This window comes from Amycolatopsis sp. NPDC049159 (assembly GCF_040648295.1).
Classification (GTDB): domain Bacteria; phylum Actinomycetota; class Actinomycetes; order Mycobacteriales; family Pseudonocardiaceae; genus Amycolatopsis; species Amycolatopsis pretoriensis_A.
In genome coordinates this window covers 224825-280837 of record NZ_JBEZDL010000002.1, presented here as the reverse complement: position 1 = coordinate 280837, position 56013 = coordinate 224825, and the positions used below count along the sequence as shown (strand labels likewise).

Genomic DNA, 56013 nt, shown 5'->3' with positions numbered 1-56013 from the left:
TCGAGTGGGGCAGCAGGCTGGCCGTCGTCTTCTCCGCCCCCGGCGCCCGGCCGGACCCGCACGAACCGGTCCCGCGCTGGGACTGGCCGAGGCCACCCTGGCCGACGGGCGGGGCCTAGCCGCATAGTGAGGGCAGTCGGAAGGAGGCTGCCGTTGATCCGGGTGGACGGCCGGACCCTCCGGTGCGCGGACGTCGTCACGGCGGCGCGCACCGAGGGCCCGCTGGGCATCGACGTCTCGATCGCCGCACAGCGCGCGGCCGAACACGCGTGGAAGCTCGCAGAAGACCTCAGCACGCGCCGCGTGGTCTACGGCCGGACCACCGGTGTCGGGGCCAACAAGGACGACGCCGTCGAGAGCTCGACGGAGCACGGCCTTCGCCTGCTGCGCAGCCACGCGGGCGGCAGCGGCGACGTACTGCCGCCCGGGCACGTCCGCGGGATGATGCTGATCCGGCTGAACCAGCTGCTCTCCGGGCGGTCCGGGATCAGCCCCGAACTGATCGGCGCGCTCGCCGAAGCCGTCCGCACCGGCGCGCTGCCGCTGGTGCACCGGCTCGGCGCGATCGGCACCGGCGACCTCGCACCCCTGGCGGAGACGGCGCTGGCACTCACCGGCCAACGGCCCTGGGTCACCGGGCACGTGCCGCCGGTCCCGGTGCACGCCGGCGACGCATTGGCGTTCATGAGCAGCAACGCCGCGACGCTCGCCGAAGCGACCCTCGCCGCGATGCGGCTGGACACGCTGACCCGGGCGAGCCACGCGGTGGCGGCGCTGACGTACGTCGCGCTCGACGGCAACCCCGAGGCGTACGCCACCCCGGTGCACGAAGCGCGGCCGCACGCGGGGCAGGTCGCCTGCGCCGCGGAGATGCGGCGGCTGCTCGGCATGCACCAGACGCCGAAGCCGGGACGCCGCATCCAGGACCCCTTCGGGCTGCGGGCGTTCCCGCAGGTGCAGGGCCCGGCGCTGGACGCGATCCACTACCTGCGGGACGTCCTCGCCGTCGAGATCAACGCGAGCACCGAGAACCCGATGATCTCGACGGTGCACGGCGACGCCTACCACCACGCGCACTTCCACACCGCGTACGTGTCGACGGCACTGGACCAGGCCCGCGCGACCGTGCACCAGGTGGCGGAGCTGTCGGTGGCGCGGCTGGGCGACCTGGTCGAGCCGGAGTTCACCGGCCTGCGGCCGTTCCTCGCGGCGGGCCCGGCGGCCAGCTCGGGCGTGATGATCCTCGAGTACGTGGCCCACGACGCGCTGACCGAGCTGCGGCAGGCGGCGCTCCCGGCGACGCTCGGCACGGCCGTGGTGTCCCGCGGCATCGAGGACCACGCGAGCTTCTCGACGCAGGCGGCCCGCGCGGCGACGGCGGCGTGCGCGGCCTACCAGCAGGTGCTCGGCTGCGAGCTGGTGGCGGCGGTCCGCGCCCTGCGGATGCGCGACGCGGACCTGGTCGACCTGCCGGTGCGCGACGCGTTCGAGCTGGCGTCGGAGGTCCTGGACCCCAGCACCGACGACCGCCCCCTCACCGACGACATCGCCGCCGCGGTGGGCGTGCTGGACCGGCTGGCCCGGATCTAGCGTGAACCCGAGCCGACGCCGTGCGGCAGCGCCCCTGAACGCGCGGAGGGCCGCCCCGGACTCTCGGAGCGGCCCTTCGCGGGGAACTCAGCCGAAGAAGACTTCGGCTTCCTGGTAGCGCTCGGCCGGGACGGTCTTCAGCTCGGCCGTCGCCTCGGACAGCTTCACGCGGACGATGTCGGTGCCCTTCAGCGCCACCATCACGCCGAAGTCGCCGTCGGCCACCGCGTCCACCGCGTGGAGGCCGAAGCGGGTCGCGAGGACGCGGTCGTACGCCGTCGGGGTGCCGCCGCGCTGGACGTGGCCTAGGACCACCGCGCGGGACTCCTTGCCGGTGCGGTGGGCGATCTCGTCGGCCAGCCAGGTGCCGATGCCGCCGAGGCGGACGTGCCCGAAGGCGTCCTTCTCGCCGGTCAGCAGCCGCTCCTCGCCGCCCTCGGGCAGCGCGCCCTCGGCGACGACGATGATCGGCGCGTACTCCTTCTCGAAGCGGCTCTCGACGTAGGAGACGACCTGGTCGACGTTGAAGTGCCGCTCCGGCACCAGGATGACGCTCGCGCCGCCGGCGAGGCCGGAGTGCAGCGCGATCCAGCCGGCGTGGCGGCCCATGACCTCGACGACGAGGGCGCGGTGGTGCGACTCGGCGGTGGTGTGCAGCCGGTCGATCGCTTCGGTCGCGATGGAGACCGCGGTGTCGAAGCCGAAGGTGTAGTCGGTGGCGCCCAGGTCGTTGTCGATGGTCTTGGGCACGCCCACGACGCCGACGCCGTCGTCGGTCAGCCGCTTCGCGACGCCGAGGGTGTCCTCGCCGCCGATCGCGATCAGCGCGTCGACGCCCTGGTCGGCCAGGACCTTCTTGATCTTGTCGACACCGCCCTCGACCTTGTACGGGTTGGTGCGCGAGGACCGCAGGATGGTGCCGCCGCGGGTCAGGATGTCCTCGACGTCGTTGAGGCCGAGCGGACGGCTGTCCCCGGTGAGCGGGCCGTTCCAGCCGTTGCGGAAGCCCACGAAGTCCCAGCCGTGCACCTCGATGCCCTTACGCACCACACCGCGGATGACCGCGTTGAGCCCCGGGCAGTCGCCGCCGCCGGTCAGCACACCGACACGCATGAGAAGCCTCCGTCTGTTCTCTGGAGATGACAGTCACAGTTCGTCGTCCGCCAGCGTAGCGGCTCGCGTCTTGATCGGTGCAGGCCGTACCACCTGCCGAATCGGTCCGACTCGCGCCTGTGCTACCTTGGCGCCGTGCAGCGCTATTTCTGGTTTACGAAGCCGGCCCCGGGTGGGCACGGCGGCGTGAACCTGCGCTGACCACCACCCCGAGCCGGATCTCCAACCGGCTCGGCGAGTCCCCCGCGGGTCGGTGTCCACCAGGAAGGAACACCCCCGCCATGACGCTCTCGGCCGGCCCCGCCACCATCGGTGACCTCGACGCCGCGCGCACCACGTCGATCAGTCCGCTCATTTCGCCCGCCTTGCTGCGCGAAGACCATCCGGTCGACGCCGCCGTGGCCAAGGTCGTGCGCCAAGGGCGCGCCGAGACGGTCGACATCCTCGAAGGCCGCGACGACCGGCTGCTCGTCGTCGTCGGGCCGTGCTCGGTCCACGACCCCGCGGCGGCCCTCGACTACGCCCGCCGGCTGGCCGCGAAGGCCGAGGAACTGCGCGGCGAGCTGCACATCGTGATGCGCGTGTACTTCGAGAAGCCGCGCACGACGCTGGGCTGGAAGGGCCTGATCAACGACCCGGACCTGGACGGCACGTTCGCCGTCAACAAGGGCCTGCGGCTGGCGCGGAAGCTGCTGCTCGACGTGTCCGCGCTCGGCCTGCCGGTCGGCTGCGAGTTCCTCGACCCGATCACGCCGCAGTTCATCGCCGACATCGTGACGTGGGGTTCGATCGGCGCGCGCACGGCGGCCAGCCAGGTGCACCGCCAGCTGTGCAGCGCCCTGTCGATGCCGGTGGGCATCAAGAACTCGACCGAGGGCGACGTCCAGGTGGCGATCGACGCGACCCGCGCGGCGGCGGCGAGCCACGTGTTCCCGGGCATCAACACCGACGGCCTCGCGGCCCTGCTGACGACGTCGGGCAACCCGGACTGCCACGTGATCCTCCGCGGCCACAACACAGGCCCGAACTACGACGCGGCGACGGTGTCGGAGACGCTGGCCCGGCTGGCGAAGTCGGGCCTGCCGGAGCGCGTGATCATCGACGCTTCGCACGGCAACAGCGGCAAGGACCACGTCCGCCAGGGCGCGGTGGTGAGCGAGCTGGCGGCGCGGATTTCGTCCGGCGAGCGCGGGATCTCGGGGCTGATGATGGAGAGCTTCCTGGCGGGCGGCCGGCAGGACCTTTCGCTGGGGCACGCGGAGCAGCTGACTTACGGCCAGTCGATCACGGACGCGTGCCTGGCGTGGGACGACACGGCCCCGCTGCTGGACGAGCTGGCCGAGGCCGTGCGGGCGCGCCGCTGAGAGGTCCCCGGCCTGGGGGTCCCCCGGTTTTGACGTTACCGGGGAGCACCGACAATTCCGGGCCCCGTGGAGGCCGGTGGCGCGAACGGTCCGTTCGCGCCACTCGGGGATGTCCGGGAGTGCCGGTGGGGTCGCGAATGACTCATTGGGGACGTGTGAGGTCTCCTATGAGTCATTCGCGGCGTTCGTGAGGCGACCGCGCGGCCGAGGTGAGCGGGCCGGATCGAGCGAGTTGAGCCGGACCAGGCGAGCCTGGGGCGGACCGGGCGGGCTGAGCCGGAGCGGGATCCGACCGAGCGCGGCCGAAAGCGAGCGCGGTCACAGCAGCCGGGACCCGAGCGGGCCGGCGGGCGGCCGGCCGACCGGGCGGGCCAGGCTGGCGGACCGGGCGGGCGGGTCAGGTCGACCGGGCGGGCTGGGCGGGCGTGCCGACCGGCGGGCGGCCGAACGGGCCGGACCGACCGACCGGGCGGGCTGGGCGGGCGTGCCGACCGGCGGGCGGCCGAACGGGCCGGACCAACCGGGCGGGCTGGTCGGGCTGGTCGGGCTGGTCGGGCTGGTCGGGCTGGTCGGGCTGGTCGGACCAGCGAGCCGAACCGAAGCAGGGCGAGCGAGCCGTAACGGACCGGCCGAGCAGAGCGAAGGCGGGGCCAAAGCAAAGCGAGCCCGTGCCCCTGCCAGGCGGTAAGGGACCAGACCCGGCTCGGCTGGGCCGGACCAGGCGGGCCAATCCGAAACCCGAGGCGGGCGCAGCCCCGGGTGAGCCGGACCGGGCAGGGCGAGCCGAAGCCAGGCGGGGGCGGCCAGGGCGAGCCGAAGCCGGGCTGGGGCGGCCAGGGCGAGCCGAAGCCGGGCTGGGGCGGGCCGAGCCGAGGCGAGGGACCCAGACCGGGACCGGGGCAGGCCAAGGCGAGCAGGGGCGGATCAGGCAGGCCGGACCGGGGTCAGCGGCGCGGGAAGTACTCCTCGATGATCTCCCACCGGGCCAGGTTGTGCTTCGCGTCCGCCAACGCGTCGTGCTGGTCCGTCGGCGCCGCCGGGAGCTTGGGCTTTCCCGCGTCCTCCCAGCGCTGGCGCAGGTCCCTCGTGAACCTCGGCAGCTGGCGGGGCAACGCCGGCATCGGGCCCCACAGCTGGGCCAGCGCCACGTGGTCGTACGCCGCGAACCAGGCCCACAGCTCGATGCCGCCCGGGGGTTTGCCGAAGAACTCCAGCAGGTCGGTGCGGATCTTCTCGCGGCTTCGCCACGCGCGGTCGGCCGGGGACGGGAGCTTGTCCAGGACGTTGTCCCGGACCCACGGGCCCGCCTTCGCCGGGTCGAACTCCGTCGAGACCGCGTAGAACTCGCGGCCCCGCTCGTCGACGACACCGATGGAGACCAGGTCGATCGTCACGCCGTCTTCGATGAACTCGGTGTCGTAGAAAAAACGCACTGGTGAACAGTAGTGGGTCAGCCGACCTTGGAGTCCGGCACCCGGGCCGCGTCGCGGGGAGCGGGCTGCGCCGGCACCTTCGGCTTGACCCCGGCGGCCTCGGCGGCCAGCAGTTCCTTGGCCTTCGCCGCGTAGATGTCGACGTACTCCTGGCCGGACAGCTCCATCAGCGCGTACATGATCTCGTCGGTGATCGACCGCTCGATGAAGCGGTCGCCCGCGAGGCCCTCGTAGCGCGAAAAGTCCAGGGGCTTGCCGAAGCGGACCTCGAGGCGGCGGGGCCACCACATCTTGGAGCCGATGGGGTTGACCTTGTCGGTGCCGATCATCGCCACCGGGACGACCACGCCGCCGGACTCCAGCGCGATGCGGGCGACGCCGGTCTTGCCCTTGTAGAGGCGGCCGTCCGGGGAGCGGGTGCCCTCCGGGTAGATGCCGAGCAGGTGGCCGGCCTTGACCAGGCGGGTCGCCGTGTCGAGCGCGGCCTGGGCGGCGTTGCCGCCGGAGCGGTCGATCGGGAACTGGCCGACGCCGGTGAAGAACCACTTCTTGAGCAGGCCCTTGAAGCCGGGCTCGGTGAAGTACTCGGACTTGGCCGGGAAGGTCACCTTGCGCTTGACCCGCAGCGGCATGAAGAACGAGTCCGCGACCGCCAGGTGGTTGCCGGCGAGGATCGCGCCGCCGGTCTCGGGGATGTTCTCCGCGCCGACGACCTTGGTCGGCCACAGCGTCTTGAGCAGCGGTCCGATGAATACCCACTTCATGAGCCAGTACAGCACCGGTGCCTCAGTCCTCCATCGCAGCTCAGCCCCATTCACCCGCGCGGGACAGCCTACGAACCCGGGTGGCCGCCGCACAACGGAGACCACCCGGTTACCGGCGGGCAGCGATCGATCTCACAGCGAATTCCGGGCCCGGGCGGAGCCCCACAACGCCCGCGACCCGTGAGAGCATGGACGGATCCACCGCTCACACGGAAGGCGATCGCATGGGCGTGCTCGCCGGCGCGGAACCGTTCGGCCACACCGGTTCGGCCGACACCGGGTTCCTGCTCTGCCACGGGTTCACCGGTACCCCGGCGAGCATGCGGGCCTGGGGTGATCACCTGGCCGGCGCCGGGTTCACCGTGCGCTGCCCGCTCCTGCCCGGCCACGGCACCCGCTGGCCGGACCTCAACCGCACGACGTGGGAAGACTGGTACGGCACGGTCCGCGAAGCGCTCCTCGAGCTGCTCTCGACGTGCAAGACGGTCTTCGTCGGCGGTCTTTCGATGGGCGGCACGCTCACCCTGCGCCTCGCCGAGGAGTTCGGTGACCGGATCGCCGGGATCGTCCTGGTCAACCCGTCGGTGACGCGGCTGAAGTGGGACACGAAGCTGCTGCCGGTGCTGGGGAAGATCGTGCCGTCGGTGCCGGCGATCGCGAACGACATCAAGAAGCCGGGCGAGACGGAGCTGGCCTACCCGCGCACCCCGGTGCGCGCCGCCGCGAGCCTGGCGAAGCTGTGGGCCGTCGTGCGCGCGGACCTGGGCAAGGTCACGCAGCCGGTGCTGCTGCTGCACTCGTCGGTCGACCACGTCGTCGAGCCGGTGAACTCGCAGCTGGTGCTCGACGGCGTCTCGAGCACCGACGTCACCGAGGTCGTGCTGGAGAACAGCTACCACGTGGCGACGCAGGACAACGACGCCGAGGTGATCTTCACGCGTAGCGTCGAGTTCGCGAAGGCGCACGCCGCACAGCCTGAGGAGACCGCATGAGCCGGGGGAAGGACGGGCCGGAGGACGTCGACGCGACGTTCGCCGAAATCGTCGCCGACCTGCGTGCCGACGGGTTCGGGCTCCCCGAAAACGACACTGCCGACACGGCAGGCGCCGCGGAGACCCCGCAGACCGGCACGGCGACCGAGCAGCGGAAGGCGCCGGAGCGGCCCGCCGAGCCGCCGGCCGCGGACCCGGCGCCGCCCGAGGCGGGCTGGCGGTCCGGGGGCACGACGTGGGACACCACGATGTTCTCCGACGACCCCGCGGGCGACGACGAGCACTACGTCCCGCCGGAGCCGCCGCCGCTGCCGCGGCCGAAGATGGGCGCGTTCCTCATCCTGCTGCTGTTCCTGGCCGGGCTGTTCCTGCTGATCCTGCCCGGTGCGATCGGTGTCGGCCCGACGGTGGCGACCCCGCTCGGCATCCTCGCGCTCGCGACGGCGCTCGCGCTCCTGCTGCTCCGCGTCCGGCAGGGACCGCCGCCCGGCGCCGATCCCAGCAACGGCGCCCAGGTCTGACGCGGACGGCGATGCGCATCGATTTCACCCCTTCGCGGCGATCGACCGTCGGCGCGGAATGGGAGCTCGGCCTGGTCGACCGCCGCAGCGGCGAGCTGTCCTCGGTGGCGGAGCGGATCCTCGACGCCGTCCGCCCGGACGGCGCCGCCGAGCACCCGAAGATCAAGCAGGAGCTGCTGCTCAACACCATCGAGATCATCACCGGCGTCTGCGAGACGATCGCCGAGGTGAAGGCCGACCTCAGCGAGTCGCTCGACGTCGTGCACGGCGTCGCCGACCCGCTCGGCGTCGAGATGTTCTCGGCCGGGACGCACCCGTTTTCGAACTGGTACCAGCAGAAGGTCACCGACAAGGAGCGCTACGCCAAGCTGATCGACCGGACCCAGTGGTGGGGCCGCCAGATGCTGATCTACGGCGTCCACGTGCACGTCGGGGTCGACCACCGCGAGAAGGTCCTGCCGATCCTGGACGGGCTGCTCAACTACGCGCCGCACCTGCAAGCGCTGTCGGCGTCCTCGCCGTACTGGGGCGCCGAGGACACCGGGTACGCGTCGAACCGCGCGCTGATGTTCCAGCAGCTGCCGACGGCCGGGCTGCCGTTCCAGTTCCGGAAGTGGGCGGAGCTGGAGAACTACGTCGAAGACATGTTCACGACCGGCGTGATCGACCACTTTTCGGAGATCCGCTGGGACATCCGGCCCGCCCCGCACCTGGGCACGATCGAGATGCGCGTCTGCGACGGGCTGCCGACGCTGGAGGAGGTCGGCGCGATCGCGGCACTGACCCAATGCCTGGTCGACGACTTCAGCGAGCGCCTCGACGACGGCGAGATCCTGCCGTCGCTGCCGCCGTGGCACGTCCAGGAGAACAAGTGGCGCGCGGCCCGCTACGGCACCGATGCGATCGTCATCCTCGACGCGGCCGGGCGCGAACGGCTCGTGACCGACGACATCGCCGACCTGCTGGACCGGCTGGAGCCGGTGGCCCGGCGCCTCGGCTGCGTCGCCGAGCTGCGCGACGTCGAGACGATCCTGCAGTACGGGCCGAGCTACCGGCGGCAGCGGGCGGTCGCCCAGGCGCACAAGGGCAGTCTCAAGGCCGTCATGGCGTCGCTGGTCGCCGAGATGCGTGACGGCATCTCTAAGGGTCAGAGCCCGTCGAGCTGACCGCGCAGCGTGCCGGGCCCGAGGGTCGACGCGCCGAGGGCTTCGACCCGGCCGCGCAGCTCGCGGTCCGCCGTCGCGACCAGGATCCGGGCGCCGGGCTGCTTCGCGACGACCTCGACGATCTTCGAGTCGCCGTCGGTGTCCGCGGCGACGACCTCCACGCCGGGCACGCCCGTGACGTGCTTGGCCTTGCCTTCGACGACCAGGACGATCCGCGGCCACCACGTCAGGGTGGCGTCGTCCGGGTCCGGGACGCCGGCCTCGGCCAGCTTCGCGAGCTGGTCGCGCAGGCGCTCGGCGGCGCCGTGCCGGTCGCGCCACCAGCCGTCCGGGCGCGAGCCGACGACGTTGGCGCCGTCGACGACGAGGACGAGTTCGCGCCCGACGCGGGCGGCCAGGTCCGGCCAGGCGGCCGCGAAGTCGCGGTGCAGGGGGTAACCGGGGACGTCTTCGGGGTCCACCCAGCGCACCTCCGCGCTCTCGGTGTTGGCGACCCGCGCCTCGGCGCCTTCGGCGAGGGCGAGCACGGTGGTGTAGCTCCAGTCCCCGTGGTCGACCACGGAGGCGGAGACGGTCCGGAAGGCTTCGGCGGGCACGGAGGCCTCTTCGAAAGCTTCGCGGGCGGCCGCGGTGAGCGCGGTTTCGCCCGCCTCGATCGCCCCGCCGGGTAGCGCCCAGGTGCGGCCGTGGTGCACCCACCAGGCCCGCCGCTGCAGCAGGACGCCGCGGGCGGGATCGACGAGCAGGAGCCCGGCGGCGCCGTAGCGGCCCCAGTGCAGGTGCCCGCAGGAACACTTGACGAAGACGCTCGCGGACTGGTGACTCACTCGTCCAGCCTGTCACAATTCGCGGCGTGACCCGGTTCGACCAGCTCAAGCCCACCTTCTGGGACCGCGGTCCCGGCGAGCCGCTAAGCGCCCGCACCTTCGCCCACGCCGGCCGCGAGCTGGGCGTCCGCCTGCCGATCGAACTGGGCGAACTGCTGGGCCTGCGCAACGGCGGCACGGTGGCCGGTGCGTTCGACGCGTTCCCGACGAGCGAGCCGACGTCGTACAGCGGGACGCACGTGCCGTTCGACCGGCTCCTCGGCGTGGGCGGGCGGCTGTCCATCCTGGACTCGCCGTACCTGTGCGCGGAGTGGGGCCTGCCTCGCCGGCTCGTGGTGCTGTCCGGCGACGGCCACACGTGGGTCGCGCTGGACTACCGCCGGTCTTCGGAGCCATCGGTCGGGTGGTTCGACGTGGAGCTGGAGTCCGAGCTGGCGTTGGCGCCGACGTTCCGGGCGTTCGTGGAGGGGCTGGTGCCGTCGGGGAGCTTCCCGGAGGAGTGACGGCGGCCGCCGACGACCGCCCAGTGTTGTGCCGGCGAGCAGCACGACCGCCAGTACGGGCCCGGGACCAGGGGCTTGAGCAGGACCTGGGCCACCGGCAGCAAGCCGCCGAGCCGATCACGATCCTCACGGCCGAGAGGTGCCCCGGCATCCCGGCGGGCGGGTGACCACGCTCGTGGGCCCACCCCCGACCACCACGCTATCGGGAGCCACCGACGATTCCGGAGTGCTGAGTCAGACCGGGGTCTTGGCCGCTTCCAGGGCCAGCGCCGCCGCGCCGACGATCGCCGTGTCGTCGCCCAGGTGGGCCGTGCGGATCCGGGCCAACGGCCGGTGGCGGGCGCCCGTGATCGCGCCCGCGTAGTGCTCGCGGGCCTCGTCCAGGAACAGGGGCGCCGACTCCGACACTCCCCCGCCGATCACGATGATCTCCGGGTCGAACACGTCCGCCACCAGGGCCAGGCCCTCGCCGAGCCACTTGGCCAGCTCGGCCATCGCCAGCTGGGCGATCGGGTCGCCGTCGCGGGCCGCGCCCGCCACCCGGCGGCCGGTCACCGAGCCCGGGTCGCCCGCGACCTGCTGGGCCAGCACCGTCGAGCGGCCCGGGTGGCGGGCCAGCAGCTCCACCGCCGTCGCCGCCAGTGCCGTTCCGCTGCAGTAGCGCTCCCAGCAGCCGTACTTGCCGCACGGGCACGGCCGCCCGCCGCGGACCACCGTCAGGTGACCCAGTTCGGGCGCGACGCCGTACGCGCCGCGGAACAGCTTGCCGTCCAGCAGCAGGCCCGCGCCGATGCCGGTGCCGAGCGCCACCAGCGCCGCCACGTGGGCGCCGCGGGCCGCGCCGAAGCGGTGCTCGCCCACCATCGCCGCGTTGACGTCGTGCTCCAGCAGCACCGGCAGGCCGACGCGCTTTTCGATCCGGTCAGCGACCGGCGCGCCGCGCCACGCCAGGTGCGGCGCGAACATCACCGAACGGCGGTCACGGGCCACGAACCCGGCCACGGCGAGGCCGACACCGGCCACCTCGTGGCGGTTGCGCAGGTCTTCGACCACGCCGGCGATGGCGTCCTCGAGGGCGCCTTCCTCGCTCGGCGTCCCGACGCGGGCCGTGTCGAGCAAGGAGCCGCGCTCGTCCACCACGCCGGCCCGGACGCTCGTCCCGCCGACGTCCACCCCTATCGTCCGCACTCAGTTCTCCCACTCGTCGCGCCTGCGGACGGCGATGTGCTGCACCCGCACCGACACCGTGGCGTCCGCCGGTGGCCGCGGCGCGGGCCGGAACCCGGGCATGTGCACGCCCTCGTCCGGCTCCCACCGGTCCGCCAGCACCGCGCGCAGCAGGGCGACCAGCTGCGCGAGCTGCTCGGCCACCTTCGCCACCAGCTCGGGGCGCTCACCTCGCACCACGGCGACGATCGCACACAGCGGGCACCAGCCGCACGCCGAGCCGTCCGGTTCTCCCTCGTCAGGGGTGCCGTGGCCGGCCGCGACCACGTCCTGGAGCCAGGGCGCGGCCTTCTCGACGACCATCTCGACGAGCAGGCGGAGCTCCTCCACGAGGCGCGGCCCGTCCGTGGGTTCCTCTTCGCTCACCCGCGTCCCCGGTTCCCGGCCAGGCTCACGACCAGGCCGTCGGCGTCGGATTCCGCACCGGTGATCCGGCACGGCCGCAGCGACTCCGGCAGGGCGATGAGCCTGCGGAAGCCGTCCACGGTGATCGCCAGGTCGTCGTCGACGCGGGCGAGGTCGACCTCGGTGTCCCGCGTGAGCGGGATCGCGACGCGCAGCGTGTACCCGTCCGGCGTCCGGCGGATCCGCAGCAGCGGGGTGACCGGGGTGCCGTCGCCCGCCAAGGGGTCGCCGTCGCGGTACAGCTCCGCGGCGATCTCCAGCAGGGCGGGCAGCCCGACCGGTTCGACGGCGCGGTGCTCGACGCGGGACACCCGCGCGAACCCGGCGCCGGCGAGTTCGGCGAGGACGGTGTCCTGCTGGGCGCGGCGGGTGCGCAGCCAGGAAGCGGCGCCCCCGCGCCAGAACCCGGGCGCCGGCATCAGCCGGTTGGCGATCAGGCCGTCGACGGCGATGCCGCGCAGGGCCAGCGAGCTGAGCGTGCGCCGCGCTTCGGCGACGACCACCCGCTCGGGGGTCAGGACCAGCCGGACCGTGGTCACCGACGGCTCGGTGAGCAGCGCGCGCAGGCCGTCGAGGTGGACGCCGAGCCGGCGCACGGAGTCGGTGACGCGCCGGCCGAACACGCGCGTCAGGTAGCCGGAGACGGCTTCGGGCAGGGCGAGCAGCCGCAGCGTCTCGGCCGTCGGCCCGCAGTCGACGACGATGGTCTCCCACGGCCCGTCTTCGGCCAGCCGGCGGACTTCGGTGAGGGCGAGCAGCTCGTCGACACCGGGCAGCACGGTGAGTTCTTCGGCGTCCAGGGTGTCGAGGCCCGCGCCGGAGAGCGCCGTCCGCAGCTCGGCCCGCAGCCGGTGCCAGGTGGTGTCCACCAGGGTCCGCGAGTCGATCTGGACGGCCGAGAGCAGAGCGTCCACTTCGGACGGCTCCGCGCCCAGGGTGTGGCCGAAGGCGTCGCCGAGCGAGTGCGCCGGGTCGGTCGACACGACCAGCGTCTTCCTGCCGCGAGCGGCCAGGGCGGCGCCGGTGGCGGCGGCCAGCGTCGTCTTCCCGACACCCCCCTTGCCGGTGAACAGCAGGATCCGCACGCGGCTACCCCTCGGCCCGCTTCTTGAGCTCCTTCAACGCGGTGTCCATGACCATCTTCTCGGCCTTGCGGCGCAGCAGCCCGATCATCGGCAGCGCCAGCTCGACCGACAGCGTGTAGGTGACCCGCGTCCGGCCGCCCAGGTCCTCGAGCGCGTAGCGGCCGTTCTGCGCCTTCTGCATCTGGCCCTTGACCAGGTGCCAGCTGACGCCGAGGCCGTCACCGTCCCAGTCGTACTCGAGGGTGTAGACGTCCTTGATCGGGCCCGCGTCCAGGGTCAGCTTGACCTGCTTGGCCCGGCCACCGGCGTCGGTGCCGAGGACCTCGGTCTGCCGGACGGCCTTGGCCCATTCCGGGTAGGCGGGGAAGTCGGCGATCACGGCCATCACCCGGCTGGGCTCGGCGTCGACCTCGATGGACTGTGTGGACTGCTCGGCCATGGGTCGAAGCGTAGCCGCCGCGGTCGGTCACCAGCGCAGCACGTACGGCTGCCCGGTCTCCTTGAAGTGACCCACGTTGCGGCACTCGGTCAGGCCGACCCGGACGCGCGAGGACAGCGGCTGGTGCACGTGGCCGAACACCGACCAGCGCGGCCGCTGTTCCCGGATCAGCTCCAGCAGCGCCGTGGAGCCGATCTCGTTGCGGCGCGCGACGACGTCGTAGGTCAGCTCCGGCAGGGCCGGCGGGCCGTGCGTGCAGAGGACGTCGACGTCGGTGAGCGCGGCGACGCTCTTGTCGTAGTCCTCGCGATCCCGCAGGTAGGGACGCCAGGCGGCGCCCTTGCGGCGGCGCGGGACGACGCCGTCGGGCAGCAGCGCGCCGCCGACGAACCCGAACCGCAGGCCGCCGATCTCGGTGACCTCGCCGTCGAGGACCTGGATGCCCTCGCCGGTGAACTCGGGCCACAGCGACGGCGTGTCGACGTTGCCGGGGGTGGCGTAGGTGGGCGAGGTCATCGCCGCGAACAGCGTCGCGTACTGCTCGCGGATGGCCTCGTCGACCGCGCCGGCCGGATCGTCGAGGCTCGCCCAGAGCGTCCGGGAGAAGGCAACGGTTTCGTCACGGGTGCCTTCGCGGCGCAGGCGCGCGAACTCCCCGACCTTCTCGGCGCCGAACAGCGCGCCCATGATGCCCTTGTCGTGGTCGCGGTAGTCGACGAAGTCCAGCAGGTCGCCGAGCACGACCAGCGCGTCGGCCCCGTCCCCCGCCCGCTTCAGCGCGTCCGCGTTGCCGTGCACGTCCGAGACGACGTGTACCCGCACCCCTGGTCCCTTCAGTCTTCGCCGCGCGGAGGCACTCCGGGCTCGCGCCCGTCCTCCAGGATCTCCTTGAGCCCGAGCGCGATCGCCTTGGCCGCGCGGGCCCGCCGGTCGAACTCCCGGCGCAGGTCGCGCGGCGCCAGCGCAGCGGGCGCGCCCGCCGCGTCGGCGGGGGTCGCCCGCAGGAAGTAGTGCAGCAGGGTGCCGTCGAGCACCGGCTCGAGCCAGACCTCCATCGTACCGACGAGGGCGCCCCGCACGGTCCAGCGCAGGCCCTTGTCCCCCCGGTCGGTGTAGACCTCGAGGACCAGGTCGGGCCAGTAGCGCGGCCAGGAGCGGGGATCGGCGAAGACGGCGGCCACGGTGGACGGCGGGACCGCGAGGAACGTCTCGTCGACGACGTCGATGGCGGGCGGTGCGTTCACGTGCGAAGAATGTCACGCCCTCGCCGTGCGACGCCGATCAGCATGGTCTTAAGGTGCTCACCACGCTAAGTTGACTGGCGGGTAACAGCGGTGTCGCCTGCCGCACGCGTTGAACACGGAGGTCCACGTGCGCGAATACAGCGCTCCCGCCGGCAAGCCGGTGGCCGACGACGAGAACATGTCCGATGTCGTCTGGGCGAACGCCGAGCGGTTCTCCGACGTGGTGAGCTTCCGCCGCCAGGTCGAGGGCAGCTGGCTGGACGTGACCGCCAAGGAGTTCGCGGCCGAGGTGCTGGCCGTCGCCAAGGGCATGGCCCAGGCCGGGATCGGGCGCGGCGACCGCGTCGCGATCATGTCGAAGACCCGCTACGAGTGGACGCTGATCGACTTCGCGATCTGGGCCGCGGGCGCGGTCACGGTGCCGATCTACGACACGTCGTCGCCCGAACAGGTGTACTGGATCCTCTCCGACTCGGCCGCCAAGGGCGTGTTCGTCGAGACGAACGGCCACCGCGGGGCGGTCGAGGAGATCCGCGACCGGCTCACCGAGCTGGACCACACGTGGCAGATCGAGGGCGACTCCCCCGCCGTCGAAGAGCTGGCCGCGCTGGGCGCGTCGCTGTCCGACGACGAGCTGCACGAGCGCCGCCGCGAGGTCGGCGCCGACGAGCTCGCCACGATCGTCTACACCTCGGGCACCACCGGCCGCCCCAAGGGCGTCGAGCTGACCCACCGCAACCTGCTGGCCGAGATCCGGGCCGACATCGAGGCGTTCCCGCAGCTGATGGAGCAGGGCAACTCGCTGCTGGTGTTCCTGCCGCTGGCGCACGTGCTGGCCCGCGCGATCGCCGTGACCGCGCTCACCGCGCGCGTCACCCTCGGGCACACCCCGGACGTCAAGAACCTGGTCGCCGACCTGGGCACCTTCCGGCCGACGTTCGTCGTCGCGGTGCCGCGGGTGTTCGAGAAGGTCTACAACTCGGCGAAGCAGAAGGCCCACGGCGACGGCAAGGGCAAGATCTTCGACGCCGCCGAGGCGGTCGCGGTCGAGTACAGCCAGGCGCAGGACAGCGGCGGCGCCGGGCTCGGCCTCAAGCTCAAGCACCTGGCGTTCGACAAGCTGGTCTACGGCAAGCTGCGCGCGGCCCTCGGCGGCCGGTGCGTGGCGGCGGTGTCCGGCGGCGCTCCCCTGGGCGCGCGCCTGGCCCACTTCTTCCGCGGCATCGGCGTCCCGGTGTTCGAGGGCTACGGCCTGACGGAGACGTCCGCGGCGGCGAACGTCAACACGCAGTCGGCGTTCCGCGTCGGCACGGTCGGCAAGCCGGTCAACGGCACGTCGGTCCGCATCGCCGACGACGGCGAGGTCATGCTCAAGGGCGACGTCGTGTTCCGGGCGTACTACAACAACCCGCAGGCGACCGAGGAGTCGCTCACGGACGGCTGGTTCCACACCGGCGACCTGGGCGAGCTGGACTCCGACGGGTTCTTGAAGATCACCGGCCGCAAGAAGGAGATCATCGTCACGGCGGGCGGCAAGAACGTCGCCCCGTCCGGCCTCGAGGACACGATCAAGGCCGCCCCGCTGGTCAGCCAGGCGATGGTGGTCGGCGACCAGCGCCCGTTCATCGCGGCGCTGGTGACGGTGGACGAGGAGTACTTCCCGGCGTGGAAGTCCCAGCACGGCAAGCCTTCGTCGGCCACGGTCGCGGACCTGGCTTCGGACCCGGACCTGCTCGCCGAGATCCAGGCGGCGGTGGACGAGGCGAACAAGCAGGTCTCGAAGGCCGAGGCGATCAAGAAGTTCACGGTGCTGTCGAACGACTTCACCGAGGCCGGCGGCGAGATCACGCCGAGCTTGAAGCTGAAGCGGAACGTGGTGTCGAAGAACTACGCCAACGACATCGAAGGCCTGTACAAGAAGTAGCCCGACGTTCGTGAAGGCCACCTCGAGCTCCTCAAGGTGGCCTTCACGGCTTTCAGGGGCGCTGGGCGGCCAGGAAGTCGCGGTACCAGCGGTAACTCGCCCGGGGAGTGCGCTGCTGGGTCGCGTAGTCCACGTGGACCAGGCCGAACCGGTGCTTGTACCCGTGGGCCCACTCGAAGTTGTCCAGCAGGGACCAGCAGAAGTACCCCCGCAGGTCCACCCCCGCCGCCGCGGCCGTGCGCGCCGCCTCGATGTGCTCGCTCAGGTACGTGATGCGCTCGTAGTCCGCGAAGTCGCTGCGGTCCGGGTACACGCACCCGTTCTCCGTGACGTACACCGGGGGCAGGTCCGGGTAGCGGTTGTGCAGGCCCACCAGCGCTTCCGTCAGGCCCTCCGGCTCCACCGGCCAGCCCATGCCCGTGCGGGGGACGTCCGGCAACCCCGTGGTGTCCACGCCGATGTCGGCCGCCGTCCGGAGGGACGGGTCCGGCTCGCGGTGGGGAGCGTCCGCCACGTGCAGGCGGTAGTAGTAGTTGACGCCCAGGTAGTCCAGGGGCTGGCCGATCGTGCCCAGGTCGCCGTCGAGGCGGAAGGCGAAGTCCGACGCGCCGCTGAACATCGCCGCCAGGCCCGGGGCGTAGCGGCCGCCGAAGAGCGGGTCGGTGAACTGGCGGCGCAGCAGGGTGTCCTGGCGGGCGGCCGCCGCCGCGTCCGCCGCCGACGCGGTCACCGGGACCACCGGGGACTGGTTGAGGACGATGCCGAACTGGTGGTGCGGGGGTGCCTGCGCCCGCATCGCCCGCACCGCCAGGCCGTGGCCGAGCAGCAGGTGGTGGGCCGCGGCGAGGGCGCCGTCACCCTCCTTCGCGCCCGGGGCGTGGCGGCCCTCGCCGTAGCCCGCGACCGCGCACGGGTACGGCTCGTTCACCGTCGTCCAGTGCTCGACCAGGTCGCCGAGCTCCGCGTGGACCAGCGCCGCGTAGTCGGCGAAGCGGAACGCCGTGTCGCGCGAGCGCCAGCCGCCTTCGTCCTCCAGCGCCTGCGGCAGGTCCCAGTGGTAGAGCGTCAGGAACGGCTCGATCCCCTTCTCCCGCAGCCCTTCCGCGAGCCGGCGGTAGAAGTCGAGGCCCCGGCGTTCGACCCGGCCGCGGCCGGACGGCTGCACGCGCGGCCACGACACCGAGAACCGGTAGGCGTCCACGCCCAGGCCGGCGAGCAGGGCGAGGTCCTGCGGCCAGCGGTGGTAGTGGTCCGCCGCCGGTTCCCCGGTGTCGCCGCCGGCCACCGCGCCGGGGACCGCGGCGAAGGTGTCCCAAATGGACGGTCCGCGGCCGTCCGCGGTGGTGGCGCCCTCGATCTGGAACGCCGAAGTGGCGATGCCCCAGCGGAAGCCGGGCGGGAAACTGGTGGTCACGATGGTCTCCGTGGGGTCAGCCCTTGAGCGCGCCCTGCATGATGCCGCCGACGATCTGGCGGCCGAACAGCAGGAACACGAGGAGGACGGGGACGGTGCCGATGGTCGCGGCGGTGAGCACGAGCGTGTAGTCGGTGGTGTAGCCACTGGCCAAACTGGACAGCGCGGTCTGGACGGTCGGGTTCTCCGGCACCAGCACCACCAGCGGCCAGAAGAAGTCGTTCCACGCCTGCATGAACGTGAACAGGCCGAGCACCGCCGCGGCCGGGCGGGCGGCGGGCAGCGCCACGTGCCAGAACAGCCGCAGCGAGCCGCAGCCGTCCATCCGCCCGGCCTCCAGCAGTTCCAGCGGCAGCGCGCGTTCGAAGTACTGGCGCATGAAGAACACGCCGAACGCGGTGACCAGGCCGGGCACGATCACCGCCTGCAGCTCCCCGGCCCAGCCGAAGTCGGCCATCATCATGTACAGCGGGACGACGCCGAGCTCCGTCGGGATCGCCTGGGTGGCGACCACGAGCAGCAGCAGGAACGTCCGCCCGCGGAAGCGCAGCTTGGCGAAGGCGAACCCGGCCAGCGTCGAGAACAGCACCACCGACACGGTGATCGTGCCCGCGACGATCAGCGAGTTCCCGAGCGCCAGCGCGAAGTTCGTCTCGTCGAAGACGCGGGCGATGTTCTCGAACAGGTGCCCGCCCGGCACGAGCACCGGCGGCACGCTCCCGACCGCCTCCGTCGTCTGCGAGGAGACGACGAACGACCAGTACACGGGGAACGCCGAACCGGCCAGGATCGCGATCAGCGCGGCGTAGGTCCACGGGCTCGCGATCCGCCGGACCAGCCGCCGGGTCCGCCCGGGCGTGACCGGCGGCGCGGGCGCGGCCGGGGTCAGCACGGTAGTCATGTCCGCTCCTCAGTCCGTTTGGATGCGCCGGGTGACCAGGTACGACACGCCCGCGACGAGCATCGTGGCGACCGCCAGGATCAGCGCGATCGCCGAGCTGTAGCCGAAGTCGTACTTGGTGAAGCCCTGCTCGTAGAGGTAGAGCGCGGCGGTCTGGAACTGCCGGTCCGAGCCGCCGGTGGCCGCGGCCGTGCCGGGGTTGAACAGCAGCGGCTCGGCCAGCAGCCGCATGTTCCCGGTCGTCGCAATCACCGTGGAGAAGATGATCTGCGGCCGCAGCAGCGGCACGGTGATCCGCCAGAACTGCTGCCACCCGCGGGCGCCGTCGAGCGTTGCGGCCTCATACATGGTCGACGGGATCGCCTGCATCGACGCCAGGAAGATCAGCGCGTGGTAGCCGGTCCAGCGCCACACCACCATCGCCGCGATGGCGGTGTGGGAGCTGGCCGTGCCCGCCTGCCAGTCGACGTGCCCGCCGCCGAACCAGCTCAGCGCCCAGTTGACCAGGCCGAAGTCCCGGCCGAACAGCTGCGCGAAGATGATCGTCACCGCCGCCACCGAGGTGATGTTCGGCAGGATCATCCCCATCCGGAACATCGTGCGCCCGCGCAGCCGGCGGTTGAGCAGGTGCGCGATGCCGAGCGCGAACAGGATCTGCGGGATCGTGGTCAGCAGCCACAGGCTGACCGTGTTCCCCATCGCGTTCCAGAAGTACGGGTCGTGGAACAGCAGCTGCTCGTAGTTGCCGAACCCGATGAACGTCGCGCCCTCGGCGTCGAGCAGGTTCCGCTGCTGCAACGACACGAAAGCCGTGTACAGCAGCGGGAACAGCCCGAAGACGCCGAAGATCAGGAAGTACGGGCTGACGAAGCCGAACGGCGACAGCTTGACGTCCCACTTGTGCCGCCGGTCGGCCCAGGTCAGCGCCATTACTTGATCTTCTTCACGTCACCGACCAGCTGCTGCCACGCCGCCGCGCCGTCCTGCTTGCCCTGCTCGACGCGCTGCATCGCGTTGCCGAACTCCGTCTGCACGTCGCCGGCCTTCGGGCCCTGGTACTGCGGGTTCAGCTTCTTCGCCGCGTCGGTGAACAGCTTGCCCACAGGCGCGTTGGTGAAGAACGGGTTGGTGTAGCCGGTGATCTTCGGGTCGTCGTAGAGCGACGGCGTCGAGGGCAGCAGGCCCTGGCTGGTGAAGACCTTCGCCTGCTGCTCGGGCGCGGTCAGCCAGGCGGCGAGCTCGGCGGCTTCCTTGGTGTGCTTGCCCTGCTTGGGCACGGTCAGGTACGAGCCGCCCCAGTTGCCGCCCCCGCCGGGCACGGTCGCGACGTCCCACTTGCCCGCGGTGTCCGGGGCCTGGTCCTTGATCTTGGTCATCATCCAGGCCGGGCAGGTCACCGTGGCGAACTGGCCCTGGGTGAAGCCGGTGTTCCAGGTCGGCGTGCTGTAGAGCAGGCCGGCGCTCAGGTTGGCCTTGACGGCGTCGACGACCTGGTCCCAGCCGGTCCGCAGCGCCGGGTTGCTGTCGACGACGATCTGGTCGTTCCGGTCGTAGTAGCCCACGGGCGCCTGGCCGAAGATCGCGTTGAGCACGGTCGGGCCGCCGTCCATGAACTTGACGCCGTTCGGCGCCTTGGCCTGGAAGCGCTTGCCGGTCTCGAAGAACGCCTGCCAGGTCGGCCAGAGCGCGGAGACGGCGTCGCGGTCGGCGGGCAGCTGGGCCTTCTCGAACAGGTCACGCCGGTAGCAGATGGCCAGGCCGCCGACGTCGGTGCCGTAGCCGATCTGCTGGCCGCCCTTGCCCAGCGACGCCGACCACTTCCAGCCCAGCCAGCGGTCCTTGAGCTTGTCCCCGCCGACGGTGTTGAGGTCGAGGAACTTGTCCGGGTTCGCCTTGAACTGGGCGACGTAGCCGGTGTCGATCGCTTCGATGTCCGCGGCGCCGCCCCCGGTGGCCAGGTGCGCGGCGAGGTTCTTGTGGTGGTCGGAGTAGGCCGCGGTCCGCTCGGTGATCTCGATGTCCGGGTGGGCCGCCTGGTACTCCTTGATCAGGTCGGTGTAGCCGAAGTTGCCGAACAGGCCGAGGCTCAGCTTGACCTTCCCGCCACCGCCGGCGTCGCTGCTCCCGCAGGCGCTCACGGCGGTGACCGCGGCCAGCGCGGCGCACGCCACCGCGATCAGGCGGATCCGGCGGTTTCTCGTTTTCGGGCGCATGAGATCTCCGTTGTTCTGCGGGCCGGTCGGAAAACGCGGGACCCATGAGAGCGCTCCCAGGCACCATTCGTCAAGTAACGAAAAGATAACACGCCTCGGCGTTTACCCAGCCTGAGATCATGTGCTACAGATGTAACCGGTTACAGCCGTGACATCCGCGGCTTCGCCTCGGGCCGGGGGCTCCGCCACCCGGACCCCCGGAAAGCAGCACAGGAGGTCGCCATGGTCACCGCTCGCGAGATCGCGAAGCTCTGCGGGGTTTCCGTCGCGACCGTGTCGCGGGTGTTCAACCGCCCCGCGACGGTCAGCGAGGCGACCCGCAGCCACGTCGAGCGCGTCGCCCGGGAGCTCGACTTCTCGCCGAACGAGTCGGCGCGGGCGCTGTCGCGGCAGCGCTCGGCGATGGTCGGGCTGGTCTGGGACACCGACCACCGGCGGCCCGGCTGGCGGCACCCGTTCCTGCAGGACCTGTTGCTGGGCCTCAAATCCGCGCTCAGCTCGCACGGCTACCACCTGCTGCTGCTCGCCACCAGCGACGACGCCCGCAACCGCCACCCCGGGGTGTCGCTGGCCGACCCGATCGCGTACGTCGGCATGACCCGGCGGCACCACCTGGCCGGGCTGGTGCTCATCGACAGCGGGACCGACGCCGAGGCGTTCGGCACGTTCGCCCAGTCCGGGCTGCCGTGCGTGGCGCTGGACGTCGCCCTCGCCGGCCCGCGCGCGACCTACGTGACCTCGGACAACGCCGCCGGCGCGGCCGAAGCCGTCCGGCACCTGGCCGCGCTCGGGCACCGCCGGATCGCCACGATCACCGGCCCGCGCGGCAACGCGCCCGCCGCCGCCCGCACCGAGGGCTACCGCCGCGGGCTGGCCGAAGCGGGGCTGCCGGTGCGCGAGGACTACGTGGTGACCGGGGACTTCTACCGCGAGAGCGGCTTCGTCGGCATGCGGCGGCTGCTCGCCCGCAAGGACCCGCCGACGGCGGTCTTCGCGGCCAGCGACGAGATGGCGGTCGGCGCTCTGCTGGCAGCCCGCACGGCCGGGCTGCGGGTGCCGGCCGACCTGGCGGTGGTCGGGTTCGACGACATCGAGGTGGCGTCGCTGGTGGACCCGGCCCTCACGACGGTGGCCCAGGACAAGCCGGGCTTCGGCACGGCGGCGGCCGGCGCGCTGCTCGCGATGATCGAGACCGCGGCGGCCCCCGAACCGGTCCGGCTGCCGACGAAGCTGGTCATCCGCGATTCGTGCGGCGGCTGACCTGGTACTCGATGCGGATTTCGTCGAGGACGCGCTGGGCCTCGGTAGCTTCAGGGCCGCCTCGAGCGAGGGTGCCGAGGGTCTTCCACAGCGCCCAGCCGCGGCCGCGGGCCCACGTCGCGTCGTCGATCGCCAGCCGCTCGCGGAACACCCGGCGGCCCTCGGCGGTCAGCAGCGTCCACCCGATGGCGACGTCGCACGCCGGATCGCCGGCGCCGCACGTGCCGAAGTCGATGACCGCGGCCAGCTTCCCCTTGTCCAGCAGGAGGTTCCCCGCGGCGACGTCGCCGTGGAACCAGCGCACCACCCCGTCCCACGGCGCGTCGAGGGCGGCCTGCCAGATCTCGCCGGTCCGGTCGTCGAGCAGGTGCCGGACCAGCTCGTCGTAGGTGCGGAGGGTGCCGCCCCGGAACCAGTTGTGCTTCCCCGGCCCGGGCGCGCCCGCCGGGTCGACGTCCTGCAGCGCCGCCAGGAACCCGGCCAGGCCGGCCGCGAACGCGACGGGATCGTCGATGCGCTCCGCGGTCGCCGGTTCGCCGTCGAGCCAGGGGTACACCGACCACGGGAACGGGAAGTCCGCGCCCGGTCGGCCTTCCGCCAGCGGGACCGGGACGGGCAGCGGCAACCGGGGTGCGAGCACCGGGAGCCAGCGCTGTTCCTTCCCGACCGCCAGCGCGTACTCGGCCGCGGTCGGCAGCCGCACCGACATCGCGTCGCCGAGGTGGAAGGTCCGGTTGTCCCAGCCGCCGTTCGCCACGGGCCGCACCGCGAGCCCGGCCCAGTGCGGGAACTGCTCGGCGACGAGCCGCCGCACCTGGTCCTCGGTGACGTCGATGCGCCGGGGCGGCGGGCCGAGGCTCATCGGGCGCCGGCCTTCGCGTCCCAGTCGATGTGGTGCGCGTAGACCCAGCCCGGCTTTTCCCCGACGTCCTCGCCCGCGCTCGACGCGACCAGCTTCTCGACCCGCTCACGGCGGAGTCCTTCGTACGCCGCGAACGCCGACTCCGGATCCGGCAGATCACGGAGGCACTGCGCGAGCACGACGCTGTCTTCGATCGCCATCGACGCCCCCTGGGCGTCCGCCGGGGCCGCGGCGTGGGCGGCGTCGCCGACGAGCACCATTTCCGGCGTCCACCAGATCCGCGTCCGCGGGACGTCGTAGGAGTGGCCGCCGAACACCTCGTCGCCCGTCGCGGCGATGATGTCCGCGCAGGGCAACGGTTCCCCGGCGAACGCCGCGTGCGCGAACTCCCGCCACCCCGCCGGGGTGACCGCCGCGATCTCCTCGCGGGAGCGCTCGGCGTCGGGGATGCGGGCGAACCAGAACGTGGCGCCGTCCGGGTCGGTGGTGAAGCCGAAGGCCGCCTTGCGGCCGCGGACCATCCGGTAGATCCCGGCCGCCGATGGCAGCCCGGGCGCCCGCGTGTAGCCGTAGACGATGGTCTGGCCGGTGTAGCGCGGCGCGTCGGCGTCCGGGTCGATCAGCTTCCGGACCACCGAGTGCAACCCGTCCGCGCCGACCAGCACGTCACCCGTTTCGGTGGTGCCATCGGCGAATTCGGCCGCGACACCGCCCCCGTCCGGCTTCGCGCCGACCAGGCGTTTGCCCCGTTCGAGCGGGACGGCGCGGCGCGCGGCTTCGTCCTGCAAGACGCGGTAGAGCGTCGCGCGGGTCAGGGTGCGTGGCCCGTCGGGGCCTTCGGTGCCGAACTCGCGGCGCCCGGCGGTCTCGCCGGTCGGGAGGACCAGCTCGACGCCCTGAGCGGCGAACGAGCTGTCGATCACCGGCCCGTCGGCGCCGATCGCGCGCAGGGCGTCCATGCCGTTGTGCATGATCGTGAGGAACGCGCCGATGTCGTCCCCGCCTGCCGGGTAGGCCTCGAACACGACCGGCTCGTGCCCGGCGAGCTTGAGCGCCATCGCCGTGACCGTGCCGGAAATCCCGCCACCCGCAACCAGTACCCGCACCCTGCTCCCCCTCGTGGACTCCGCGTGCCGCCGGCCACGACGTTACCGTGGCGGCGGCACGCGGGGTTCACTCCTTCGCGCCACTGGTGGCGATGTCGCCGTTGAGGCCGCGCGGGAAGAAGCCGCCCGAGGACACCTTGTCCGGGTTGAGGTAGGCGATGTTGAGCACGCGGTCGGCCGAGCGCCCGAACGCGATGCCGTTGGCGTCCGCCGGGACGAGGTTCGCCTTGCCGTCCTTGAGCACGCCTTCGTCGTCGTCGGCCTTGCCGTCGAGGCTGTCGCGGGCGTCGGAGATCTTGTTCGTGACGTCGCCGAGGCCGCGTTCGAACAGCTGGCCGCGCACGATGCCCGCGTGGTAGGCCTCGACCGCGAGGATGCCCGCCGCGGCGTCGAGGAACGTCTTGTTGTTGACCAGCGGCGCCGCGCCCTTGTAGGCGGACACGCCGACGTCTTCGAACAGGTAGGCGGCGAGCAGGAAGTTGTTCTCGCTCGCGAACGGGTCGAAGGTCTGGCCTTCCTTGATCAGCCCCGCGGCCTGCATGGCGGCGGTGAAGCTGTTCTGGAAGTCGATCTCCGGCTGCGCGACGGCGGCCTTGTCGAGCGCCTTGCGCAGGAAGGTCACGTGCGCGACCTCGTCGCCGGCGATCTCCTGCACGATCTGCTTGGTGTGCTCGCTCTTGAACTTGACCGCGTGCCCGCCGGAGACCTTGCCGAGGTTGCCGATGCCGTTGACGTACTTCTCGTTCAGCCCGTAGCCGTAGACGGCGAACGAGTAGAGGTTCGCCTCCAGGTACTCCAGGTTGAGCGCGAAGTTCAGCACGGCGGCGTCGCTCGCCGCCTCCTTGGCGGCGTCGCCGCCCTGCGCGCCGTACTGCTGCGTGGCACCGGCCGAGCCGAGGCCCAGCGACAGCGCTGTGCCGAGCGCACCGGCGCCCGCGACGCCGAGTCCCGCCGCTCCCGCAGCCTTGAGGAAGCGGCGGCGGTCGGTCGCGTTCTCCGCGCTGCGCTCGATCAGCTGCCGTGTGTAGCGTTTTCCGAACACCGGGGGACGTCCTCTCGTGACGAGTTCGTCCACCTCACCCACCGGTCATACGTACGAGGACGGCCCCCGGCTCGGTCAAATCGGGAAAAAGTTCTTGCCGATTCTGTTCTTGCAGGTCACAGCCCCAGGTCAGGCGCGCTCGGCGACGGCGAGCCGGACGCAGACGGCCAGCGCGCGGACGGCCTCTTCGACCTCGGCGAGCTTCGGGAAGGTCGGCGCGATCCGGATGACGGCGTCGGCCGGGTCGTTGCCGTGCGGGTGCGTCGCGCCGGCGGGGGTCAGGGCGACCCCGGCCTCCTTGGCCAGCCGCACGACCTCCTTCGCGGTGCCCGCGGGAACGGTCAGCGTGATGAAGTACCCGCCGGTCGGCTTGGTCCAGGACGCCAGGTCCGCGAGCTCCTCGGTGAGGATGCGGTCGACGGCCGCGAACTTCGGCCCGATGATCTCGGCGTGCTTGCGCATGTGCGCGCGGACGCCGGCCTCGTCCTTGAGGAAGTGGGCGTGGCGCAGCTGGTTGACCTTGTCCGGGCCGATGGTGCGCTTGCCGACGTTGCCCGTCCACCAGGCGAGGTTGGCCTCGGAGGCGCCGAAGAAGCCGACGCCGGCCCCGGCGAGGGTGATCTTGGAGGTCGAGCCGAAGACGAACACGCGGTCGGCGTTGCCGGCCTCGGTGGCCAGCGCCAGCAGGTCGGCCAGCTCCGGCTCGTCGTCGGTGAGGTGGTGCACGGCGTAGGCGTTGTCCCAGAAGATCCGGAAGTCCGGCGCCGCGGTGCGCATGGTGGCGAGCCGCTTGACGACGTCGTCACTGAACGTGACCCCGGTGGGGTTGCTGTACTTCGGCACGCACCAGATGCCCTTGACGGTGGGGTCCTCGGCGACCAGCGTCTCGACGGCGTCCATGTCCGGGCCTTCGTCGGTCATCGCGACCGGCACGAGCTCGATGCCGAACCGCTCGGTGAGCGCGAAGTGCCGGTCGTACCCCGGAACGGGCGCGAGGAACTTGACCTGCGGCTCGTCGGCCCACCGGCGCTCGGCCCCGGGCAGCTTGCTCAGCAGCGCCTGGACGACGGCGTCGTGCATGAGCTCGAGGCTCGAGTTCCCGGCGGCGAGCAGCTGCTCGGCGGGAACCTGCAGCGCACCGGCGAAGACGCGGCGCAGCTCGGCCAGGCCCTTCAGGCCGCCGTAGTTGCGGACGTCGGTGCCGTCCTCGGCCTTGAAGGAGCTGTCGCCGGGAAGGCTCAGCAGCGCGTTCGAAAGGTCGAGCTGCTCGGGCGACGGCTTGCCACGGGTGATGTCCAGGGAGAGGCCTCGGCCGACCAGGGCCGCGTAGTCGCTGCGGGCCGTGTCGACGTCGACGGAAGCAGTGGTCATGGCGTCAACGCTAAACCCGGCGTCGATACCATTTCGGGGCGGGTCCTGGCTAGGGTGGATCGTGTGCACCTAGTAGTCCACGCCGACCAGCGCCAGTTCTCGTTGCGCGACTCCGGTTCCACCCTGACGGGCAGCGGCTGGACCCCCGAGGCCCTCGACCACCGGATCGCGGCGGAGCCCGGCGGAATCGCGATCGTGACGGCCCGCTCGGACGTGGTGGAGTCTTCGGTGACGCTGTGCCCTTCGGCGCCTTCGGTGGGTGCGGAGGCGGAGCACGTGGTGGAAGCGGATCTTCCGGTTGCGAGCGGGAAACTCGTGATTTCCGGGCCCGCGGACTATCCGTGGCAGGAAAAGTTCTTTTCTGTGTTGCCGGGGTTGTACCGGGTGCGGGTTTCGTTCGTGCCGGCTGGGCCGCCGTCGGTTACTTGGAACGAGCATGAGTTCGGGGAGCATTACCGGTACGTGGTGGAGTTGTGGCCGGTGTCGTCGGCGTCCGGGGTCGAGGTGCTGCGGCAGGGGGATTCGGTTTGGGACGGGTAGGGGTGCCGGCCGGGGTTGGGGTGGGGCGGGCGGGAGTTCGCGGGTAGGTACCGGGGGCGGTCGGTGGTCGGTCGGGTGGGGCGGCGCTGCTGGGCCGGGCAGCGCTCAGGCGGGCGATGCTCGGACGGCAGCGCTGAGACGGGCAATGCTCGGGCGGAAGGCGGGCAGGCAGCACTGAGGCAGCACCGGCTTGGGCAGGCACCGCGGTCGGGTGAGCGGCGCTGGGGCGAGGAACGCTGGGGCGGAAGCACCGCGGGAGGACCAGCGCTCGGGTGGACACCGCCGGAGAGGCCAGCGCTCGCGCGGAAAGCGCAGGGGCGGGCAGTGCTCCGGGGGTGCAGTGCTCGGGTAGCAACGTTGCGCGGACACCGCGGGGTACGGCCGAGGTAGACAGCGTTCGGGCGGAAGCACTGGGGACCGCGCTCGGACGGACGGGCAGTGCTCACGCGGAAAGCATTGGGCGGCCATGCTTTCGCGGAAAGCGCTCGGGTGCGCAGTACGGGCAGACACCACTGAGGTGGGCAGAACGGGGGCGGAAACCACTCAGGCGAGCAGCACAGGCAGAGACCACTGAGGTGGGCCAGCACTGGAACGGAAAGCACGCGGGCGGGCAAGTCTGAGTAGACACCGCTGAAGTCGGCAGCGCTCGGAGACAGTGCTGGGGCGGGCTGCGCTCGGGGACAGTGCCCGGACGGGCAACGCTCGGGCGAGCTGCGCTCGGAGACTGCGCTCGAGCGGGCAGTACTGGGGCGAGCTGCACTGGGAGACAGCACTCGGGCGGCCAATGCTCGGGCGAGCTGCGCTCGGGGACAGTGCTCGGACGGGCAAAACTAGGACCAGATGCGCTCCGGGACCGTGCCCGGGCAGGCAATGCTGGGGCCAGCTGCGCTCGGAGACCCTGCTCGGACGGGCGGGCTGCGGGCGAGCTGCGCTCGGAGACTGTGCTCGATCCGGCAATGCTGTAGCGAGCTGCGCTCGGAGACCGTGCTCGGACGGGCAGTGCTGGGGCCAGCTGCGCTCGGTAACCGTGCCCGGACAGGCAAGAGCTGTGGCGAGCTGCTCGAAGACTCTCCTTGAGCAGCAGTGCTGGAGCCAACTGCGCTCGGAGAGCGTGCCCGGGCAGGCAAGTGCTGGAGCGAGCTGCGAGGGGGACGGTGCTCGGGCGGGCAAATGCGGGGGTGGGACGTGCCGGGGCGGCGATAGTCCTCGGATATCCAGCGGGGTGCGGTGTGGGGTCGGGGGTGGAGGGCGATTGGTGGTCGCTGGGGAGTGTTGGGGTGGCGGGAGACCGTTGTGGGGGCGTGGGTGTAGGCCCGTAGCCGGTGGCTGCGGGCCTTTCCCGTGTTCGGTTGTGTCAGGCTGCGAATGGGAGTGGCTGGTGGATGTTGTTGCGCCTGGGTTTTCGGTGCTTGTCCAGGAACACCGGGGGTAGGAATTCGGGGTGGCCGTCGGTCGCGAGGCGGACCTGCCAACCCGAGCGGTGCATCAAGCGGTGATGGTGCGCGCAGAGCAGCACCAGGTTCGCGAGAACAGTGGGGCCGCCGTCGGCCCAGTGGCGGATGTGGTGGCCTTGACAGTGCCGCGGTGGGCGATGACAGCCGGGGAAGGCGCAGCCTCGGTCACGGAGGAACAGGGCTCGGCGGAGGCCGGGTGAGATCAAGCGACGGGCTCTCCCCAAGTCCAGAGGTTCACAGGCGGCGCCCAAAACGGACGGGATCAGCTTGCAGTCGCAGGCGTGGATGCGGGCCTCGACCGCGGAGATCAGGCCGGTGTCGCCCAGGGTCGCGTGACCGAGGCCGGATTGCAGGTCCGACAGGGAGACGGCGACCAGGACGTGGGCGCGTTCACCGGCCTGAGCCGGCAGCTCTGGGGAGTTCAGCGCCAGGTCGATCGCGTCGGAGAAGGCGTCGCCGTAGCGTTCCTGTGGGGAACGGAAGTCTCCGCCGTCGTCGGCAGTACGGCGTTCCGCGAGGGCGTCGAGTAGGGCGCTGGCTCGGGTGCCGGTTTCGTCGTCGAACCGGCCCGAGAGTTCCCAGGTTCCGGTGCGCCTGCGGCGTAACGAGAGTTCGCGGGTCGGGGTGGCGGGCTCGACATCGACCGGCTCGGCGCCGTCGGGGTCGAGGTGGGCCAGGATCCGGGTGCCCAGGGCGGCGACTTGTTTGTGGCCTGCGTCGGCGGCGAAGGCCAGCAGGTCCTGTTCGGCAGAGTCGCGGTGTTCGAGGGGGATGGGGGTGAGAGCGGTGATGATGGTGTCGATCATCGGGGTGCTCAGGGAGCCCGTCAGAGCGGCGACGCCGGTGGCGGGGGCGACAGCGGGCGGCGAGTCGAGGGTGTGCGCAGAGGTGAGAGCCTGGGCTCGGGCGACCGTGCGCTGGGCGGCTGCGTGGGGAATGTCGGCGAGGTGTTCGAGTAAGCGGGCAACCGAGCGGTAGCCGAAAAGTTCCATCACACCGCGCGACTCGATCTCCACCAGCAGAGTCCCGATTTCCGCCTCGGCAGACCGCACCACGGTGAGCAGCCCACGGAGACGGTCGGCCAAAGCCTCCGCATCCGTCTGCCACACCGCTTCTCTGTCCACACAACAAGATTACCCGACCATCGACCACATGTTCATCACTCGATCAGGTGGCGATGATCGTTGCGTGGGGAATCGGCGCTGCCGACCACCACAGAAAGGCAACCACCACGAGCGCCGATTTCCCACGCCCCGGCGAAGCCGCATCAGTAAAGCCTAGAGAGCAGTAAGAGAAGAAATCTTCCAGCGACCATCAACCCGACGAGCCGTAACCGCCAGCTGAGCGACAGAAGACGAAAGCACCCCACCCGAACCCACCGTCTGCTGGTCCAGGAACAACAACAACGACGCGTCATCGCCAACCAGAGACCGAACCCCGACAGCCCGAACAGTAGTGGTCCGGACGAGCTTCTCGGCCGCCGCCCGGGTCCGTGCCGAAGTGAACTGCGCCTGGTACTGACCCACCGCGTCGCCGGTCAGGACCTCGGCGGCCGCCCGCTCGGTTCGGGCCAGATTCGCGTAGTCGTAGGAAAAAACCGACTTCACCGCATCACTCACCTCGGCCGAAACCGAAGCCGTCGCAGCCGAATCCACCAGGGCCTGGTTCGAGCCGGGAGAAAGAGAAGCCGCCTCCACGCCGAACCACACCGCACAGCCCAAAGCGACCACGACGATCGCCGTCAGCACCCGGATCACGAGCCCGCCGCCTGAACACCGGCGATCTTCCAGCCGGACGCTGACCGCGAGACGTCCACCGTGAGCCGGTTCAGACGTGGGGTCACCGCGGCGCCCGCGGTCGACACCCGGACGTCCAGCACCGCCAAGAGCCGGGCCGAACCCGCGGCGACGTCGATCTCCGTCACCGCTGCCTGGACCAGAGAAGCCGTCGAAACCGTACGCGCAGAGGTAGCCCGGTCGATTTGCAGCTGCCGATCCCCGGAGAGGTCCTTCCCGTACTGGCCCGTCGCCGACGAAATCCAGCGGTCGACGTCCGCCGCCGCCGAGTGGTAGTCGATCGTGTTCAGGGTGACCAGCTGGGGGCCGGCCGCGGCCAGTACCGCGTCGCGCTCGCGGCCGCGGGCCGATGCGTCGTCGGACGCCGCTCGCCACCACGACCAGCCCGTAAAACCCGCCGCCAATAACGAAAAGACCGCGAGGACGATCAGGAGACGGAGTTTCACGGCGCGCCCAGTAAGCGGCCAAGGCCGCCTGAAGACGGGCCCGTCAGCAGGCTCAGCATGCCCGGCAGCGGCTGCGGAGCCGAAGCGGCGGTCTGCGAAGGCGCCGCGGGAATCGCGGGTGGTTTGCCGGCGTAGGGGGCGTTTTGGGAGCCGCGGACCCCGGTCGGGCTCCCGGGTGGCTCCGCGCAGTAGGCGTTCATGTTCACGGGGGCTTCGGACTCATCGTTCGCCGGACGCTGTTTCGTTCCCTCGTACCCCTTCGTGCACGAAGCCGGATCGAAGAAGTTGAACACCACGCCCAGGTGACCGGTGCCGTCGGGGGACGTCGACGGCGAGAACGCCCCGATGATCGGGTACGCCACCAGCAGTTCCTCGATCGAGTCCTTGCGGGACGTCGTGATCTGCGCGGTCGTCAGCAGGTTCGCGAACAGCACGCCCAGATCGGTGCCGGACGCCGCGAGCACGTCGCTGATCTGCCGGCTCAGCCTCGGTGCCTCCGCGATCACCCGCCGCAGGTCCGGGTCGGACTTCTTGAGCTGACCGGAAATCGTGCGCAGCCCCGAAGCGAAGTCGGTGATGTTCGCCGCCTGCCGCTCCTGCGTGTCCAGCACGACCCGCGAGTTCGCGAACAGCCCCTGCGTCTGCGGGACGTACTGGGTGGCGACGGCGGTCAGCGAACCCGTGCTGTCCAGCAGCTGCTGCAGTTCCGGCCCGGCGCCGGCGAACGCGTTGTACGTCTCGTCGACGACCGTGCGCAGCGAGTCCGGGTGCACGCTCGCCACGAGGTCGTCCAGGTGCGAGAGCACGGTGTCCGGCGACGGCGGCAGCGACGTCTTGTCCGGCGTGATCACCGAACCGTCCTTCAGGAACGGGCCGCCGTCGTGCTGCGGGAGGAGGTCCACGAACTGCTCCCCCACCGCCGAGCGGTTCGCCACCTGGGCGTGCGCGTCGGCCGGGATTTCCGGGGCGCCGGCGTCGATGTCGAGCGCCACGTCGACGCCGTGCTCGGTGAGCGTCATGCCGGTCACGCGCCCGACCGTCACGCCGCGGTAGGCGACCTCGGAGTTGACGAAGATGCCGCCGGAGTCGGTGAGCTGCGCCGTGACGACGTAGCCGCGGTTGCCGAACAGCCGGTCCAGCCCGGCGTACCGGCCGCCCGCGTAGACGACCGAAACCACCGCGATGACGACGAACGCGAACAGCTGGACGCGGATCTTGCGGGTGGTCACCGGCCACCCCCGATCAGCCCGAGCAGGCCGCCCAGCAGGTTGGGCCCGGCGGCTTGGGGGCCCGAACCCGAGTCGGGCAGCGGCAGCGGTGGCGCGACCGGCGCCTGACCGCCGATGCCCGGCGGCAGCGCGATCGGTGGCTGCGACGAGTTCGTGAAGTTCTGGATCAGCGTGTCGAGGTCGAGGTTGACGTTGGCCTCGACGTTCGCGTAGTCGCCCTTGATCACGTTGCCCGCGTAGTCCGGGAACGGGTACGTCAGCAGGATCTGCAACGCGTTCGGCAGGTTCGACCCCGCCTCGCCGAGCTTGGTCAACGTCGGCTGCAACGCCTTGAGGTTCGCGACGAGCTGGTCGCGGCTCTTCGTCACGGTGTCGACCGCGACCCCGGACAACGCGTTGAGCGCGTTCAGCATCCCCACGAGCTGGTCGCGCTGGTCGGTGACGATCTTCAGGCCCGGCGCCAGGTTGTCAAGCGCGTTCGACAGGTTCTCCGTCTGCCCGGCCAAGGTGTGCGACAGCTTCCCGAGGCCGTCGATCGCGCGGAGGATCTCCGTGCGGTGCCCGTCGAGCTGCGTGGCCAGTTCGTCCACCCGCGACAGCAGCGCGCGGATCTCCGGCTCGTTGCCCGACAGCGCGTCGTTCAGCTCGTGGCTGATCTTCTGGATCTGCTCGACGCCGCCGCCGTTGAGCAGCAGGGAAAGCGCGCCGAGCACCTCCTCGACCTCGGGGTTGCGGTTGGTGCGCCCGAGCGGGATCCGCGCGCCGTCACCCAGGCGCCCCGACGCCGGTTCGGCCGTGGGTACGCTCAGCTCGACGAACTTCTCCCCCAGCAGCGAAGACTGCTTCAGCTCGGCACGGGCGTTGGCGGGCAGCGCGATGTCGCCGTTGACCGTCATCGCGACCAGCGCCGAGCGCGTGTCCGGGGTCAGGCTGATCTTGTCGACCCGCCCGACGGCGACGTCGTTCACCTTCACGCTCGACTGCGGCACCAGGTCCAGGACGTCGGTGAACAGCGCGCTCACGTGGTACGGGTGGTCGCCGACGTCGGCGCCGCCGGGTAGCGGCGTGCCGTAGAGGCCGTTGAAGCCGCCGTCGCTGCAGGCCGCCAGCACGAGCACCCCGGCGAGCACTCCCGCGAGCCGCTTCACTTCGCACCGCCCGAAAGCTGCTCCATGACGTCGACCAGCGGGAGCGGCAACGGCGGTAGCGTCCCGTTCTGCAGGGAGTTGAGCACCTGCGGGATGGTCGGCAGCTTGAGCGCCCCGTCCAGCACCGGCGCCAGCTGCTTGCAGATGTTCCCGAGCGCGTCCGGGAGCTGCTTCGGCGTGAACGAGCTGATCAGCCGGCAGACGGTGAGGATCGGCGGGTTGGTCAGCTCGTTGAGGTTGTCGCGCACGGCGATCGTGCCGGACGCGGCGTCGTAGGAGTTGATGAAGTTGGTCGCGCCGGTCGGGGCGATGTCGAGCACCTCGGCGAGCGCGGCCCGCTGGTCGACCAGGACCTTCGACAGCGACGCCAGCTTGTCCACATTGGACTCCAGCGCGCCCTTGTTGTCGTTGACGAACGTCTGGACGTCGCCGAGCGCCCCGCCGAGGGACTGCAAAGCCGCGCCGACTTCGGAGGAATCCGCCGCGAGGAACCGGCTGACGTCGGCGACGCGGCCGTAGAACTCGTTGAGCTGCTGGTCGCTCTGGGCCAGCGCGCCGGTGAAGGAGTTGAGGTTCTGCACGGTCGAGAACAGGTCGTCCTTCGAGCCGTCCAGGGTTTTCGCCAGTTCGGCCAGCTGCCCGACCGTCGAATTCAGCGAAGCGCCGTTGCCCTTCAACGTGTTCGCGGCGGTGTCCAGGACCCCGGACAGCGCGCCGTCCTTGTTGGCGCCGTTCGGGCCCAGCGCCGTCGACAGCTTGTCCAGGCTCGAATACAGGTCGTCCAGCTCGACCGGCGTCGCCGTCCGGTCGCGCGGGAGGACCGTGCCGGAAGCCAGGACCGGGCCGCTGTCGTAGGCCGGGGTCAGCTGGACGTACCGGTCGCTGACCAGGCTCGGCGCGACGACCACCGCGCCCACGCCGGCCGGCAGGGAGACGTCGTCGACGCGCATGTCCACGCGCACGGCGTCGCCCTGCGGCGTCACGTCGGTGACCTGCCCGACCGGCACGCCGAGCACGCGCACCGACGAGCCCGCGTAGAGCCCGACCGTCTTGCCGAAGTACGCGGAGACCACGGTTCCGGTGGACGCGCGGAACACCAGCCACAGTCCCGCGGTGACGATCAGCGCGAGCACGCAGGCGAACGCCAGCCACGTCACCAGGCTGCGGCCGCGGTAGGTGCGGATGGTCATCGGCCGCCCACCCCCTGGTTCGGCGCCGCGATCGGCGGGGTGCAGCCTTCGGGGTTGATGGTGATCACGCCGGCGTTGATCGTCGGCGGCAGCAGGCCGCACAGGTAGCCCTCGAACCAGCGGCCGTTGCCGGTGGCGTTGGCGCCGACGCGGGCGAAGGGCGCCATCAGCTGGAGGCTCTTGTCGAGGTTGCCCTGGTTGCGCTGCAGGATGTCGGTCACCTTCCCGAGCTTGTCCAGCGTCGGCTTCAGCTGCGCGCGGTTGTCCGCGACGAGCCCGGAAAGCTGCTGCGACAGCTGCTGGGTGCCGGTGAGCAGCGCGTTGATCGCCTTCTTGCGGTTCTGCAGCTCGCCGAGCAGCAGGTTGCCGTCGCTGATCACGCGCTGCAGCTGGGCGTTGCGGTCGGACAGCGTCTTCGACACCTGGCTCGTGTTGGCCAGCAGCGTGTGCAGGTCGGCGTCGCGGGACGAAACGGTGCGAGCCAGCGACGACAGCCCGGTCAGCGTGTCCTTCAGGTACTGCGGGCTGTCCTTGAGGCTGTCGGACAGGGCGTTGAAGCTGTCCGCGAGCTGCTTCGTGTCGATGTCGCCGACCGTCGTCGACAGCTGCTCGAACGCGTCCTGCAGCTGGAACGGCGTGCGCGTGCGGGCCTGCGGGATCGTCGCGGCCGGCTCCTGCGTGCCGCCGCCCTTCGGGTCGAGCGCGAGGTACTTCTCCCCCAGCAGCGTCTTGATCTCGATGGACGCCGTGGTCGCGTCGCCGACCCGGACGTCCTTCACGCGGAAGCGGACGAGCACCTGCTTGCCGGCCAGCTTCACCGACGACACCGTGCCGACCTTGACGCCGGCGACCTCGACCTCGTTGTCCGGCGCCAGCCCGGCGGACTCGCCGAAGTACGCCGAGTACGTCGTGCCGTTGCCGAAGAACGGGAGCTGGTCGGAAAAGTACGTCGTGGCCGTGACGAGCACGATCAGCACGAGCGCGACCGCGCCGACCCCCGCCTGGTTGCGATCCTTCAGCCGCTTCACGGACCACACCTCTCCGCGCGCTGCGTACCGGGAATGGGGACGATCGGCAGGGTGATGTCGAGCGAGGAAATGCCGATGGTGCCGGTGATCCCGCACAGGTAGTAGTTGAACCAGCTGCCGTAGCTCAACGTCCGGGTGAACTTCTGCAGGTTGCCCGGCAGCACCTCGAGGAGGTGGTTGAGCAGCACGCCGGAGTCGCCGAGGTTCTGCGACAGCACGCCGAGCCGGGCGACGTCGTCCTTGAGCGCCGGGCGCGCGTCGGCGAGCAGGCCGGTCGTGGACACGGCGAGGTCGCCGAGCGCGCTGACCGCGTCGCCGATCGGCTTGCGCTGCTCGGCCAGCCCGCTGACCAGCTTCTGCGTCTGCTCGATGAGGTCGCCGAGCTGCGGGCCGTGGGCGTTGACCGTGCCGAGCACGGTGTTGAGGTTCGCGATGACCTGGCCGATCACCTGGTCCTTGCTCGCGATCGCCGTCGTCAGGGACGCGGTGTGCTGCAGCAGGCTGGTGATCGTGCCGCCTTCGCCCTGGAAGACGCTGATGATCTCGGCCGAGAGCTGGTTGACGTCCTTCGGGCTCAACGCCTTGAACAGCGGCTTGAAGCCGTTGAACAGCACGGTCAGGTTGAGTGCGGGTTTGGTGCGCTCGGGCGGGATCGTGCCGCCGTCCTCCAGCGCGCGCTGCCCCGGGACGTCGGTGCCGAGCGCGAGGTAGCGCTGGCCGACGAGGTTGCGGTACTTGATCGTCGCGGTCACCGTCTCCGGCAGCCGGTAGGCGTGCTCGACGTCGAACCGGACCTCGGCGAAGTTCCGGTCGCCCTCGACGACGCCGATCGCGTCGACCTGGCCGACCTTGACCCCGGCGATGCGGACGTCGTCGCCTTCCTTGAGCCCGGACGCGTCGGTGAACTTCGCCAGGTAGCCCGAGGTCTCGCCGAAGTTAGTGTTCGCGATGGTGGCCGCGAGGATCCCGGTGAGCAGCACGGTGACGACGGCGAACACCGCGAGCTTGACCAAGGACGGCACGAAGGTCCTCACTTCAGCTCCACCTCCGCCCCGCGGTAGAGCGGCCCGACGAGCAGGCCCGCCCAGCCGGGCACGTCACCCGGCGCGGTGCCGAGCGCGGGCGAGGCGAGCAGGTCGATCAGGTCGCGTTCGTAGCTCGACCCGACGATCGTGCCGGAACCGCCGAGGGCGCCCCCGCCGGCGGGCAGCTCCTCGGGCGGGTTCTTCGGCGGGGCGGGCTTGCTGGAGCCGTCCTTGATCGCGCCGTCCGGCGGGTACTGCGGCCAGACGCCCGGCTTCGGGACCTGCGGGTAGCAGCGCGGGCCGCGCTTGTCCTCGTACTTCGGCTCGTCGACGCCGGGGAGGTACTTGCCGCGGCTGGCGGCGAACTCGATGGTGACCCGGCTGACCTCGGGGTGCGCGGTGCCCTTGCCGAACGCCAGCTCCGCGCGCGGCACGGACTCGGCGAGCTGCCGCATCAGGCACGGGTACTCCGGCGCGTACTTCGCGAGGACGTCGAGCGTGGGCTGGATCGCCGTGGTGAGCCGGATCAGGTTGTCCTTGTTGACCTGCAGGAAGTTCGTCAGGTCCACCGAAGCCGCGGTGACGGTGGCGTAGAGGTCGCTCAGCTGCGCGCGCTGGTCGACGATCGTCCGGCTCGTCGTCGTCAGATCGGACAGGGCCTGCAGCAGGTCCGGCGCCGCCTTGTCGTAGGTCTGCGCGACGTTGGCGAGCCCGGTGATGTCGGCCTTGACGTCCGGCAGCGACGGGTTCAGCTTGCCGAGGTAGTCGCTCAGCTGCACGAGGGTCCGGCCGAGCTGCTTGCCGCGGCCTTCGAGCGCGGTCGACACCGCTGTCAGCGTGCTCGACAGCTTCTCGGGCTGGACCGCCTGCAGCAGCGGCAGCACGTCGTCGAGGACCTTCTGCAGCTCGATCGCCGCGCTGCTGCGGTCCTGCGGGATGACGTCGCCGGCCTCGATCGGGCCTTGCGGAGCCTCGGGCAGCTGCAGGGCGACGTACCGCTCGCCGAACAGCGTCTTCGGCAGCAGCCGCGCGGCGACGTTCTTGGGGATGACGTGCGTCTTGTCCGGGTCGAGGGCCAGTTCCAGCTCGGCGTGGTCGCCCTTCGCCAGCACCGACCGGACTTCGCCGACGATCATGCCGCGGACCTTGACGTCGCCGCCGGTGCGCAGCTGGCTGCCGACGCGGTCGGTCTCCAGCTTCACGAGCGTCACCGGAGTGAAGGCCTTGTTGTACACGGCGAGCGTGCCCGTGATGAACAACGCGGCCACGAGCAGGAAGGCGAGCCCCAGCACCTGGTACCGGAGCCGCTGCCAGAGCTCGCGCGTCATCCGGAGATCCTCACCGTCGTGTTCGCGCCCCAGATCGCGAGGGACAGGAAGAAGTCCAGCACCGAGATCAGCACGATCGACGTCCGCACCGCGCGGCCGACCGCGACACCGACACCGGCCGGGCCGCCGCCGGCGTTGAAGCCGTAGTAACAGTGGGACAGGATCACGAGCACGCTGAAGACGATCACCTTCCCGAACGACCAGAGGACGTCGCCGGGTGGCAAGAACAGCGTGAAGTAGTGGTCGTAGGTGCCCGCGGACTGGCCGTAGAGCCAGATGGTGATCTGGCGGGACGCGAGGTAGCTCGACAGCAGGCCGACCGCGTACAGCGGGATCACCGCGGCGACGCCGGCGAGCACGCGGGTGGTCACCAGGTACGGCATGCTCGGCACGCCCATGACCTCGAGCGCGTCGATCTCCTCGGAGATCCGCATCGCGCCGAGCTGGGCGGTGAAGCCGCAGCCGACGGTGGCCGACAGCGCGAGCCCGGCCGACAGCGGCGCGACCTCGCGGGTGTTGAAGTAGGCGGAGATGAACCCGGTGAGCGCGGCCGTGCCGAGCTGGTTCAGCGCGGAATAGCCCTGCAGGCCGACGATGAGACCGGTGAACAGCGTCATCCCGATCATCACGCCGAGGGTGCCGCCGATGACGGCGAGGCCGCCGGTGCCGAAGCAGACCTCGGTGAGCAGCCGCAGCGTTTCCCGGCCGTAGCGGCGGATCGTGCGCGGGGACCAGGCGAGCGCTTTCGCGGCGAACGCGAGCTGCTTGCCGAGACCTTCCAGGCTCTGGCCCGGGCGCGCGATGTACTCGAGCGTCCGCTCGTGGTCGATCGGTTCCGCCGTCATCACATGGCCTTCGGCGGGACGATCCGCAGGTAGATCGCGGTGAGCACGACGTTGATGAGGAACAGCAGCAGGAACGTGATGACGACGGCCTGGTTGACCGCGTCGCCGACGCCCTTCGGCCCGGGCGGCGGGTTCAGCCCGCGGAACGCCGCCACGACGCCGGCGACGAAGCCGTAGAGCAGCGCCTTGATCTCGCTGACCCAGAGGTCGGGCACCTGGGCGAGGGCGTTGAAGCTGGCCAGGTACGCGCCGGGCGTGCCGCCTTGGAGGACGACGTTGAAGAAGTAGCCGCCGAGCACCCCGACCACGCTGACCAAGCCGTTGAGGAGCACCGAAACGACCATCGCGGCCAGCACCCGGGGCACGATGAGGCGCTGGATCGGGTTGACGCCCAGCACTTCCATGGCGTCGATCTCTTCGCGGATCTTGCGCGCGCCGATGTCCGCGCAGACCGCGCTGCCGCCGGCGCCCGCGACGAGCAACGCCGTGATCAGCGGGCTGGCCTGCTGCACGATGGCCAGCGCGCTGGCCGCGCCGGTGAACGACTGGGCGCCGATCTGCGCGGTCAGCGAGCCGAGCTGCAGCGCGATCACCGCGCCGAACGGGATGGCCACCAGTGCCGTGGGCAGGATCGTGACGCTGGCGAAGAACCAGCACTGCTGGATCCACTCGCGGGCCTGGAAGGGGCGCTTGAAGATCGCGCGCAGGACCTCCCACGAGAGCGTCGCCAGGCGGCCGACCTGGGTCAGGGCCGCGGTTCCCGGGAGCGTTCCCGTGCTCTCGCTCACCACACCTCCCAGTAGGTCGTCGCTGACCTCCGAGTGTTCTCCATACCCGGCGCCCGATTTTCGTTAGCGGTGTTCACTGCCTAGAAGTTGAGCGCGTGCGACGCCGTGGCTCCCCCGTCCGCGACGAACTCCGCCCCGGTGCAGTACGCGCTCTCGTCGCTGGCCAGGAACAACACCAGCTTCGCGATGTCTTCGGGCTGCCCGACGCGGCCGAGCGCGACCTTCTTGCCGACGTAGGACATGTCGACTTTCTGGCCGCCGGCCGCGGTCGAAACCATCTGGGTATCGATCGCGCCGGGGTGCACGGAATTGACGCGGATGTGCTTCTTGCCGAGTTCCATCGCCGCGACCTTGGTCATCCCGCGGATCGCGAACTTGCTCGCGGTGTAGGCGATCAGGTACGGCATCCCGGCCAGACCCTCCACAGAGGACACGTTGACGATGGAGCCACCGCCGGCGGCGGTCATCGGTTCAACGACCGAGCGCATCCCGAGAAACGCCCCGATCTGGTTCACCCGGATCACGCGTTCGTAATCGGCCAGCGTCGTCTTGCCCAGCTCGGAGAAGTGCAGGATGCCGGCGTTGTTGACCAGCACGTCCGGGGCGCCGAACTCGGTGCCCACGCGCTCGACGGCGGTGGCCCAGTCGTCCTCGCTGCCGACGTCGAGGTGCTGGTAGACGGCCTGCTCGCCGAGTTCGGCGGCGAGCTGCTTGCCCTCGTCGTCCAGGATGTCGGCGACGAGCACCTTCGCGCCTTCGGCGACGAACGCGCGGGCCGCGGCCTCGCCTTGGCCGCGCGCGGCCCCGGTGACGATGGCGATCTTCCCGTCCAGCCTCACGACTCCTCCAGGATTTCGGTGGCGGCGAACATCCGGCCGGGATCGCGTTCGGCGAAGAACGCGCTGACCGAGGTTTCCAGCTCGTCGAGGCCCCAGCGCCGCTCGATCCGCGGCGCTTCGACCAGCGAGACGGTGCCGCCGTGGACGACGAACACCTGGCCGTTGACGTGCTCGGCGGCCGGCGAGGCGAGGTAGGCGACGAAGGGGGCGACGTGCTCGACCGAGAGCGGATCGGCGCCTTCGGCAGGGGCGGCGCCGAACACGCCCTCGGTCATCGCCGTCCGCGCGCGCGGGCAGATCGCGTTGGCGCGGACGCCGTACTTGGCGAGGCCGCGGGCCGCCGACATGGTGAGCGCGGTGATGCCCGCCTTCGCCGCGGCGTAGTTGGGCTGGCCGGGCGAGCCGATGAGGAACGCCTCGGACGCCGTGTTGACCAGCCGCCCGTAGACGGGCTTGCCGTCCGCTTTGGACTTCTCGCGCCAGTGCTCGGCGGCGTTACGGGACAACAGGAAGTGCCCGCGCAGGTGCACGCGCAGCACGGTGTCCCAGTCGTCGTCGGACATCGAGAACAGCATCTTGTCGCGCAGCACGCCGGCGTTGTTGACCACGACGTCGAGCCCGCCGAGGTCGAGCGCGGCCTGCGTGAGCGCGTCGGCCGTGGCCCGCTCCCCCACGTCGCCGGCGACCGCGACGGCGGTGCCGCCCGCCGCTTCGATCTCCGCGACGACGTCCTTCGGCTCGCCGATGTCGTTGACGACGACCGTGGCGCCGCGGGCGGCCAGCGCGAGCGCTTCGGCCCGGCCCAGGCCCGCGGCGGCGCCCGTGACGATCGCAATCCTGCCGGTCAGGCTCACCGCGAGGCCTCCTCGTCGAGTCCCAGATGTCGGGCCTAGACTAGAATCTGTTCTCGGTTTGGGCAAGCCTTTCAGTGAACGGCGCTAACCGACGATGAACAGGGCGTTCTTCGGGCAGCCCTTGACCGCATCAGAAACACGTTCTACCTGATCGGCCGGGACCGGGCCCGGCCGGACCACCAGGTTCTCGTCGTCGTCGAGGTCGAAGACGTCCGGGGCGAAGCCGACGCACACCGCGTTCGCTTCGCAAGCCAGCCTGTCGACACCGATCTCCATACTTCCTCCACCACGCGAGCCCTGGTACAACTAGAACAGGTTCTATTGTAACGCCGGATCGGGGTGACGGGTGCGGATCGACTACACGCCGGAGCAGCGCGAGCTGGCCGCCGAACTTCGGGAGTACTTCGCCGAACTGATGACGCCCGAACGCCGTGACGGCCTCCGCTCGGGCGGCGGCGAGTACGGCGACGGCGCCGCCTACAAGGAAATCGTCCGGCAGCTGGGCAAGGACGGCTGGCTCGCGCTGGGCTGGCCGAAGGAGTACGGCGGGCAGGGCCGGCCGATGCTCGACCAGCTGATCTTCACCGACGAAGCCGCCGTCGCCGGGGTGCCGGTCCCCTTCCTGACGGTGAACACCGTCGGGCCGACCATCATGCGCTACGGCACCGAGGAGCAGAAGGCGTTCTACCTGCCGAAGATCGCCGCCGGCGAGCTGCACTTCTCGATCGGCTACTCCGAGCCCGAAGCCGGCACGGACCTGGCCTCGCTGAAGACGCGCGCGGTCCGCGACGGCGACGAGTACGTCGTCACCGGCCAGAAGATGTGGACGAGCCTGATCGAATACGCCGACTACGTCTGGCTCGCGGTGCGGACCGATCCGTCGGCGAAGAAGCACCGCGGGCTGTCGATGCTGATCGTGCCGACGTCCGCTCCCGGGTTTTCGTGGACCAAGGTGCACACGGTCGCGGGCGCGGGCACGAGCGCGACGTACTACGACGAGGTGCGCGTGCCGGTGTCCGCGCGCGTCGCCGAGGAGAACGCGGGTTGGCCGCTGATCACCAACCAGCTCAACCACGAGCGCGTCGCGCTGACGTCGGCGGCGCCGGTGCGCAAGGCGCTGGCCGACGTCCTGGCGTGGGCGAAGGAAACCGGCGCGATCGAGCAGGAATGGGTGCGGCTGCACCTCGCGCGGGTGCACGCCGGCGCGGAGTACCTGAAGCTGCGGAACTGGCGGATCGCCTGGGCGGCCGCGGCGAGCGAGCTCGGCCCGGCGGAGGCGTCGGCGACGAAGGTGTACGGCACGGAGTTCGCGATCGAGGCCTACCGGCTGCTGATGGAGGTGCTCGGCGCGGCCGCCGTCGTCCGCGAAGGCTCGCCGGGCGCGCTGCTGGCCGGCCGGATCGAACGGCTGCACCGCTCGGCGCTCATCCTCACCTTCGGCGGCGGCACCAACGAAATCCAGCGGGACATGATCGCCGCCACCGCACTCGGCCTGCCCGTCACGCGCTAGGAGCGTCCATGGACTTCACCCCTTCCGAGGCGTCAGCCGACCTCGCCGCGCTGAGCCGGCGGATCCTCGCCGGCGAGACCACCCACGACCCGCACGGCACCGGCGGCTTCGACGCTCCACTGTGGACGGCATTGGGACAGGCGGGCGTGCTCGACGCGGCCCTGCCGTCGTCGCTCGGCGGCGGGGGGTTCGGCCTGCTCGAACAGTGCGCGGTGCTCACCGAAATCGGCCGCGCGGTGGCGGCGGTCCCCTACCTGCCCTCGATCACGATGGCGGCGTCGGCGCTGGCCGAGTTCGGCACGCCCGAGCTGGTGGACCGCTGGGTGCTGCCGGTGCTGCGCGGCGAGCGCGTGCTGGCCGTGGCGCTGTCCGGCTTCACCGCCGTCGGTGGGCGGTTGTCCGGTTCGCGCCCGGCCGTGGCATTCGGCGCGTTCGCCCACGGGTTCCTGGTCGCCGCCGCGGACGAGGTCTTCCTGGTCGACGCGGCCGCGGCCGGGGTGTCGGTGCGGCCGCAGCGCACGACCGACCACGCGGACGCGTGCCTGCTGGAGCTGTCCGACGTCCAGGGAACTTCGCTGGGCGCCATCGCCGAGTGGCTGCGCCTGCGCGGGACGGCCGGCGTGTGCGCGCAGCAGCTCGGCGTCGTCGAGCGGGCCTTGGAGCTGACGGCGGCGTACGCGGGCGAGCGCAAGCAGTTCGACCACGTCATCGGCCGTTTTCAGGCGGTCCGCCAGCGGCTCGCGGACGCGTACGTCGACGTCGAAGCGGTCCGCCTGACGACCCTGCAGGCCGCGTGGCGGCTGGCTTCGGACCTCCCCGCGACGGAAGCGGTGGCGACGGCGAAGTTCTGGGCCGCGGAGGCCGGTCATCGCGTGGCCCACACGACGGTCCACGTCCACGGCGGCGTCGGCATCGACGTCGACCACGTGGTGCACCGCTATTTCACGGCGGCGAAGCGGCTGGAGTTCGAGCTCGGTTCGGCGACTCCGCAGCTGCTGGCACTGGGCGACGCACTGGCCGGCTAAACGGCGTACGCCCAGAATTCGCGCATCAGCGGAGTGGGTTCGGGGCTGGTCAGCTCGACCTGGGTGAGCAGCACCGAGACCGTGCCGGTCGAGGGGACGATGTGCCAGGCGGTGCCGGCACCGCCGACCCAGCCGTAGCGGCCGGCCACCTCGCCGGGGTGCGTCGGCTCGACGTCGACCGAACCTCCGTAGCCCCAGCCCTGACCGTGCAGGAAAGCCCGGCCGGCTTCGCGCTGCTCGCGTGTCAGGTGGTCGGTCGTCATCGCGCGGACCGAGTGCGGGGAGAGCCGCCGGCCGGCCGTGCCTTCGGCCAGCAGGAAACGGCCGAAGGCGAGCAGGTCGTCGACGGTCGAGACGAGCCCGCCCGACCCGGAGGGGAACGACGGCGGGGTGCTCCAGCGGCCTTCGGGCGAGTCGATCAGCCGCAGCCCGTCCTCGCCCCGGCGATAAGCGCTGGTCAGCCGGCCCAGCGCGGCGGTCGGCACGGTGAACCCGGTATCGGCCATACCGAGCGGCTCGAACAGGTGCTCCGCCAGGAACTCCGGCAGCGGACGGCCGGTGACTCGCGAGATCAGCACGCCTTGGAGATCGGAGGCGGTGTCGTAGAGCCAAGCCTCGCCGGGCTGGTGCAGCAGCGGCACTTGCGCGAGCGCGGCCAGCCACTCGTCGGGAGTGAGCCCGCGCGGCGGAGCGGCCGGGTGGCCGAGGACCTGGAGGAGCAGGTCGACGGCGGGCAGCGTCATGTCGGCGGCCAGGCCGTAGCCGCAGCGGAAGGTGAGCAGGTCTTCCACGGTGATCGGGCGGGTGGCGGGGACTACGTCGTCGACTGGGCCTTGTGGGGTGCGGACCACTAGTGGGGAGGCCAGTTCGGGGAGCCAGCGCGCGATGGGGTCTTCGAGGGCGAGCTCGCCTTCGTCGACGAGTAGGAGTAGTGCCGCGGCGACGATCGGTTTGGTCAGGGAGGCGATGCGGAAGAGGGAGTCGCGCGCCATGGGGAGGGTGTGCTTGGCGTCGGCCGAGCCTATGGCTGCCGCTTCGACCTGGTCGCCGTGGGCGATGAGGGCTACGGCGCCGGGCAGGTCTGCGGCGTGCCGGGTCAGGAGGTCGGCGAGGGTGGTCGGGCCGGTCGCGGGGGCACGGTTTGGGCCGGGTGTGGTGGTCGTGCCAGCCGACGCGGCGGAATCGGCCGGCTCGGTCGGGCCAGCCGGGCCACCCGGCGCAGCGGGGCCAGTCGGCACAGCGGGGCCAGTCGGCACAGTCGGAGTGGCCGGGCCATCCGGCGCAGTCGGACCGGGCGACGTGGCCGAGCCGGGCGGCGTGACCTGGCCGGTCGGTGCGGCGGAGTCAGGCCACTCCGCCGGATCGGCCGATGCAGCCGAGCCAGCCGGAGCGGGCCGGGTGGCCGGATCGGCCGGCGCAGCCGGCCCAGGCGACCCGGCCTGGCCACCCGGTCCGGCAGAGTCAGCCCACTCCGCCGGCTCGGTCGGTGCAGCCAAGCCAGCCGGATCGGCCCGGGTGGCCGGGTCAGCCGAGCCGGTCGATCGCGGCGGCCGGTGTCGAAGGGGATCGGTCGGCGTGGCCGAGTCAGTCGCGCGAGCCGGGTCGGGCGGCGTGGTCAGGTCGGCCGCACGGGCCGGGTCGGGCGCGCGAGCCGGGTCGGGCGCCCGGGCTGGGTCGGGCGTTGTGGCCGGGTCAGCCGGGTCGGGCGAGTGTGGGGGCCGGTTGTGGGCGGGGTCTGGCGTGGGCATGCTCAGTCCAGCGGGTTGATCGCGCGCAGGCGGCGGGGGCCCGTGTCGGGGCGGGTTGGGGGTAAGCCCAGGACCAGGCGGGCGTTGGCGACGAATGCACCGTCCGGGGAGGCCAGGATCGGGTCCAGTACCAGTGAGCGGACCTCGGGGTTGTCCTCCGCCAGCGCTGCCACGCGCAGCACCATGTCCTGCAGCGCCGCCAGGTCGGCCGGCTCGTCGCCGCGGTAGCCGGTCAACAACGGAGCCGTTCGGGGCTCGCGCAGCAGCGTTGCCGCGTCCACGTCGGTGAGGGGGACCGCGCGGTAGGCGCGGTCGCCCAGCAGGGTGCTGACCAGGCCGGACAGCCCGAACGAGACCAGCGTGCCGAACGACGGGTCGTCCTGCAGGCCGATCACGCACGACAGGCCCTTCGGTGCCATCCGCTGGACGTACACGTCGTCGTCGCCGGAGATTTCGCGCAGGGTTTCGTACGCCGTGCGCACCGAGTCCGCGGAGGCCAGGTCGAGCCGGACGCCGGCCAGGTCGGGGCGGCCGCGCAGGCGTTCGTCGACCGCTTTGAGCGTCACCGGGAAGCCCAGCTCGGCCGCCGCCGCGATGGCTTCGTCCACTGTGGACACTATGCGGAACGGCACGACGTCGATGCCGTAGCAGCCCAGCAGCCGGACGACGTCGGTGTCGGACAGCAGCGTCGTCTTTCCGCTTTCGGCGTCCAGGAGTTCGCGAACCAGGCCCTGGGCCTGTTCCGTGTGGATCCCCTGCGGCCGCACGAGGGTGCCCTGCGGGCGCTGCCGCCACGCCGCGTAGCGGACGACCCTCGCGAGGGCGTTCACCGCGCGCTCCGGGCTCGGATAGGACGGGATCGACCCGCGCGTCGGCACGCCGTCTTCGCTGAACACGGCCAGCTCGTCCGGCACGCCTTCCGCGGCGAGGAACGTCGAGACGATCGGTTTGCGCTGCCCCAGTTCGACCACGGTTTCCCGCAGGGCGCGCGCGTACGCCGTGCCGGGGATCGCGATCGGCGGCGCGAACACGACGACCAGCGCGTCGGTCTCCGGCGACGTCAGCGCTTCGCCGACCGCCTTCGCGAAGTCCTCCGGGCTCGCCTGCGGGCCGACGTCCACCGGGTCCGAGGCGAGCCTCAGGCCCTGCATCCGGGCGGTGTCCGCGGCCAGCAACCCGATCGCGCTGGAGTTGCCGACAATGGCGACCCGCGGGCCGGCGGGCAGCGGCTGGTGGGCGAACACGAGCGCCGTGTCGAACAGCTGCGCCAGTGACTCCACCCGCACCACGCCGGCCTGCTCGAACAGCGCCTGGACGCTGGCCTCGTCGATCTCCGTGGACGTCGCCGCCAGCTGCGGGCGGACCGCGTGCCGTCCCGACTTCACCGCGACGATCGGCTTCGTGCGCGCGAGCCGGCGGGCCAGCCGCGCGAACTTGCGCGGGTTGCCGAAGGACTCGAGGTACAGCAGCACGAGGTCGGTGTCCGGGTCGGTTTCCCAGTACTGCAACAGGTCGTTGCCCGAGACGTCGGCGCGGTTGCCCGCCGAGACGAACGTCGACAGCCCGAGGCCGCGCGCCTCCGCGTCGGCGAGGATCGCGGTGCCCAGCGCGCCGGACTGGCAGAAGAAGCCGGTGCGCCCGCGGCCGGGCAGGCGCGGCGCGAGGGTGGCGTTCAAGCGGATGCCGGGCGTCGTGTTGAGCACACCGAGCGCGTTCGGGCCGACCACGCGCATGCCGTGCGCGCGTGCCTCGCCGACCAGCCGCAGCTCGGCGTGCAGGCCGTGCGGCCCGGCCTCGGCGAACCCGCTCGACAGGATCAGCAGCGTCTTCACGCCCTTGGCCAGGCAAGCGTCCAAAACGGACTCGACGGCCTCGGCGGGCACCGCGACGACGGCCAGGTCGACCGGGTCCGGGATGTCCAGCACGGACGGGTAGGCGCGGACCCCGCGGATCGCGCGGTGCTCCGGGTTGACCGGGTAGACGGTGCCGGTGAACGCGGCGGCCAGCAGGTTCACGAAGGCGACGTGGCCGACCTTGCCCGGCTCGGCCGACGCGCCGATCACCGCGACCGACGACGGGTGCAGCAGGTTGTGCACGCTGCGCGCCTCGGCCGCCTGCTCCCGCGAGCGCGCGACCGCGAGCGACTCCTCGGTCGGGTCGATGTCGAACTCCAGGTGCAGCACGCCTTCCTCGATCTCGCGGCTGACCTGGTAGCCGGCGTCGCGGAAGACGCGCACCATGGCGGCGTTCTCGGCGAGCACCTCGGCGACGAACCGGCGCAGCCCGCATTCGGACGCGGCCGCGGCGAGGTGCTCGAGCAGGATCGAGCCGAGCCCGCGCCCCTGGTGCGCGTCGCTCACGACGAAGGCGACCTCCGCCGACGGCCCGCTGTCGAGCCGTTCGTACCGCCCGACGGCGACGATGTCGTCGCCCAGGAACGCGGCGAACGCGACCCGGTCGTGGTGGTCGACGGTGGAGAAGCGCTTGAGGTCCTTCTCCGGGATCCGCGGGTAGGCGCCGAAGTAGCGGAAGTACCGCGTGCGCTCGGACAGCTTGCCGTGGAAGGCGACCAGCCCGTCGGCGTCGGTGGGCACGATCGGGCGCAGGTGGACGGTGCCGCCGTCGGACAGCACGACGTCGGCTTCCCAGTCGCGGGGGTAGTCGAAGGGGTCCCGGCCGGCCATGATCAGTCCCTCGGATCGTCCGGGTCGAGGCCGTGCAGGGGGAAGACGGCGCGGCGGGTGTCCCGGACGGCGATGTCGACCGGGTCGTCTTCACCGTCGCCCCACGGCTTGAACTCCGTGTCGCGGTCGTCGGTCATCGTGCTGGGGAGTTCGGCCTGCGGCGCGGCCTTGCCGACGGTGGTCTTCCAGCCGGGCGGCAGCGGCGTCGCCGGGTCGACGTCCCGGTTCAGGACGGTGGCGATCAGGTGCGTCCACGATCGCGGGACCACGCGGATCAGCTGGTAGCCCCCGCCCCCGACGGCGATCCACTTGCCGCCGGCGTAGGTCTCGGCGAGGTCGCGGAGAGTGGCGTAGATGGTGCGGTGCCCGTCGACGGACAGCGAGAGGTCGGCGAGCGGGTCTTCTTCGTGCGAGTCGACACCGCACTGGGTGAACAGCAGCTGCGGTTCGAAGTCGGCGAGCAGCGACGGGACGACGGCGTTGAACGCTCGCAGCCACCCGGGATCCCGCGTCCGCGGCGGCAACGGGATGTTGACGGCCGTCCCGTCGGCCTTCCCGCGGCCGGTCTCGGCGGAGTAGCCGGTGCCCGGCCAGAGCGTGAAGGGGTGCTGGTGCAGCGAGATCGTGAGGACGCGCGGGTCGTCGTAGAAGGCGGTCTGGACGCCGTCGCCGTGGTGGACGTCGGTGTCGATGTAGGCGATCCGCTCGAAGCCGTGGTCGAGCAGCCAGGAGATGGCGACGGCGCAGTCGTTGTAGACGCAGAACCCGGCCGCCCGGTCGCGCATCGCGTGGTGCAGGCCGCCGGCGATGTTGACCGCGCGGGTGGCTTCGCCTTCGGCGATCTTGCGGGCGGCGAGCAGCGTGGACCCGACGACGAGCGCGGAGGCGTCGTGCATGTCGGGGAAGACGGGGTTGTCCGAGGTGCCGAGCCCGTGCCCGACGTCCCAACCGACGAGCGGTGCGTCCCGCACGGCGGCGAGGTATTCGGGCGCGTGGATCCGGAGGAGTTCTTCGTCGCCGGCGCCGGTCGGGACGAGGAGCGGGACGTCGTCGAGCACGCCGAGTTCGGTGGCCAGCCGGACCGTGAGCTCCAGCCGGACGGGGTTGAACGGGTGATCCGCACCCAGGTCATAACCGAGAAGGGCGGAGTCCCAAACGACGGCCGGCGACATAGTGTCCGACTGTAGTGCCGTTCGGGGGACTGTGTGGACCCGAAAGGGCCGGATGTGGGCCGCGCCGCGGTCGGCGGGTGGCCCGCGGACAGCCACGTCCCGGCCCGGCCGGCCGGGCCGGGACGCGCTCGATCCCGGGTGCTCAGCCGGGCAGGGGGCCGGTCGCCGCGGGGCGGTCGGGGTTGCGGGACCAGTGGGACCAGGAACCCGCGTACAGGCCCGCGCCGGGGTGGCCGGCCAGTTCCAGGGCCAGTACCACCGAACTCGCCGTCACTCCTGAGCCGCAGTACGCGGCCACCGGCTCGCCCGGGCGCAGGCCCAGGTCCGTGAAGCGGGCGGCCAGGTCCGCCGGGGTGTGCCAGCGGCCGTCGGCCGCGATGTGGCCGGCGAACGGGGCGTTCACCGCGCCCGGGATGTGGCCCGCCCGGGGGTCCACCGGTTCCGTCTCGCCGGCGTAGCGCGGGGCGGCGCGGGCGTCGAGGAGGAGGCCGTCGCGGGCCAGGGCCGCTGCCTCGTCCGCGTCGAGGACCGGCATCGCGCCCGGGCGGACCGTGAGGTCGCCCGGTTCCGGGTGTGCCTCTTCGGTACTGACCGGGTGGTCCTCGGCCGACCACGCCGCGTAACCGCCGTCGAGGACCGCCACCTCTTCATGGCCTGCCCAGCGCAGCAGCCACCACGCACGGGCCGCCACGGAGCCGTCCGCGTCGTCGTAGGCCACCACCGGGTGACCCGCCCGGACGCCGGCCGCGCGCAGGTCGCGCTGCAGGTCGGCGGGGGCGGGCAGCGGGTGGCGGCCGCCTTCGCCCGGCTCGGCGGCGAGGACCCGGTCGAGGTCGACGAACACCGCACCGGGTACGTGGCCCGCCGCGTAGGACTCGGCGGCAGGCGGGCCGGCGAGGCGCCAGCGGACGTCGAGGACGACGGGCCGCCCGGCGGCCGGGCCCGCCAGCGCGGCGGCGAGGTCGGTGGTGCTGATCAGCGGACGCATGCTCCCATCTTGCAGCGGCCCGGCGCCCGGCCGCGCCGGGGTGCGGACATCTCCCCCACCGGCGGGGTGGTGCCGATCCGGCCGGAAGCAGTCGGACACGGCCCGCCATCGATCCGCGCGAGCCGACGGTTTCCGCCGTGACCGCGTCGGATCGGTAACCGACGGCACCGTATCCACCAGGCCCGCCGCCGCTGTCGGTGCCAACGACTACGATGAGCGACGCGGACGAAGGGGACAGCGTGAACGATCTCATCGACACCACCGAGATGTACTTGCGTACGATCTACGAGCTCGAAGAAGAGGGAGTCGTTCCGCTGCGCGCCCGCATCGCCGAGCGCTTGCAGCAGAGCGGCCCGACCGTCAGCCAGACCGTCGCCCGGATGGAGCGCGACGGGCTGGTCGTGGTCGCCGACGACCGGCACCTCCAGCTGACCGACCACGGCCGTGAACTGGCCATCGCCGTCATGCGCAAGCACCGCCTGGCCGAGCGCCTCCTCGTCGACGTGATCGGGCTCGAGTGGGAGCACGTGCACAACGAGGCGTGCCGGTGGGAGCACGTGATGAGCGAAGCCGTCGAGCGCAAGCTGGTCAAGCTGCTCGACCACCCGACCACCTCCCCGTACGGCAACCCGATCCCGGGCCTGGACAAGCTGGGCGACGGCGACCCCGCGCCGCCCGCGGAGGCCGACCTGGTCCGGCTCGACGAGTTCGCCCGCACGGGCGGCGGCCGCGTCGAGATCCGGCGCATCGCCGAGCACGTCCAGCTGGACGAGTCGCTGATGACCGAGCTCAAGTCCGTCGGCATCGTGCCGGGCGGCACGGTCACCATCGGCAAGGCCAACGGCGGCACCATCGAGGTCACCGGCGGGGACACCACCGCCCAGGTCGCGACGTCCGCGCTGCACGCCGTCCTGGCCCAGGCCAGGTGAGCCCCGCTTCGGAGGCCGTGGCGGCGTTCCGCACGGTCCACGGCACCGTGCCCGCGGGCGTCTGGTCGGCGCCCGGCCGGGTCAACCTGATCGGCGAGCACACCGACTACAACGACGGCTTCGTGCTGCCGTTCGCGCTGCCGCACCGGCTGGCCGCGGCCGCGTCGCCACGGGAAGACGGCGTCCTGTCCGTGGCCACCCTCGGCGACGACGGCCAGATCCAGCGCTCGGGCGAGCTCAAGATCGCCGACCTGGCGCCGGGCACGGTCGACGGGTGGGCCGCGTACCCGGCCGGCGTCGCCTGGGTGCTGCGCGACCAGGGCTTCACCGCCGGCGCCGACCTGGTCATCGCCGGGGACGTACCGTCCGGGGCGGGGTTGTCCTCCTCCCACGCGCTCGAGTGCGCGGTGTCGCTGGCGTTGCTGGGCCTGGCCGGCCTGGAGCTCGACGGCACCGGTGACGGCATCCCGGCGCGGCCCCAGGTCGCGCGCTGGGTCCAGCGTTCGGAAAACGACTTCGTCGGCGCGCCGACCGGCCTGCTCGACCAGACGGCGTCCCTCTGCTGCACCGAGTCGCACGTGCTGTTCCTCGACGTGCGTTCGGGCGAGCAGGAGCAGGTGCCGTTCGGCCTGGCCGAGGCCGGGCTGCAGGTGCTGATCATCGACACCCGCACCAAGCACTCGCACGCCGAAGGCGGCTACGGCGAGCGCCGGCGCGGCACCGAGCGGGCGGCCGGGCTGCTCGGGGTCAAGGCGTTGCGCGACGTCACCGTCGAGGGCCTCGCCGAGGCGCTCGACCGGCTGCCGGACGACCTCGTGCCGCTGGTGCGCCACGTCGTCACCGAAAACCAGCGCGTGCTCGAGACCGTCGAGCTGCTGCGCGCCGGCCGGCTGGCCGAGATCGGGCCGTACCTGGACGCCTCGCACGTCAGCATGCGCGACGACTACCGGATCTCCACGGCCGAGCTGGACCTCGCGGTCGACTCGGCGCGGGAAGCCGGCGCCCTCGGCTCGCGGATGACCGGCGGCGGCTTCGGCGGTTCGGCGATCGCGCTGGTCCGCGACGCCGACCTGGACGGGGTCAAGGCGGCCGTCGAAGCGGCGTACGAGAAGGCCGGCTACCGGCGCCCGCGGATGTTCACCGCGGTGCCCTCGCGGGGCGCCGGCCGCGACGAGGTCTGAGGCCGCGCGGGTCCGTCCGGGGCAACCCCCGGACGGACCCGCGCGTCGCCGAGGGGGAAGACTGAAGCGCATCACCACCCTCGGCAGAAAGGCCTGGACGTGTCGGAGCAGAGTAACGCCCTGAAGCTGGTCGTGACGGGCGGAGCGGGGTACGTCGGCAGTGTCTGCGCGGCCCGGCTGGTCGAGGCCGGGCACCAGGTCACCGTGGTCGACGACCTGTCCACCGGGCACGCCGACGCGGTCCACCCGGACGCGCGGTTCATCGAGGGCGACGCCGCCGAGGTGGCGGGCAGCCTGCTGCGCGAGGGCTTCGACGGCGTGCTGCACTTCGCGGCGAAGTCGCTGGTCGGCGAGTCGATGGCGGAGCCGGCGAAGTACTGGGAAGGCAACGTCGTCACGTCGCTGCGGCTGCTCGAGGCCATGCAGGAGCACGGCACGCCCCGGCTGGTGTTCTCCTCGACCGCGGCGACCTACGGCGAGCCGGAGCAGTCGCCGATCCCGGAGTCGGCGCCGACCCGGCCGACCAACACCTACGGCGCCACGAAGCTCGCCATCGACGCGGCGATCACCAGCTTCGCCACCGCGCACGGCCTGGCCGCGGTGAGCCTGCGCTACTTCAACGTCGCCGGCGCGTACGGCGCCTTCGGTGAGCGCCACGCCACGGAAACCCATCTCATCCCCCTCGTCCTGCAGGTCGCCACCGGCGACCGTGAGCACATCTCGATCTTCGGCGACGACTACCCGACGCCGGACCACACCGCGGTGCGCGACTACATCCACGTCGTCGACCTCGCGGACGCGCACCTCCTGGCGCTGAAGCACGCGACCGCGGGCGAGCACCGCATCTACAACCTGGGCAACGGCACCGGGTTCTCCGTCCTCGAGGTGATCGAGGCCTGCCGCGAGGTCACCGGCCACGCGGTGCCGGCCGTGGTCGCCCCGCGCCGCGCGGGCGACCCGTCGGTGCTCGTGGCGGCCAGTGACCGGGCCCGGGAAGAGCTCGGGTGGAAGCCGGAACGGATCGAGCTGACCGGGATCGTGCGCGACGCCTGGGAGTTCACCCAGGCCCGGCGCGCCAGCCAGGGCTGAGCCGGCCACCGTCCTTTCGCGACGGTCACGCCTCACCCGGCCTGGCTCGGTTCGGCGTCCGGCGTGATCAGCCGAAGCCGACCATGCCGTGGTGGCCCGCACCGCGCGGCGACCCGGCTGTACTGGTGGCGGCCAGTGACCGGGCACGGGAAGAACTCGGCAGGAAGCGGAAGCGCACAGGGCTGAGCCCGCCGGCCCGTCCTTTCGCGACAGTCGCGCCTCACCCGGCCTGGCTCGGTTCGGCGTCCGGCGTGATCAGCCCGAAGCCGGCCGTTCCGCCCGGGTCGGCGTGCTCCGCCAGGCCCAGCAGCTGTTCCGGGGGCATGCCGCGGCTCAGGACCCGCAGCAGCAGGTCCGCCAGGACGTGGCCAGGGTCCGCTTCCAGCGCGTTCTCCAGTGCCATGCCCGCGAAGGTGCCGTCGCCGCGCAGGTAGGCCGTGTAGCCCAGGAGTGCCGCCGGTTGCGCGCGTTCCGGGGCCGGGAGCTCGCGGACCAGCGTGAGCCACAGGCGCTCCGCTTCCCGCGCCGCCGAGCTCTCGGGCGGCACGGCCATGCCGAGGCACTCGTCGCGGATCTCCGGGATCGTCAGTGCGTTCGCCAGCAGGACGGCTTCCTCGTCGCTCGGCGGACCTTCGCCCCGGCGCAGGCGGTCGAACGCGGCCCGGATCTCCGACGCCGCGTCGAAGCCGCCGGGCTCGGGCAGCCGGGCCAGCAGGTCGGCGCGGCGGGCGATCGTCTCCGGGCACCGCGGGTCGAGCAGCGCCGCCATCTCGGCGCGGCTGTCGAACACCACCTGGCCACGCTCGGTGGCGGCGGCCGCGACCACCGTCGCGCGGGGGTCCGGGAGCCGGCCGCCGCAGAGCTCGTCCTCCTCGTAACAGGCCCACTGCGCGTTCGTGGTGATGCCCGTCGTCCACATCGCGTGCAGGATCGGGAGGCCGTACTCGCCCAGCGCTTTCGCCAGGTGCTTGACGAGACCCGCGTGCGGCGGCGGGCTGCCGGATCTTCGCCGGCCACCGACGATCGCCACGGTCACGCCCGTGTGGCAGCCCGCCGCGAGCAGCGGTGCGAGCGCCTGGGCCTGGCGGGCGCGGTCCTCCCGGCGCGGGATGCCGGCGCGCAGGATCAGGCCGGCGCGGTCGCCCTCGGGGGCTCGGTGGCCGAGCAGGACGACGGACCTCGCGGGGCGGAAGCCGATCAGGTACGGGAGCGCGGCCAGCAGCAGCGCGGGGTCTCGGAGGTCGACCGGCAGCCGGCCGGCCGTGGTGGCGGTGGTCATGCCTCCACGGTGGGGCAGGACGGGGCCGCTTGGGGCGCCGGCGGCAAATCTGTGGATGGCCGGGGCCGATGTGGACGGATCGGGCCCGGGGACGGCCGGATGGAGCGTTCCTGTCGGTGGGGCGGGCTATGCTGCCCGGCCCCACCGACCGGCACGGGTCACCCGCAGTGCTCGAAGCCGCTTTCGTAGGTGTTGCTGCCGACCGAACCGCCCCACTTCACGCAGGTGGAGCCGGCCGTCTTCTTCACCGGCCCCGCGTAGTAGGTGAAGCTGCCGGAGTCGGTCGTCCGGGCCGAGCCCTGGACCTCGAGGAACGCCGAGACCGGGCTGGCCGTGCCGAGCGACGTCGCCTTCAGCGTCGTCACGCAGTTCGCCTTGGTGGAGGCGTTGTACAGCAGGTACGCCGTGCCCGAGGAGTTCGCCAGACCCTGCTTGTCGATGACCGAAAAGCCCGAGCCGCAGACCTCTTCGGCGGAGTACGGGTTGCCGCCGCAGCCGTTCTTGCTCGTGAAGTCGGTGTGCCCGTAGTACGGCACGGCGACGCCGTTCAGCTTCGCCTTCTGCACCACGCCGTCGAGCCGCTCCTCGAAGTGCAGGTGCGGCCCGGTGACCCCGCCGGTCGCGCCCGCCTTGCCGATCTCCTTGCCGCCGGCGACCGACTGCCCGACCGAGACCTCCTGGGCCGACAGGTGCGCGTACCGGGTCCGCCAGCCGCCGCCGTGGTCCAGCTCGATCCACTTGCCGTAGCTGGTGCTGCCCTCGTCCGCCACGCGCGTCACCGTGCCGCCGACCGACGCGAGCACCGGCATGCCGGTGATGCCCGACTTCTGGAAGTCGACGGAGTACGCCGGGCTGTGGCCGCTGAACGTCGCGGCGGTCACGGTGACCCCGCACTTGAACGGCACCTGGAAGTTCGGCGCGGCCGAGGCGGTCGCCTGGCCGGCGAGGGTGAGGCCGAGCGCGGGCAGCGCCGCGGCGGCGGCGAGCACGGCGAGCCGTCGCAACCTGGACATGGGGGAACCTCCTGACGAACGGGACGTTTGACCGCACCAAGGGAAGCCCGCGTCGGTACATTTTCCGTACAAGCACCCGCGGAGGACACCCGGCATGACGCCCCGACGAGTCACGTTCC

The 56013-nt window shown here is 71.7% G+C and carries 54 protein-coding genes (2 of these 54 only partly in view); 16 read left to right on the top strand and 38 right to left on the bottom strand.

What is annotated here, in order from left to right; translation table 11 throughout:
• Window positions 1-119 carry the 3' end of a group II truncated hemoglobin gene (locus tag AB0B33_RS04555; RefSeq protein WP_360766792.1) on the top strand. Its footprint begins 520 nt before the window's first position, so 119 of the gene's 639 nt are visible here — the last part of the coding sequence; its start codon lies beyond the left edge, outside the window; it ends in the stop codon at window positions 117-119.
• Between the two features lie 34 nt (window positions 120-153).
• Window positions 154-1590, top strand: a complete 1437-nt coding sequence (locus AB0B33_RS04550) for an aromatic amino acid ammonia-lyase (RefSeq protein ID WP_247012095.1) — start codon at window positions 154-156, stop codon at window positions 1588-1590.
• Window positions 1591-1677: 87 nt separating this feature from the next.
• On the opposite strand, the gene AB0B33_RS04545 is transcribed toward AB0B33_RS04550, so the two are convergent.
• On the bottom strand, window positions 1678-2703 hold the full coding sequence (locus AB0B33_RS04545; protein ID WP_247012097.1) for a 6-phosphofructokinase: 1026 nt from the start codon (window positions 2701-2703) through the stop codon (window positions 1678-1680).
• Window positions 2704-2984: 281 nt separating this feature from the next.
• On the opposite strand from AB0B33_RS04545, the gene AB0B33_RS04540 reads away from it, so the two are divergent.
• The gene (locus AB0B33_RS04540; RefSeq protein ID WP_360766788.1) at window positions 2985-4067 is read left to right on the top strand and encodes a 3-deoxy-7-phosphoheptulonate synthase; all 1083 of its coding nucleotides are present in this window, start codon (window positions 2985-2987) and stop codon (window positions 4065-4067) included.
• A 944-nt stretch (window positions 4068-5011) separates the two neighbouring features.
• Here AB0B33_RS04540 and AB0B33_RS04535 read toward each other — a convergent pair.
• On the bottom strand, window positions 5012-5500 hold the full coding sequence (locus AB0B33_RS04535) for a polyadenylate-specific 3'-exoribonuclease AS (RefSeq protein ID WP_086856855.1): 489 nt from the start codon (window positions 5498-5500) through the stop codon (window positions 5012-5014).
• A 17-nt stretch (window positions 5501-5517) separates the two neighbouring features.
• On the bottom strand, window positions 5518-6279 hold the full coding sequence (locus AB0B33_RS04530) for a lysophospholipid acyltransferase family protein (RefSeq protein WP_247012101.1): 762 nt from the start codon (window positions 6277-6279) through the stop codon (window positions 5518-5520).
• A 209-nt stretch (window positions 6280-6488) separates the two neighbouring features.
• Between AB0B33_RS04530 and AB0B33_RS04525 the strand changes: the two genes are divergently transcribed.
• From AB0B33_RS04525 to AB0B33_RS04515, 3 genes are read left to right on the top strand one after another with little or no spacing between them, the layout of a single operon-like run.
• Window positions 6489-7256, top strand: a complete 768-nt coding sequence (locus AB0B33_RS04525; RefSeq protein ID WP_247012103.1) for an alpha/beta fold hydrolase — start codon at window positions 6489-6491, stop codon at window positions 7254-7256.
• Window positions 7253-7777: a hypothetical protein gene (locus tag AB0B33_RS04520; RefSeq protein WP_247012105.1), complete on the top strand. Its 525-nt coding sequence runs from the start codon at window positions 7253-7255 to the stop codon at window positions 7775-7777. Before AB0B33_RS04525 ends, AB0B33_RS04520 begins: the two co-directional genes overlap by 4 nt.
• Before the next feature lie 11 nt (window positions 7778-7788).
• Window positions 7789-8943, top strand: coding sequence for a glutamate--cysteine ligase (locus AB0B33_RS04515; RefSeq protein WP_360766783.1), 1155 nt, complete (start codon window positions 7789-7791; stop codon window positions 8941-8943).
• Here the strand turns inward: AB0B33_RS04515 and AB0B33_RS04510 are convergent.
• On the bottom strand, window positions 8925-9770 hold the full coding sequence (locus AB0B33_RS04510) for an NUDIX domain-containing protein (protein ID WP_360766780.1): 846 nt from the start codon (window positions 9768-9770) through the stop codon (window positions 8925-8927). The genes AB0B33_RS04515 and AB0B33_RS04510 overlap by 19 nt on opposite strands.
• Window positions 9771-9796: 26 nt before the next feature.
• Between AB0B33_RS04510 and AB0B33_RS04505 the strand changes: the two genes are divergently transcribed.
• Window positions 9797-10273 carry an SMI1/KNR4 family protein gene (locus AB0B33_RS04505; RefSeq protein WP_360766777.1) on the top strand — a complete coding sequence of 159 codons (477 nt, stop codon included), beginning with the start codon at window positions 9797-9799 and terminating at the stop codon, window positions 10271-10273.
• 234 nt (window positions 10274-10507) lie between these two features.
• On the opposite strand, the gene AB0B33_RS04500 is transcribed toward AB0B33_RS04505, so the two are convergent.
• Genes AB0B33_RS04500 through AB0B33_RS04475 form a run of 6 tightly spaced genes read right to left on the bottom strand, consistent with a single transcriptional unit; the run spans window position 10508 to window position 14673 of the window.
• Window positions 10508-11446, bottom strand: coding sequence for an ROK family protein (locus tag AB0B33_RS04500; protein WP_247025221.1), 939 nt, complete (start codon window positions 11444-11446; stop codon window positions 10508-10510).
• Window positions 11447-11461: 15 nt separating this feature from the next.
• Window positions 11462-11866, bottom strand: a complete 405-nt coding sequence (locus AB0B33_RS04495) for a hypothetical protein (protein ID WP_247012113.1) — start codon at window positions 11864-11866, stop codon at window positions 11462-11464.
• The gene (locus AB0B33_RS04490) at window positions 11863-12990 is read right to left on the bottom strand and encodes an ArsA family ATPase (RefSeq protein WP_360766774.1); all 1128 of its coding nucleotides are present in this window, start codon (window positions 12988-12990) and stop codon (window positions 11863-11865) included. Before AB0B33_RS04490 ends, AB0B33_RS04495 begins: the two co-directional genes overlap by 4 nt.
• A 4-nt stretch (window positions 12991-12994) precedes the next feature.
• Window positions 12995-13429 carry an SRPBCC family protein gene (locus AB0B33_RS04485; protein WP_086856845.1) on the bottom strand — a complete coding sequence of 145 codons (435 nt, stop codon included), beginning with the start codon at window positions 13427-13429 and terminating at the stop codon, window positions 12995-12997.
• Between the two features lie 27 nt (window positions 13430-13456).
• Window positions 13457-14251 carry a metallophosphoesterase gene (locus tag AB0B33_RS04480; protein ID WP_247012117.1) on the bottom strand — a complete coding sequence of 265 codons (795 nt, stop codon included), beginning with the start codon at window positions 14249-14251 and terminating at the stop codon, window positions 13457-13459.
• Window positions 14252-14262: 11 nt separating this feature from the next.
• A complete protein-coding gene (locus AB0B33_RS04475; protein WP_360766769.1) occupies window positions 14263-14673 on the bottom strand; it encodes a polyketide cyclase / dehydrase and lipid transport in 411 nt (136 codons plus the stop codon).
• A gap of 127 nt (window positions 14674-14800) precedes the next feature.
• Between AB0B33_RS04475 and AB0B33_RS04470 the strand changes: the two genes are divergently transcribed.
• Complete coding sequence (locus tag AB0B33_RS04470; RefSeq protein WP_360766766.1) at window positions 14801-16597, top strand: long-chain fatty acid--CoA ligase; 1797 nt, start codon at window positions 14801-14803, stop codon at window positions 16595-16597.
• Window positions 16598-16649: 52 nt separating this feature from the next.
• Here the strand turns inward: AB0B33_RS04470 and AB0B33_RS04465 are convergent, their stop codons facing one another.
• From AB0B33_RS04465 to AB0B33_RS04450, 4 genes are read right to left on the bottom strand one after another with little or no spacing between them, the layout of a single operon-like run.
• Window positions 16650-18011, bottom strand: a complete 1362-nt coding sequence (locus AB0B33_RS04465; RefSeq protein ID WP_360766763.1) for a GH1 family beta-glucosidase — start codon at window positions 18009-18011, stop codon at window positions 16650-16652.
• 16 nt (window positions 18012-18027) lie between these two features.
• Window positions 18028-18912 carry a carbohydrate ABC transporter permease gene (locus AB0B33_RS04460; protein WP_360766760.1) on the bottom strand — a complete coding sequence of 295 codons (885 nt, stop codon included), beginning with the start codon at window positions 18910-18912 and terminating at the stop codon, window positions 18028-18030.
• Between the two features lie 9 nt (window positions 18913-18921).
• A complete protein-coding gene (locus AB0B33_RS04455) occupies window positions 18922-19842 on the bottom strand; it encodes a sugar ABC transporter permease (protein ID WP_360766757.1) in 921 nt (306 codons plus the stop codon).
• A complete protein-coding gene (locus tag AB0B33_RS04450; protein ID WP_360766754.1) occupies window positions 19842-21125 on the bottom strand; it encodes an extracellular solute-binding protein in 1284 nt (427 codons plus the stop codon). The genes AB0B33_RS04455 and AB0B33_RS04450 overlap by 1 nt, the downstream gene beginning before the upstream one ends.
• 222 nt (window positions 21126-21347) lie before the next feature.
• Between AB0B33_RS04450 and AB0B33_RS04445 the strand changes: the two genes are divergently transcribed.
• Window positions 21348-22385, top strand: coding sequence for a LacI family DNA-binding transcriptional regulator (locus AB0B33_RS04445; protein ID WP_360766751.1), 1038 nt, complete (start codon window positions 21348-21350; stop codon window positions 22383-22385).
• Here the strand turns inward: AB0B33_RS04445 and AB0B33_RS04440 are convergent.
• The 4 genes from AB0B33_RS04440 to AB0B33_RS04425 all read right to left on the bottom strand — a co-directional run bounded on the left by AB0B33_RS04440 (window position 22360) and on the right by AB0B33_RS04425 (window position 26766).
• Window positions 22360-23247, bottom strand: a complete 888-nt coding sequence (locus AB0B33_RS04440) for an aminoglycoside phosphotransferase family protein (RefSeq protein WP_360766748.1) — start codon at window positions 23245-23247, stop codon at window positions 22360-22362. The two genes, AB0B33_RS04445 and AB0B33_RS04440, sit on opposite strands and share 26 nt — an antisense overlap.
• Window positions 23244-24353 carry an FAD-dependent monooxygenase gene (locus AB0B33_RS04435; protein WP_360766746.1) on the bottom strand — a complete coding sequence of 370 codons (1110 nt, stop codon included), beginning with the start codon at window positions 24351-24353 and terminating at the stop codon, window positions 23244-23246. The genes AB0B33_RS04440 and AB0B33_RS04435 overlap by 4 nt, the downstream gene beginning before the upstream one ends.
• Window positions 24354-24420: 67 nt before the next feature.
• Window positions 24421-25395 carry a ferritin-like domain-containing protein gene (locus tag AB0B33_RS04430; protein WP_086865058.1) on the bottom strand — a complete coding sequence of 325 codons (975 nt, stop codon included), beginning with the start codon at window positions 25393-25395 and terminating at the stop codon, window positions 24421-24423.
• Between the two features lie 129 nt (window positions 25396-25524).
• On the bottom strand, window positions 25525-26766 hold the full coding sequence (locus AB0B33_RS04425; protein WP_360766743.1) for an aminotransferase class I/II-fold pyridoxal phosphate-dependent enzyme: 1242 nt from the start codon (window positions 26764-26766) through the stop codon (window positions 25525-25527).
• A 63-nt stretch (window positions 26767-26829) separates the two neighbouring features.
• Between AB0B33_RS04425 and AB0B33_RS04420 the strand changes: the two genes are divergently transcribed.
• Window positions 26830-27306 (top strand): hypothetical protein, encoded by a 477-nt coding sequence (locus tag AB0B33_RS04420; protein ID WP_360766740.1) that lies wholly within the window; start codon window positions 26830-26832, stop codon window positions 27304-27306.
• A 1354-nt stretch (window positions 27307-28660) separates the two neighbouring features.
• Here the strand turns inward: AB0B33_RS04420 and AB0B33_RS04415 are convergent.
• From AB0B33_RS04415 to AB0B33_RS04350, 14 genes are all read right to left on the bottom strand, one after another.
• Window positions 28661-29884 carry a DUF222 domain-containing protein gene (locus tag AB0B33_RS04415; protein ID WP_360766737.1) on the bottom strand — a complete coding sequence of 408 codons (1224 nt, stop codon included), beginning with the start codon at window positions 29882-29884 and terminating at the stop codon, window positions 28661-28663.
• Between the two features lie 153 nt (window positions 29885-30037).
• On the bottom strand, window positions 30038-30517 hold the full coding sequence (locus AB0B33_RS04410; RefSeq protein WP_360766734.1) for a hypothetical protein: 480 nt from the start codon (window positions 30515-30517) through the stop codon (window positions 30038-30040).
• Window positions 30514-31002 (bottom strand): hypothetical protein, encoded by a 489-nt coding sequence (locus AB0B33_RS04405; protein WP_360766731.1) that lies wholly within the window; start codon window positions 31000-31002, stop codon window positions 30514-30516. The genes AB0B33_RS04410 and AB0B33_RS04405 overlap by 4 nt, the downstream gene beginning before the upstream one ends.
• Window positions 30999-32231 carry an MCE family protein gene (locus tag AB0B33_RS04400; protein WP_360766728.1) on the bottom strand — a complete coding sequence of 411 codons (1233 nt, stop codon included), beginning with the start codon at window positions 32229-32231 and terminating at the stop codon, window positions 30999-31001. Before AB0B33_RS04400 ends, AB0B33_RS04405 begins: the two co-directional genes overlap by 4 nt.
• Window positions 32228-33379 carry an MCE family protein gene (locus AB0B33_RS04395; protein WP_360766725.1) on the bottom strand — a complete coding sequence of 384 codons (1152 nt, stop codon included), beginning with the start codon at window positions 33377-33379 and terminating at the stop codon, window positions 32228-32230. The genes AB0B33_RS04400 and AB0B33_RS04395 overlap by 4 nt, the downstream gene beginning before the upstream one ends.
• Complete coding sequence (locus tag AB0B33_RS04390) at window positions 33376-34569, bottom strand: MCE family protein (protein WP_247012151.1); 1194 nt, start codon at window positions 34567-34569, stop codon at window positions 33376-33378. Before AB0B33_RS04390 ends, AB0B33_RS04395 begins: the two co-directional genes overlap by 4 nt.
• Window positions 34566-35597 carry an MCE family protein gene (locus AB0B33_RS04385; protein WP_360766722.1) on the bottom strand — a complete coding sequence of 344 codons (1032 nt, stop codon included), beginning with the start codon at window positions 35595-35597 and terminating at the stop codon, window positions 34566-34568. The genes AB0B33_RS04390 and AB0B33_RS04385 overlap by 4 nt, the downstream gene beginning before the upstream one ends.
• Window positions 35594-36631: an MlaD family protein gene (locus AB0B33_RS04380; protein ID WP_360766719.1), complete on the bottom strand. Its 1038-nt coding sequence runs from the start codon at window positions 36629-36631 to the stop codon at window positions 35594-35596. Before AB0B33_RS04380 ends, AB0B33_RS04385 begins: the two co-directional genes overlap by 4 nt.
• Window positions 36628-37950, bottom strand: coding sequence for an MCE family protein (locus tag AB0B33_RS04375; RefSeq protein WP_360766716.1), 1323 nt, complete (start codon window positions 37948-37950; stop codon window positions 36628-36630). The genes AB0B33_RS04380 and AB0B33_RS04375 overlap by 4 nt, the downstream gene beginning before the upstream one ends.
• The gene (locus AB0B33_RS04370) at window positions 37947-38795 is read right to left on the bottom strand and encodes an ABC transporter permease (protein WP_247012159.1); all 849 of its coding nucleotides are present in this window, start codon (window positions 38793-38795) and stop codon (window positions 37947-37949) included. Before AB0B33_RS04370 ends, AB0B33_RS04375 begins: the two co-directional genes overlap by 4 nt.
• Entirely contained in the window at window positions 38795-39583 is a 789-nt protein-coding gene (locus AB0B33_RS04365; RefSeq protein ID WP_086674213.1) for an ABC transporter permease, read from the bottom strand. Before AB0B33_RS04365 ends, AB0B33_RS04370 begins: the two co-directional genes overlap by 1 nt.
• 80 nt (window positions 39584-39663) lie before the next feature.
• A complete protein-coding gene (locus AB0B33_RS04360; protein WP_247012161.1) occupies window positions 39664-40422 on the bottom strand; it encodes a glucose 1-dehydrogenase in 759 nt (252 codons plus the stop codon).
• Window positions 40419-41276, bottom strand: coding sequence for a 3-oxoacyl-ACP reductase (locus AB0B33_RS04355; protein ID WP_360766711.1), 858 nt, complete (start codon window positions 41274-41276; stop codon window positions 40419-40421). The genes AB0B33_RS04360 and AB0B33_RS04355 overlap by 4 nt, the downstream gene beginning before the upstream one ends.
• 84 nt (window positions 41277-41360) lie before the next feature.
• A complete protein-coding gene (locus AB0B33_RS04350) occupies window positions 41361-41552 on the bottom strand; it encodes a ferredoxin (protein ID WP_247012165.1) in 192 nt (63 codons plus the stop codon).
• A 70-nt stretch (window positions 41553-41622) separates the two neighbouring features.
• On the opposite strand from AB0B33_RS04350, the gene AB0B33_RS04345 reads away from it, so the two are divergent.
• Window positions 41623-42786, top strand: a complete 1164-nt coding sequence (locus tag AB0B33_RS04345) for an acyl-CoA dehydrogenase family protein (RefSeq protein ID WP_360766708.1) — start codon at window positions 41623-41625, stop codon at window positions 42784-42786.
• 8 nt (window positions 42787-42794) lie between these two features.
• Window positions 42795-43811: an acyl-CoA dehydrogenase family protein gene (locus AB0B33_RS04340; RefSeq protein ID WP_360766705.1), complete on the top strand. Its 1017-nt coding sequence runs from the start codon at window positions 42795-42797 to the stop codon at window positions 43809-43811.
• Here the strand turns inward: AB0B33_RS04340 and AB0B33_RS04335 are convergent.
• The 4 genes from AB0B33_RS04335 to AB0B33_RS04320 form a co-directional block, all read right to left on the bottom strand.
• Window positions 43808-44911: a serine hydrolase domain-containing protein gene (locus tag AB0B33_RS04335; protein ID WP_360767437.1), complete on the bottom strand. Its 1104-nt coding sequence runs from the start codon at window positions 44909-44911 to the stop codon at window positions 43808-43810. The two genes, AB0B33_RS04340 and AB0B33_RS04335, sit on opposite strands and share 4 nt — an antisense overlap.
• Window positions 44912-45561: 650 nt before the next feature.
• Window positions 45562-48243: a GNAT family N-acetyltransferase gene (locus tag AB0B33_RS04330; protein ID WP_360766702.1), complete on the bottom strand. Its 2682-nt coding sequence runs from the start codon at window positions 48241-48243 to the stop codon at window positions 45562-45564.
• Window positions 48244-48245: 2 nt separating this feature from the next.
• The gene (locus tag AB0B33_RS04325; RefSeq protein ID WP_360766699.1) at window positions 48246-49415 is read right to left on the bottom strand and encodes an acetoin utilization protein AcuC; all 1170 of its coding nucleotides are present in this window, start codon (window positions 49413-49415) and stop codon (window positions 48246-48248) included.
• A gap of 142 nt (window positions 49416-49557) precedes the next feature.
• A complete protein-coding gene (locus AB0B33_RS04320; protein ID WP_360766696.1) occupies window positions 49558-50403 on the bottom strand; it encodes a sulfurtransferase in 846 nt (281 codons plus the stop codon).
• A 212-nt stretch (window positions 50404-50615) separates the two neighbouring features.
• On the opposite strand from AB0B33_RS04320, the gene AB0B33_RS04315 reads away from it, so the two are divergent.
• The 3 genes from AB0B33_RS04315 (at window position 50616) to galE (ending at window position 53602) form a co-directional block, all read left to right on the top strand.
• Window positions 50616-51332 carry a metal-dependent transcriptional regulator gene (locus AB0B33_RS04315; protein ID WP_360766693.1) on the top strand — a complete coding sequence of 239 codons (717 nt, stop codon included), beginning with the start codon at window positions 50616-50618 and terminating at the stop codon, window positions 51330-51332.
• A complete protein-coding gene (galK, locus tag AB0B33_RS04310) occupies window positions 51329-52513 on the top strand; it encodes a galactokinase (RefSeq protein ID WP_360766690.1) in 1185 nt (394 codons plus the stop codon). The genes AB0B33_RS04315 and galK overlap by 4 nt, the downstream gene beginning before the upstream one ends.
• A gap of 99 nt (window positions 52514-52612) precedes the next feature.
• Window positions 52613-53602: a UDP-glucose 4-epimerase GalE gene (galE, locus tag AB0B33_RS04305; RefSeq protein ID WP_360766687.1), complete on the top strand. Its 990-nt coding sequence runs from the start codon at window positions 52613-52615 to the stop codon at window positions 53600-53602.
• A gap of 220 nt (window positions 53603-53822) precedes the next feature.
• On the opposite strand, the gene AB0B33_RS04300 is transcribed toward galE, so the two are convergent.
• Both AB0B33_RS04300 and AB0B33_RS04295 read right to left on the bottom strand, forming a co-directional pair.
• Complete coding sequence (locus AB0B33_RS04300) at window positions 53823-54881, bottom strand: DUF4192 domain-containing protein (RefSeq protein WP_360766684.1); 1059 nt, start codon at window positions 54879-54881, stop codon at window positions 53823-53825.
• 158 nt (window positions 54882-55039) lie between these two features.
• Window positions 55040-55894 (bottom strand): M23 family metallopeptidase, encoded by an 855-nt coding sequence (locus AB0B33_RS04295; RefSeq protein ID WP_247012184.1) that lies wholly within the window; start codon window positions 55892-55894, stop codon window positions 55040-55042.
• 94 nt (window positions 55895-55988) lie between these two features.
• Here AB0B33_RS04295 and AB0B33_RS04290 point away from each other — a divergent pair, with 94 nt between their 5' ends.
• Window positions 55989-56013: the 5' end (the start) of a histidine kinase gene (locus tag AB0B33_RS04290; RefSeq protein WP_360766681.1), read on the top strand. 1091 nt of this gene lie beyond the right edge of the window; the window shows 25 of its 1116 coding nt (coding positions 1-25); its start codon is at window positions 55989-55991; its stop codon lies beyond the right edge, outside the window.

What these genes read in the sequence shown, in the direction of transcription:
- AB0B33_RS04450 (WP_360766754.1), bottom strand. Translation starts at nt 21,125, where the DNA reads ATGCGCCCGAAAACGAGAAACCGCCGGATCCGCCTGATCGCGGTGGCG.
- AB0B33_RS04525 (WP_247012103.1), top strand. Translation starts at nt 6,489, where the DNA reads ATGGGCGTGCTCGCCGGCGCGGAACCGTTCGGCCACACCGGTTCGGCC.
- AB0B33_RS04295 (WP_247012184.1), bottom strand. Translation starts at nt 55,894, where the DNA reads ATGTCCAGGTTGCGACGGCTCGCCGTGCTCGCCGCCGCCGCGGCGCTG.
- AB0B33_RS04460 (WP_360766760.1), bottom strand. Translation starts at nt 18,912, where the DNA reads ATGACTACCGTGCTGACCCCGGCCGCGCCCGCGCCGCCGGTCACGCCC.
- AB0B33_RS04330 (WP_360766702.1), bottom strand. Translation starts at nt 48,243, where the DNA reads ATGGCCGGCCGGGACCCCTTCGACTACCCCCGCGACTGGGAAGCCGAC.
- AB0B33_RS04485 (WP_086856845.1), bottom strand. Translation starts at nt 13,429, where the DNA reads ATGGCCGAGCAGTCCACACAGTCCATCGAGGTCGACGCCGAGCCCAGC.
- AB0B33_RS04390 (WP_247012151.1), bottom strand. Translation starts at nt 34,569, where the DNA reads ATGACCATCCGCACCTACCGCGGCCGCAGCCTGGTGACGTGGCTGGCG.
- AB0B33_RS04425 (WP_360766743.1), bottom strand. Translation starts at nt 26,766, where the DNA reads ATGACCACTGCTTCCGTCGACGTCGACACGGCCCGCAGCGACTACGCG.
- AB0B33_RS04375 (WP_360766716.1), bottom strand. Translation starts at nt 37,950, where the DNA reads ATGACGCGCGAGCTCTGGCAGCGGCTCCGGTACCAGGTGCTGGGGCTC.
- AB0B33_RS04300 (WP_360766684.1), bottom strand. Translation starts at nt 54,881, where the DNA reads ATGACCACCGCCACCACGGCCGGCCGGCTGCCGGTCGACCTCCGAGAC.
- AB0B33_RS04320 (WP_360766696.1), bottom strand. Translation starts at nt 50,403, where the DNA reads ATGCGTCCGCTGATCAGCACCACCGACCTCGCCGCCGCGCTGGCGGGC.
- AB0B33_RS04540 (WP_360766788.1), top strand. Translation starts at nt 2,985, where the DNA reads ATGACGCTCTCGGCCGGCCCCGCCACCATCGGTGACCTCGACGCCGCG.
- AB0B33_RS04545 (WP_247012097.1), bottom strand. Translation starts at nt 2,703, where the DNA reads ATGCGTGTCGGTGTGCTGACCGGCGGCGGCGACTGCCCGGGGCTCAAC.
- AB0B33_RS04325 (WP_360766699.1), bottom strand. Translation starts at nt 49,415, where the DNA reads ATGTCGCCGGCCGTCGTTTGGGACTCCGCCCTTCTCGGTTATGACCTG.
- AB0B33_RS04515 (WP_360766783.1), top strand. Translation starts at nt 7,789, where the DNA reads ATGCGCATCGATTTCACCCCTTCGCGGCGATCGACCGTCGGCGCGGAA.
- AB0B33_RS04440 (WP_360766748.1), bottom strand. Translation starts at nt 23,247, where the DNA reads ATGAGCCTCGGCCCGCCGCCCCGGCGCATCGACGTCACCGAGGACCAG.
- AB0B33_RS04370 (WP_247012159.1), bottom strand. Translation starts at nt 38,795, where the DNA reads ATGACGGCGGAACCGATCGACCACGAGCGGACGCTCGAGTACATCGCG.
- AB0B33_RS04445 (WP_360766751.1), top strand. Translation starts at nt 21,348, where the DNA reads ATGGTCACCGCTCGCGAGATCGCGAAGCTCTGCGGGGTTTCCGTCGCG.
- AB0B33_RS04315 (WP_360766693.1), top strand. Translation starts at nt 50,616, where the DNA reads ATGAGCGACGCGGACGAAGGGGACAGCGTGAACGATCTCATCGACACC.
- AB0B33_RS04520 (WP_247012105.1), top strand. Translation starts at nt 7,253, where the DNA reads ATGAGCCGGGGGAAGGACGGGCCGGAGGACGTCGACGCGACGTTCGCC.
- AB0B33_RS04340 (WP_360766705.1), top strand. Translation starts at nt 42,795, where the DNA reads ATGGACTTCACCCCTTCCGAGGCGTCAGCCGACCTCGCCGCGCTGAGC.
- AB0B33_RS04350 (WP_247012165.1), bottom strand. Translation starts at nt 41,552, where the DNA reads ATGGAGATCGGTGTCGACAGGCTGGCTTGCGAAGCGAACGCGGTGTGC.
- AB0B33_RS04455 (WP_360766757.1), bottom strand. Translation starts at nt 19,842, where the DNA reads ATGGCGCTGACCTGGGCCGACCGGCGGCACAAGTGGGACGTCAAGCTG.